At 65.9% G+C, this 50,968-nt stretch carries 60 protein-coding genes and 1 pseudogene; 48 read left to right on the forward strand and 13 right to left on the reverse strand.

Annotated features, from left to right (window positions below):
• Window positions 1–177, reverse strand: a complete 177-nt coding sequence (locus QZ186_RS04785) for a hypothetical protein (RefSeq protein ID WP_010317350.1) — start codon at window positions 175–177, stop codon at window positions 1–3.
• Between the two features lie 135 nt (window positions 178–312).
• On the opposite strand from QZ186_RS04785, the gene QZ186_RS04790 reads away from it, so the two are divergent.
• The gene (locus QZ186_RS04790) at window positions 313–531 is read left to right on the forward strand and encodes a hypothetical protein (RefSeq protein WP_296416040.1); all 219 of its coding nucleotides are present in this window, start codon (window positions 313–315) and stop codon (window positions 529–531) included.
• On the opposite strand, the gene QZ186_RS04795 is transcribed toward QZ186_RS04790, so the two are convergent.
• Both QZ186_RS04795 and QZ186_RS04800 read right to left on the reverse strand, forming a co-directional pair.
• Window positions 532–882, reverse strand: a complete 351-nt coding sequence (locus QZ186_RS04795) for a DUF1651 domain-containing protein (protein ID WP_010317363.1) — start codon at window positions 880–882, stop codon at window positions 532–534.
• A gap of 40 nt (window positions 883–922) precedes the next feature.
• Window positions 923–1,456: a hypothetical protein gene (locus tag QZ186_RS04800; protein ID WP_296416041.1), complete on the reverse strand. Its 534-nt coding sequence runs from the start codon at window positions 1,454–1,456 to the stop codon at window positions 923–925.
• 206 nt (window positions 1,457–1,662) lie between these two features.
• Here QZ186_RS04800 and QZ186_RS04805 point away from each other — a divergent pair, with 206 nt between their 5' ends.
• Together QZ186_RS04805 and QZ186_RS04810 are read left to right on the forward strand one after the other, a co-directional pair.
• On the forward strand, window positions 1,663–2,055 hold the full coding sequence (locus tag QZ186_RS04805) for a phosphoribosyltransferase (RefSeq protein WP_247478701.1): 393 nt from the start codon (window positions 1,663–1,665) through the stop codon (window positions 2,053–2,055).
• Window positions 2,048–2,530 carry a nucleoside 2-deoxyribosyltransferase gene (locus tag QZ186_RS04810; protein ID WP_296416043.1) on the forward strand — a complete coding sequence of 161 codons (483 nt, stop codon included), beginning with the start codon at window positions 2,048–2,050 and terminating at the stop codon, window positions 2,528–2,530. The genes QZ186_RS04805 and QZ186_RS04810 overlap by 8 nt, the downstream gene beginning before the upstream one ends.
• Here the strand turns inward: QZ186_RS04810 and QZ186_RS04815 are convergent.
• Window positions 2,516–2,716 carry a hypothetical protein gene (locus tag QZ186_RS04815; RefSeq protein WP_010317371.1) on the reverse strand — a complete coding sequence of 67 codons (201 nt, stop codon included), beginning with the start codon at window positions 2,714–2,716 and terminating at the stop codon, window positions 2,516–2,518. The genes QZ186_RS04810 and QZ186_RS04815 overlap by 15 nt on opposite strands.
• Window positions 2,717–2,822: 106 nt before the next feature.
• Between QZ186_RS04815 and QZ186_RS04820 the strand changes: the two genes are divergently transcribed.
• The 6 genes from QZ186_RS04820 to QZ186_RS04845 all read left to right on the forward strand — a co-directional run bounded on the left by QZ186_RS04820 (window position 2,823) and on the right by QZ186_RS04845 (window position 6,397).
• A complete protein-coding gene (locus QZ186_RS04820; RefSeq protein ID WP_256463395.1) occupies window positions 2,823–2,951 on the forward strand; it encodes a hypothetical protein in 129 nt (42 codons plus the stop codon).
• 67 nt (window positions 2,952–3,018) lie between these two features.
• Window positions 3,019–3,189 carry a hypothetical protein gene (locus tag QZ186_RS04825; protein WP_247478704.1) on the forward strand — a complete coding sequence of 57 codons (171 nt, stop codon included), beginning with the start codon at window positions 3,019–3,021 and terminating at the stop codon, window positions 3,187–3,189.
• A gap of 90 nt (window positions 3,190–3,279) precedes the next feature.
• Window positions 3,280–3,720, forward strand: a complete 441-nt coding sequence (locus QZ186_RS04830) for a gamma-glutamylcyclotransferase (protein ID WP_296416044.1) — start codon at window positions 3,280–3,282, stop codon at window positions 3,718–3,720.
• Window positions 3,721–3,723: 3 nt separating this feature from the next.
• Window positions 3,724–4,302, forward strand: a complete 579-nt coding sequence (locus QZ186_RS04835) for a glutathione S-transferase family protein (RefSeq protein WP_010317379.1) — start codon at window positions 3,724–3,726, stop codon at window positions 4,300–4,302.
• Window positions 4,299–4,949: a ligase-associated DNA damage response endonuclease PdeM gene (gene pdeM, locus QZ186_RS04840; protein WP_296416045.1), complete on the forward strand. Its 651-nt coding sequence runs from the start codon at window positions 4,299–4,301 to the stop codon at window positions 4,947–4,949. The genes QZ186_RS04835 and pdeM overlap by 4 nt, the downstream gene beginning before the upstream one ends.
• Before the next feature lie 194 nt (window positions 4,950–5,143).
• Complete coding sequence (locus QZ186_RS04845; RefSeq protein ID WP_367268115.1) at window positions 5,144–6,397, forward strand: hypothetical protein; 1,254 nt, start codon at window positions 5,144–5,146, stop codon at window positions 6,395–6,397.
• A gap of 3 nt (window positions 6,398–6,400) precedes the next feature.
• Here the strand turns inward: QZ186_RS04845 and QZ186_RS04850 are convergent, their stop codons facing one another.
• Window positions 6,401–6,865: a CBS domain-containing protein gene (locus tag QZ186_RS04850; protein WP_010317385.1), complete on the reverse strand. Its 465-nt coding sequence runs from the start codon at window positions 6,863–6,865 to the stop codon at window positions 6,401–6,403.
• 76 nt (window positions 6,866–6,941) lie between these two features.
• Here QZ186_RS04850 and QZ186_RS04855 point away from each other — a divergent pair, with 76 nt between their 5' ends.
• Window positions 6,942–7,478, forward strand: coding sequence for a CDP-alcohol phosphatidyltransferase family protein (locus QZ186_RS04855; protein ID WP_296416046.1), 537 nt, complete (start codon window positions 6,942–6,944; stop codon window positions 7,476–7,478).
• Here QZ186_RS04855 and QZ186_RS04860 read toward each other — a convergent pair.
• Window positions 7,447–8,367 (reverse strand): NAD-dependent epimerase/dehydratase family protein, encoded by a 921-nt coding sequence (locus QZ186_RS04860; RefSeq protein WP_296416047.1) that lies wholly within the window; start codon window positions 8,365–8,367, stop codon window positions 7,447–7,449. The genes QZ186_RS04855 and QZ186_RS04860 overlap by 32 nt on opposite strands.
• A gap of 87 nt (window positions 8,368–8,454) precedes the next feature.
• Here QZ186_RS04860 and QZ186_RS04865 point away from each other — a divergent pair, with 87 nt between their 5' ends.
• The 7 genes and pseudogenes from QZ186_RS04865 to fumC all read left to right on the forward strand — a co-directional run bounded on the left by QZ186_RS04865 (window position 8,455) and on the right by fumC (window position 14,279).
• Window positions 8,455–9,150, forward strand: coding sequence for a Coq4 family protein (locus QZ186_RS04865; protein WP_296416048.1), 696 nt, complete (start codon window positions 8,455–8,457; stop codon window positions 9,148–9,150).
• A pseudogene (locus QZ186_RS04870) lies at window positions 9,147–9,335 on the forward strand (TIGR02450 family Trp-rich protein); the annotation flags it as partial. The gene QZ186_RS04865 and the pseudogene QZ186_RS04870, both read left to right, overlap by 4 nt.
• A 33-nt stretch (window positions 9,336–9,368) precedes the next feature.
• Window positions 9,369–10,142, forward strand: a complete 774-nt coding sequence (hisA, locus tag QZ186_RS04875) for a 1-(5-phosphoribosyl)-5-[(5-phosphoribosylamino)methylideneamino]imidazole-4-carboxamide isomerase (RefSeq protein WP_296416080.1) — start codon at window positions 9,369–9,371, stop codon at window positions 10,140–10,142.
• 103 nt (window positions 10,143–10,245) lie between these two features.
• On the forward strand, window positions 10,246–10,605 hold the full coding sequence (locus tag QZ186_RS04880) for a transcriptional repressor (RefSeq protein WP_083797938.1): 360 nt from the start codon (window positions 10,246–10,248) through the stop codon (window positions 10,603–10,605).
• Between the two features lie 80 nt (window positions 10,606–10,685).
• Complete coding sequence (locus QZ186_RS04885; RefSeq protein ID WP_296416049.1) at window positions 10,686–12,299, forward strand: DUF3685 domain-containing protein; 1,614 nt, start codon at window positions 10,686–10,688, stop codon at window positions 12,297–12,299.
• A gap of 40 nt (window positions 12,300–12,339) precedes the next feature.
• Window positions 12,340–12,906, forward strand: a complete 567-nt coding sequence (locus QZ186_RS04890) for a thylakoid membrane photosystem I accumulation factor (protein WP_010317400.1) — start codon at window positions 12,340–12,342, stop codon at window positions 12,904–12,906.
• Window positions 12,903–14,279, forward strand: coding sequence for a class II fumarate hydratase (fumC, locus tag QZ186_RS04895; RefSeq protein ID WP_296416050.1), 1,377 nt, complete (start codon window positions 12,903–12,905; stop codon window positions 14,277–14,279). The genes QZ186_RS04890 and fumC overlap by 4 nt, the downstream gene beginning before the upstream one ends.
• Here fumC and QZ186_RS04900 read toward each other — a convergent pair.
• Complete coding sequence (locus QZ186_RS04900) at window positions 14,276–15,688, reverse strand: PhoH family protein (RefSeq protein WP_247478717.1); 1,413 nt, start codon at window positions 15,686–15,688, stop codon at window positions 14,276–14,278. The genes fumC and QZ186_RS04900 overlap by 4 nt on opposite strands.
• An 85-nt stretch (window positions 15,689–15,773) precedes the next feature.
• Between QZ186_RS04900 and QZ186_RS04905 the strand changes: the two genes are divergently transcribed.
• From QZ186_RS04905 to fba, 15 genes are all read left to right on the forward strand, one after another.
• Window positions 15,774–16,955 (forward strand): F420-0:Gamma-glutamyl ligase, encoded by a 1,182-nt coding sequence (locus QZ186_RS04905; protein WP_296416051.1) that lies wholly within the window; start codon window positions 15,774–15,776, stop codon window positions 16,953–16,955.
• A 41-nt stretch (window positions 16,956–16,996) separates the two neighbouring features.
• A complete protein-coding gene (locus QZ186_RS04910; RefSeq protein WP_296416052.1) occupies window positions 16,997–18,028 on the forward strand; it encodes a hypothetical protein in 1,032 nt (343 codons plus the stop codon).
• Window positions 18,028–18,531: a Holliday junction resolvase RuvX gene (gene ruvX, locus QZ186_RS04915; protein ID WP_247478721.1), complete on the forward strand. Its 504-nt coding sequence runs from the start codon at window positions 18,028–18,030 to the stop codon at window positions 18,529–18,531. Before QZ186_RS04910 ends, ruvX begins: the two co-directional genes overlap by 1 nt.
• On the forward strand, window positions 18,528–19,097 hold the full coding sequence (locus tag QZ186_RS04920; protein WP_010317427.1) for a DUF3727 domain-containing protein: 570 nt from the start codon (window positions 18,528–18,530) through the stop codon (window positions 19,095–19,097). The genes ruvX and QZ186_RS04920 overlap by 4 nt, the downstream gene beginning before the upstream one ends.
• Before the next feature lie 4 nt (window positions 19,098–19,101).
• Window positions 19,102–19,623 (forward strand): YqeG family HAD IIIA-type phosphatase, encoded by a 522-nt coding sequence (locus QZ186_RS04925; RefSeq protein WP_247478722.1) that lies wholly within the window; start codon window positions 19,102–19,104, stop codon window positions 19,621–19,623.
• A gap of 2 nt (window positions 19,624–19,625) precedes the next feature.
• Window positions 19,626–20,699 (forward strand): glutamate 5-kinase, encoded by a 1,074-nt coding sequence (gene proB, locus QZ186_RS04930; RefSeq protein WP_247478724.1) that lies wholly within the window; start codon window positions 19,626–19,628, stop codon window positions 20,697–20,699.
• Window positions 20,700–20,746: 47 nt separating this feature from the next.
• Window positions 20,747–21,814: a UDP-3-O-(3-hydroxymyristoyl)glucosamine N-acyltransferase gene (gene lpxD / locus QZ186_RS04935; RefSeq protein ID WP_010317432.1), complete on the forward strand. Its 1,068-nt coding sequence runs from the start codon at window positions 20,747–20,749 to the stop codon at window positions 21,812–21,814.
• Window positions 21,815–21,841: 27 nt separating this feature from the next.
• Entirely contained in the window at window positions 21,842–22,924 is a 1,083-nt protein-coding gene (leuB, locus tag QZ186_RS04940) for a 3-isopropylmalate dehydrogenase (RefSeq protein ID WP_247478726.1), read from the forward strand.
• 78 nt (window positions 22,925–23,002) lie between these two features.
• On the forward strand, window positions 23,003–23,905 hold the full coding sequence (locus tag QZ186_RS04945) for a phosphoribulokinase (RefSeq protein ID WP_247478728.1): 903 nt from the start codon (window positions 23,003–23,005) through the stop codon (window positions 23,903–23,905).
• 118 nt (window positions 23,906–24,023) lie between these two features.
• On the forward strand, window positions 24,024–24,290 hold the full coding sequence (locus QZ186_RS04950; RefSeq protein ID WP_296416054.1) for a hypothetical protein: 267 nt from the start codon (window positions 24,024–24,026) through the stop codon (window positions 24,288–24,290).
• On the forward strand, window positions 24,290–25,132 hold the full coding sequence (locus QZ186_RS04955) for an A24 family peptidase (protein WP_296416055.1): 843 nt from the start codon (window positions 24,290–24,292) through the stop codon (window positions 25,130–25,132). Before QZ186_RS04950 ends, QZ186_RS04955 begins: the two co-directional genes overlap by 1 nt.
• 35 nt (window positions 25,133–25,167) lie before the next feature.
• Window positions 25,168–26,043, forward strand: coding sequence for an acetyl-CoA carboxylase, carboxyltransferase subunit beta (gene accD / locus QZ186_RS04960; RefSeq protein ID WP_296416056.1), 876 nt, complete (start codon window positions 25,168–25,170; stop codon window positions 26,041–26,043).
• A gap of 5 nt (window positions 26,044–26,048) precedes the next feature.
• A complete protein-coding gene (locus QZ186_RS04965; RefSeq protein WP_296416081.1) occupies window positions 26,049–26,459 on the forward strand; it encodes a hypothetical protein in 411 nt (136 codons plus the stop codon).
• Between the two features lie 18 nt (window positions 26,460–26,477).
• On the forward strand, window positions 26,478–27,587 hold the full coding sequence (locus QZ186_RS04970) for a Gfo/Idh/MocA family oxidoreductase (protein WP_296416057.1): 1,110 nt from the start codon (window positions 26,478–26,480) through the stop codon (window positions 27,585–27,587).
• 49 nt (window positions 27,588–27,636) lie between these two features.
• Window positions 27,637–28,710: a class II fructose-bisphosphate aldolase gene (gene fba, locus QZ186_RS04975; protein ID WP_010317460.1), complete on the forward strand. Its 1,074-nt coding sequence runs from the start codon at window positions 27,637–27,639 to the stop codon at window positions 28,708–28,710.
• 57 nt (window positions 28,711–28,767) lie between these two features.
• Here fba and QZ186_RS04980 read toward each other — a convergent pair whose 3' ends face one another.
• Window positions 28,768–31,614 (reverse strand): UPF0182 family protein, encoded by a 2,847-nt coding sequence (locus tag QZ186_RS04980; protein ID WP_296416058.1) that lies wholly within the window; start codon window positions 31,612–31,614, stop codon window positions 28,768–28,770.
• Window positions 31,615–31,777: 163 nt separating this feature from the next.
• Between QZ186_RS04980 and thrC the strand changes: the two genes are divergently transcribed.
• The 3 genes from thrC (at window position 31,778) to QZ186_RS04995 (ending at window position 34,448) form a co-directional block, all read left to right on the forward strand.
• On the forward strand, window positions 31,778–33,058 hold the full coding sequence (gene thrC, locus QZ186_RS04985; RefSeq protein ID WP_296416059.1) for a threonine synthase: 1,281 nt from the start codon (window positions 31,778–31,780) through the stop codon (window positions 33,056–33,058).
• 40 nt (window positions 33,059–33,098) lie between these two features.
• Window positions 33,099–33,374, forward strand: a complete 276-nt coding sequence (locus tag QZ186_RS04990) for a MoaD/ThiS family protein (protein WP_010317466.1) — start codon at window positions 33,099–33,101, stop codon at window positions 33,372–33,374.
• Window positions 33,375–33,464: 90 nt separating this feature from the next.
• Entirely contained in the window at window positions 33,465–34,448 is a 984-nt protein-coding gene (locus tag QZ186_RS04995; protein WP_247478735.1) for a cupin, read from the forward strand.
• Here QZ186_RS04995 and ftsH read toward each other — a convergent pair.
• Window positions 34,407–36,182, reverse strand: a complete 1,776-nt coding sequence (gene ftsH, locus QZ186_RS05000) for an ATP-dependent zinc metalloprotease FtsH (protein ID WP_296416082.1) — start codon at window positions 36,180–36,182, stop codon at window positions 34,407–34,409. The two genes, QZ186_RS04995 and ftsH, sit on opposite strands and share 42 nt — an antisense overlap.
• A gap of 193 nt (window positions 36,183–36,375) precedes the next feature.
• On the opposite strand from ftsH, the gene rpmF reads away from it, so the two are divergent.
• Window positions 36,376–36,552: a 50S ribosomal protein L32 gene (rpmF, locus tag QZ186_RS05005; protein WP_010317471.1), complete on the forward strand. Its 177-nt coding sequence runs from the start codon at window positions 36,376–36,378 to the stop codon at window positions 36,550–36,552.
• Between the two features lie 64 nt (window positions 36,553–36,616).
• Here the strand turns inward: rpmF and QZ186_RS05010 are convergent, their stop codons facing one another.
• Both QZ186_RS05010 and QZ186_RS05015 read right to left on the reverse strand, forming a co-directional pair.
• Window positions 36,617–36,952: a DUF565 domain-containing protein gene (locus tag QZ186_RS05010; protein ID WP_029626346.1), complete on the reverse strand. Its 336-nt coding sequence runs from the start codon at window positions 36,950–36,952 to the stop codon at window positions 36,617–36,619.
• Between the two features lie 5 nt (window positions 36,953–36,957).
• On the reverse strand, window positions 36,958–37,719 hold the full coding sequence (locus QZ186_RS05015; protein WP_296416083.1) for an HAD-IA family hydrolase: 762 nt from the start codon (window positions 37,717–37,719) through the stop codon (window positions 36,958–36,960).
• A 101-nt stretch (window positions 37,720–37,820) separates the two neighbouring features.
• Here QZ186_RS05015 and recJ point away from each other — a divergent pair, with 101 nt between their 5' ends.
• Window positions 37,821–39,761, forward strand: coding sequence for a single-stranded-DNA-specific exonuclease RecJ (gene recJ / locus QZ186_RS05020; RefSeq protein WP_296416060.1), 1,941 nt, complete (start codon window positions 37,821–37,823; stop codon window positions 39,759–39,761).
• Window positions 39,762–39,837: 76 nt separating this feature from the next.
• On the opposite strand, the gene QZ186_RS05025 is transcribed toward recJ, so the two are convergent.
• Entirely contained in the window at window positions 39,838–39,945 is a 108-nt protein-coding gene (locus tag QZ186_RS05025) for a photosystem II reaction center protein Ycf12 (RefSeq protein ID WP_010317475.1), read from the reverse strand.
• 116 nt (window positions 39,946–40,061) lie between these two features.
• Here QZ186_RS05025 and QZ186_RS05030 point away from each other — a divergent pair, with 116 nt between their 5' ends.
• The 11 genes from QZ186_RS05030 (at window position 40,062) to fmt (ending at window position 50,344) form a co-directional block, all read left to right on the forward strand.
• Window positions 40,062–40,442, forward strand: a complete 381-nt coding sequence (locus tag QZ186_RS05030) for a YkgJ family cysteine cluster protein (RefSeq protein ID WP_010317476.1) — start codon at window positions 40,062–40,064, stop codon at window positions 40,440–40,442.
• Window positions 40,442–40,816 (forward strand): TMEM165/GDT1 family protein, encoded by a 375-nt coding sequence (locus QZ186_RS05035; protein WP_010317478.1) that lies wholly within the window; start codon window positions 40,442–40,444, stop codon window positions 40,814–40,816. Before QZ186_RS05030 ends, QZ186_RS05035 begins: the two co-directional genes overlap by 1 nt.
• Before the next feature lie 5 nt (window positions 40,817–40,821).
• A complete protein-coding gene (locus QZ186_RS05040; protein WP_010317480.1) occupies window positions 40,822–41,133 on the forward strand; it encodes a TMEM165/GDT1 family protein in 312 nt (103 codons plus the stop codon).
• A gap of 118 nt (window positions 41,134–41,251) precedes the next feature.
• Window positions 41,252–43,534: an RNB domain-containing ribonuclease gene (locus tag QZ186_RS05045; RefSeq protein WP_296416061.1), complete on the forward strand. Its 2,283-nt coding sequence runs from the start codon at window positions 41,252–41,254 to the stop codon at window positions 43,532–43,534.
• 3 nt (window positions 43,535–43,537) lie between these two features.
• Window positions 43,538–44,176, forward strand: a complete 639-nt coding sequence (locus tag QZ186_RS05050) for a flavin prenyltransferase UbiX (RefSeq protein WP_247478755.1) — start codon at window positions 43,538–43,540, stop codon at window positions 44,174–44,176.
• Between the two features lie 20 nt (window positions 44,177–44,196).
• Window positions 44,197–44,718: a hypothetical protein gene (locus QZ186_RS05055; protein WP_050778488.1), complete on the forward strand. Its 522-nt coding sequence runs from the start codon at window positions 44,197–44,199 to the stop codon at window positions 44,716–44,718.
• A gap of 45 nt (window positions 44,719–44,763) precedes the next feature.
• A complete protein-coding gene (locus QZ186_RS05060; RefSeq protein ID WP_010317487.1) occupies window positions 44,764–45,195 on the forward strand; it encodes a DUF2996 domain-containing protein in 432 nt (143 codons plus the stop codon).
• 78 nt (window positions 45,196–45,273) lie between these two features.
• Window positions 45,274–46,371: a magnesium-protoporphyrin IX monomethyl ester (oxidative) cyclase gene (gene acsF, locus QZ186_RS05065; RefSeq protein ID WP_296416062.1), complete on the forward strand. Its 1,098-nt coding sequence runs from the start codon at window positions 45,274–45,276 to the stop codon at window positions 46,369–46,371.
• 204 nt (window positions 46,372–46,575) lie between these two features.
• Window positions 46,576–47,928 (forward strand): TldD/PmbA family protein, encoded by a 1,353-nt coding sequence (locus QZ186_RS05070; RefSeq protein ID WP_083797941.1) that lies wholly within the window; start codon window positions 46,576–46,578, stop codon window positions 47,926–47,928.
• Between the two features lies 1 nt (window position 47,929).
• Complete coding sequence (locus tag QZ186_RS05075) at window positions 47,930–49,303, forward strand: TldD/PmbA family protein (protein WP_296416063.1); 1,374 nt, start codon at window positions 47,930–47,932, stop codon at window positions 49,301–49,303.
• Between the two features lie 9 nt (window positions 49,304–49,312).
• On the forward strand, window positions 49,313–50,344 hold the full coding sequence (gene fmt, locus QZ186_RS05080; protein WP_296416064.1) for a methionyl-tRNA formyltransferase: 1,032 nt from the start codon (window positions 49,313–49,315) through the stop codon (window positions 50,342–50,344).
• Here the strand turns inward: fmt and QZ186_RS05085 are convergent.
• On the reverse strand, window positions 50,341–50,968 hold a 628-nt coding region (locus QZ186_RS05085), incomplete at its 5' end, for a J domain-containing protein (protein ID WP_296416065.1). The two genes, fmt and QZ186_RS05085, sit on opposite strands and share 4 nt — an antisense overlap.

Raw genomic sequence — 50,968 nt, forward strand, 5'->3', positions numbered from 1 at the left:
TCAGTAGCCGTACCGCAGTCTGCGGACTTCCACTTCAAGGCGAACCATCTCCCGGCGTGCCTTCGAGGCGCAATGGGGGCTCTGATCCAGGGCCTCGTTGTAGCGATAGATCGCCTGGATGTAGTGCTGCTCCAAATCCCGCAGCTGGCCATCGCCAATCGCCCGCTTTCGCACCATTCCCCTGAAAACACGTCCCTCTCTGGCTCTAGCAACGGCAGCCGGGCCTGACACAGCTTGAGCAGGATGAGCATCAGAACTCATTGCCCCAGGGCTGGGATGGCGCAATAACAAGGCTGGTTCGCGAAGGTGCGCATGTCGGTGTCACGCAATCGATCAGCCGCTCGGCACACCCTTGAGCAGCAGATCCAAGCCGAGGCCCTCTCCTCTTGCGATGGCTTTGAACCACTGAGCCCCAGGCCCTGCGCCGCCGCCATGGCCCGCCCTGCGGCCGCCCAGAGCGGGTTTGGCCAGTGGTGGTCGCTGCTGGTGCGTTGGTGGAAGGGGCTCAAACAGCGCTTCGTCCCGGCCTGATCACCACTGGGCTGGCACCTGAGTCCATCCCTGTCGCAGCAGGTTCTGCCAGAGGCGCACCGCGTTGTAGCGGAGCATTCGGCTGTTGTGAAACGCCTGGATCTGGCCATCGCTGGCCAAGTCGGCATTGACCACCTCACACCACTGGGCGTGGGCCGTCGGGTCGATCGTGGTGATCCGAACCACCTTGCTGCCGCAGGCCGAGCGCAACCAACCTGAACCGGCCCTGCCCTGACGCTTCTGCTCGCGTTTCTCCTGGGCCGCCACCGTCACGACAAAGTCCCGCGGCGATCGAGAGTAGGTGTTCTCACCGATGGTGCAGCTCTGGGCGTGACGCTTCGATGCCCCCACGCAGAGAAGAGAACAGGCCCCCTTGAATCGGGGGTCTTTTTTATGGCGTCGTCGTCCAGCGGCGGCAGATCTTGGCCACCAGCACCTCTCGGGGGTCCTGGGAGTTCAGTTGTCCTTGGCTGATCTTGAACTGCGCCAGGTTCTCGGCCACCCCAGGGATCGAGTCGCGCACGCAATAGGCCGTCACCACCGGGAGTGTCCGACGCGCCCCGTTGGGACCCTCCACGATTGGAGCGAAGCGGGCCACGCGGTAGAGCACGCCGTGCTCCTTCTCGCTCTGGATCAGTGCCTCAGCGGCAGCCAGACGCGCCTGGTCCCCCTCCAGGTCCTTCTGCCAGAAGTCAACGGGGATGCCGTCGCGTTCATTGAAGTCGACGTTTTTCTTGGCCCAGGCGATCTCGGCCTTTAACGACTCGAGATTCACCCGCTGCGCAATGCGTCGGTCCTCCAGTTGAACGCTGCCCTCCTCCACCAACAGCCGTTGACCGGAGCTGGTCTTCACCACCAGATCAGAACCGTCATCTCCGCTCTGGCACCCCACCAGGAGCAGCGCCAACAACAGCAGCAGGCGCATCGGGCCCCATCCATCGTCCTTCCCTTGTAGCGGCTGGCATGAAGATTCAGCGGGAATCAGAACCGACGGTCGCAAACCCTGCAAGCTGAGCGGATGAGCCTCACGCACTGCCCCCTCTGCATCGGCCTGGCCGTTCTCTCGATTGGCCGTGCCGCAGCCCATCTCAGTGGGCTATGGCTCATGCTCAGGGGACCAGACACAGCCGCATGCGCACCCTCAGCTGGGCTGACCTTGACCGGGCCCTAGACGCCACGCTGGAGAAGTTTGAGTCGTCGTCTTGGACGGGGGTCTACGGGGTTCCGCGCGGTGGACTGGTCCTGGCGGTCTGCCTGAGCCATCGCCTGGGCCTACCGCTACTGGATCAGCCAGAGGCGGGTTGCCTGGTGGTCGACGACATCTATGAAACCGGGCGCACTGTTGAGCCCTTCCGAAGCCGCACGGACATCACCACCTTGGTCTGGATCAGCAAGGTGGAACCGCAGTGGTGGAGCGCCCTCGAGGTGAACGACTCGAGCGAATGGGTGCTCTTCCCCTGGGAGAACGCAGCAGCAGCCAGAGCCGATGAACAGCAGTACCGCGCCTCACGCTCCCATGGCTAAACCAACCCTCTATCTGGCCTCGCCCTACGGCTTCTCGGCCCATTGGCGCTCGCGCTTGCTGCCTGACTTTGTCGAGGCCCTTGAGCAGCTAGGGATCGAGGTCTGGGAGCCGTTCACGCGAAATGGTCAGGTGGATCTCGCGCAGCCGGGCTGGGCCTGGCGCGTCGCCCAGGCGGATCTGCAGGACGTGCGTGATGCCGACGCCCTCCTCGCCATCGTCAACGGCACGCCTCCCGATGAAGGCGTGATGCTGGAACTCGGTGCCGCGATTGCCCTCGGGAAACCTGTTTTTCTTTACCGCGATGACTTCCGGCGCTGCAGCGACTCCGAGGACTATCCCCTGAATCTGATGGTCTTCAGCGGCTTGCCCCAGGAAGGCTGGCAGGACTGGCTCTATGGATCGATCGAGGAGCTCAAGGCCCCGAGTAAAGCGCTCATGCAATGGCTCAGGGGCTGGCCGTCACGCGAGATCTGAGGAAGCGCCAGCGTCCTTGGCCCTTTGGGCGGCACGCATCGCCACCTCGACGGGGATCGTCCCGTTGGCCTCGAGTCCGCTCAGCTGCTGAACCATCTGACGCCGCTGTTCAGGGGTGAGCTTCAACAGATCGGCGAGGACATTGGGGTTGATGCGTCCCAGTCGCTCCCGAGCCAGCCCATCCATCAGCACCGTTCAATCCAGGCATGCCCTCCTAAGCGAAAGACCAAAAAAGCGAACAGCTTTTTCGGCACGCGTCAGCTCACCCAAACAGAGCGCGACAATGCGGCCCATGAACAACCACCGACCCCTCTCGGCTCTGTTTTTGGCCCTGGTCCTCGCCGTGGTGCCCCTCTCAGCGGCCCTGTTGATCCACGGACACGCGAATTTTCAAGCCGTCTTCAGCAATGCTTTCGGATAAGAACCTTTGGGTTTGAGTCCACCCGCGAAATCCCTAGCTACCGCCTGAATAGAGACGGTGGCGCCCAATGTTCTTTTACGAGCTGAACGTCACGCTCCCCCAGCGCATCCTGAGGGTTCCACTGCAGGCAGAGACCCAAGAGCAGGCTTGGCATCTCAGCCGCGACCTCTTCCCTGATCACGACCTGAAGTTGGTGCCTCGGCAGCGGAAGTGTGACCCTGAGTTCTGGGCGATCTAGGGGGCGTCCGATCAGGACTTCTCGAGACGACGCACGATTAAAGCCATCGCACCCAAGGAGCCAGCCAAGGCAATCAGCAACGCAATCGTCATGGGTGGGACCAACGGGGCTCCTGATTATGTCGGCCTGGTGTTCGTCTACGGGACGCTGAAGCGCGGCGAACGCTCCCATGGCCTTCTGGGCGATGCCGCGTTCGAAGGAACGGCGCTCCTCAGTGGTCTGGAGCTCTACAACCTTGGGCCCTTCCCGATGGCGATCTGCAATCCCCAGGCCAGTCGCCCCATCAGCGGTGAGCTCTACAGCATCACGGCCCAGGAACTGCAGGCGCTGGATCGATTCGAGGGAGCACCCCGGCTCTACCGGCGGGAGCTGCGCCGCCTGTCCGATGGTCGCGAGGCCTGGGTCTATCTCGGCAAGCCGCGGCAGGTGCGATTCGCTCCAGTCCTGAGCAACGGTTGCTGGAGCGGATCAGATCACAACCAACCGACGCCGCTGTCTGCAGCTTCTACGCTCAGGCCGGTTTCCAGCTGATCCATGGCCCTCACCCTGTTCGGCGGCGCCCGCAGCCGCGCCTCCATGCCGCGCTGGTACATGGAAGAACGGGGGATCCCCTACACCTGGCAACTCCTGGACATGGAGGCCGGGGAGCACCGCCAAGAGCCCTTCACCGCCATCAACCCCTTCGCCAAGGTGCCGGCGCTGGTGGATGAGGATCCCAGCCTGCCCGGCGGGCGACTGCAGCTGTTTGAAAGTGGCGCAATCCTCCTCTATCTGGCGGAGCGTTTTGGGGGCGAATGCCAAACCGCCGCGGAGCGGGGCCTGGCGCAGCAGTGGGTGCTCTTTGCCAACGCCACCCTGGCCACGGCCCTGTTTGTCCCCTCCAACCGGGAGCGGGAGTTCCCCCGGCTGATGGAAGTGCTCGATCGCAAGCTCGCTAGCGGTCCCCTGATGGGCGGCGACTGGGGCGTCGCCGATTGCGCCGTGAACGCCTACCTGGCCTACCTGCCGATCTTCTTCCCACAGATTGATCTGAGCCCCTACCCGCAGGTTCAAGCCACGATTGCCGCGACCCAACAACGGGCGGCCTACCAACGGGTCATGGGCCAGCGTTGAGCTCCAACGAAACCCTGACCTGGGGCAATAGCCGCCTGGAGTTGCTGCCCCAACGGGCCGCCTGGGATCCAGAGCTCCAGGTCCTGCTGATTGCCGATCTCCATCTCGGCAAGGCCGAGAGCTTTCAGGCGCAGGGCATCCCCTTGCCCAGCGATGGGGATCAGGGGAATCTCAATCGGCTGCTGGAGCTCACGGCCTCGCTTCACCCGCAGCAGGTGCTGGTCCTCGGGGACCTGATCCATAGCCAGCTGGGACTGACCCCTGAACTCCAGGAGAAGCTCGCAGCTCTTCCCGAACTGATGGGGTGCGAGTTGGTCCTGGTCGGAGGGAATCACGATCGCGGCGCCGTCTTTCCCTCGCTGCAGGCCCAACCATCCCTGCAACGCGGCGCCTGGTGGCTGAGCCACGAACCGGAGACGCCTCCGGAGCCTGAGCTGCTCAACATCTGCGGCCACGTGCACCCCGTGGCGGTCCTCGGACAAGGCTCTGATCGGCTGCGGTTGCCCTGTTTTGGCTTGGATTTCAGCCAGCAACGCCTGCTGCTGCCCGCCTTCGGCGAACTCACGGGCGGCCATCCAGCTCCACTGAAGATGCAGCGCTGGGTCATTGCCGAAGACCGGGTTCTGAAACTGCCGGGCGCGAACTAAGCGGTCCCTAGATTGCTGATCTCTGGTCCCTTCATCTGGACACCGCTTCAGCGCCACCGACGAAACAGAAGCGCCCCCATTGGCGACGCAAGCGCTGGATCCCCCTTTGGCTTCCAGCCGGTCTGTTTGCGTTTTTTGTCGCCATCGCGCCGCCCTTGCCCGAGGGCGAGCCGGCCAGAACGGGTTCCTCACGCTTGAGTGCGGTCGGCGGCCAGGCCGAACCCTTCCGCTACCTGCCCGACCAGGACGTCTACGCCCTCGACTTCGACCCGCGCAAGGTCCGCATTGATCTGCTCGAGGGCTGGGACCGGGAGCAGGACGCCTACAACGACTCCTCCGCCCTGGCCTACGTCTCCGGGCCGATGTACGAGCGGCATGTCAACAGCCTGGGCCGGGAGATCACGGTTCCACTGGGGGACCTGAAGTTGGGAGATCAGGTCTGGAGAGGCCGAAACCGAACCGCCGCCCGCCAACGGGCCTTTGTGGGGATTCGCCACGACGGCGGTGCTGATTTCGGCTTTGGCGAACTCACATCCGAGCGGGCCGCTCAGTACGACACCTTCATCGGTGGACTGCACAGCCTCTACAACGATCTTCTCGATCCCCCGCCTGAATACCGCGGCGCCTACAGCGTTTCGATGGGGCAGCAAATCCGCTATTACCTGCCGCGGATTCGGATGGTCATCGGCCTGCGCAGCGATGGTCGCCTGGAGATGCTGATGAGCCGCGATGGCCTGACCCTCGAGCAAACCAAAAGCCTGGCCCGCCAGCGCGGTTTCAAGGCGGCCTACCTGCCCGATCACGCCTCCAAAAGCCGCCTGATCATTCCAGGGGTCAAAGGATTCACCGAGGCCGATGCGAACTGGATCAGCGGTGGAGCCACCAGCTTTGTCCACGTCCCCTACCTGCTGCGACTGAGCCCCCGCGCCATCCCCCTGCGGGGCAATCTGCTGGCCAGCCTCACGCCGCGCCTGGGACAACGGGATTGCAGCAACCCGCTGCAATGCGGCCAGAGCTTCGGTGCGCAGCTGGCCGACCGCGCCCTCGCCGGGCTGAACCGCCTGATGGAGCAGGGGGTCGAGCCGGTGGCGCGCCTGATCTGGTCGCCCGCACCCCTGGCCCAACCGCCGGGCAGCGCCAAGCGCGCGCCGCTGCGTGAACCGCCGATCACGGCCGATCCCCTAGCCCTCAGGGAACTTCAGGAGAGCGCAGCCAACAGCACGCTCGAGAACGAACTCACGCCTGAAGCCCCCGACCTACCGCCACCCCTGGTGCTGCTGGATGGTCAGCCCTTGCCCCAGGAGCCGGAGTTCTTAAACGGGGATGCCGATGCCCTCGCCCCTGCTGAAGCGATGCCCCCGGGGGACTTCCCGCTTGGGGCACCAACTCCGCCGCCGCTGCTCCCCCCCCGGCCGCTGCCACCGGTGCAGGCGCCGCCACCGCTCTAGGGATCAGGCCGAGGCCAACGCCCGCACGACATCGCCTCGGGTCAAGACCCCGACCGGGCGCCGCTGCTCATCGAGCACAAACAGCCGCTGCGTGCCCTTTTCATGCAGCAAGCGGGCCGCCTCCGGCAGCAGGGTGTCGCCACTGCAGGTGTGGGGGGCCTGGCTCATCACCTCGCCGACGCTGTTGCCGAGCACCTGATGCACCTGCTTGTCCCACTGCAGCGGGTTGCGCAGATAGATCACGGCGTCGAGCAGCATCACGTAAGGGCCGGCATCAAAGCCGCTCTCACGCACCATCAGGTCCTGCTCGGTCAGCTCGCCCACCAGCGCCCCGGCGGCATCGACCACGGGCAGACCACTGATGTGGTGATCGCTCATCACCTGCACCGCGTTCTGGAGGGGCGTCTCGCGACCAACGCTGCGAATGGGCGTGGTCATCACTTCGGAGACCCGGCGTTCAACGACCATGACTGCGCTGCGGATGCCGTCATTGTGGCCGCTCCGTCAGGCGGAAGAATGAACCGCAACGCTTGGTCGGAAAGCCATGCCGAACTCCAGCCTCAGCCGGCAGCTTGCCGATGGCCTGACCATCGCCCGCGCCGTCATCGGTCTGCCCCTGATCCTGGCGCTGGTCCAGGGCAACGGCTGGTTGGCCTGGTGGTTGCTGCTGCTCGGGGGCCTCAGCGATGCCGCCGACGGCTGGCTGGCCAGACGCGCCGGGGGCGGCTCGGTCTGGGGGGCCCGTCTGGACCCACTCACCGACAAGATCCTGATCCTGGCGCCCCTGCTCTGGCTTGGCGCTGCAGGCTCCCTGCCGCTCTGGGCGATCTGGCTCCTGCTCGCCCGTGAACTGCTGATCTCCGGCTGGCGCGCTGGGCAAGGCAGCGGAGGACCTGCCTCCTGGGGAGGCAAGGCCAAAACCATCCTTCAATTCGCCGCCCTCTTACTGCTGCTCTGGCCCGGTGGGGGAGCAGCCCCGCTCCAGCTGTTGGGTTTCTGGTTGTTCTGGCCCTCCCTGGCGCTGGCCCTGAGCTCAGCCTGGGGCTACATCACAGCGCCAGCAGCTGATCGTCGGAGCTGAAATCAGGGCTGGTGGGCATCCGCTTGGCGTAGTCGTTGCTGTAGCTGTCGGCGAGGGAGCGCTCGACGTCGTACTGGGGTGTCCAGGCCAGCTCGCGCTGGACCCGATGGATATCGGTCAGGAAATGGGCCATCCGCAGGGGGAAGGCCTTGCGGGCCTTTTTGTCCAGACTGCTGGGGTCAAAGCTGCGGATCTCAACGGAGGCCGGATCCTTGCCGCACGCACGCGCGGCCGCCTCCACCAGACCGCGGAAGCTGATGCCCTGGGCACTCGAGCAGTTGTAGATCCGATTTGCTGCGGCATCGACGCCAATGCTCAGGGCCATCGCCGTGGCGAGGTCGTTGACATGGCCCAACTGGGTGATCGTGCTGCCGTCGCCGGGAAGGGGCACCGGACGGCCATGGACGATCCGATCGAAGAACCAGCTCTCGACAGGGTTGTAGTTGCCCGCACCAACGATGTAGGTGGGCCGGAAGCTGGTGAAGGGGATCTTCTCAGCCGTCAGCCAGGCCTCGGTGTCGAGCTTGCCGCTGTGACGGCTCTCGGGATCGGTCGGGGAGTTCTCCGTCAGGGGCCAGAGGGCGCTGTCCGCATAGACACCGGCGGAGCTGACGTAGACAAAGCGATGGCTCGGGGCCCCCGTCACCTCCACAACCGAGCGGCTGTCCGCCACGGTGCGGCCGGAACTATCGACGATCACATCAAATTGACGACCGGCCAGAGCCGATAGGCCCTCAGCCGTACTGCGGTCGCCACAGAGGTGCTCGACGCCAGCGGGAACCGGGTTCTTGCCGCGGGTGAACAGGGTGAGTGCATGGCCCGCGTCCTGAAGCTGTTGCACCAGGGGACGGCCCACAAAACGGGTTCCGCCCATCACCAGGATCTTCATCGCAGCAGCCCACAGGTCTGACCATTCAAAACGCTGGGCACGTCCTTGAAGCCCTCTGCAAACTGAGGGTTCTGACGGGCAAAGGCCATGGGCCGCTTCAACGAGGTTCTGCGCTCCCTCAACAACCTCAAGTTGCTGGCCGCCGTGGGCCGCAGTGGCGGTGAGCTGAGCAACATCGCCGATCTGGTGGACAACTTCCTTGGCAGCCCCCAGATGGAGGACTGCATCAGGCGCTTCCGCGCACTTCCCGGAGGGGCCGCACTGATGGACGGCCGCTACCCGCCGCTGCAACCACAGATCGAGGCGCTCGAAGCACTACCGGCCGGAAGCCTGGGACGGGAGTACGCCCGCTTGATTCGCCAGCTGGGCTACGACCCGGAATTCTTTCGGCCCAGGCCGATCGAGAGCGACGGCCAATGGCTGACGCAACGCATTGCGACCACCCATGACATCCACCACGTCATCAGCGGCTTTGGCACCGAACGGGCTGGGGAGACCGGGGTGCTGGCAATCACCGCGGCGCAGATCGGCTTTCCCGCCTATGTCCTGCTCACCAGCGCCAGCCAACTGGCGAACTTCCGCTTCAAGCTCGAGGAGTTCGAAAGCATCAGCGCCGCCGCCGCCCATGGCTCGGCCATCGCTCACCAGGCCCAGTGCCTGGCCATCGCCCGCTGGGAGGAAGGCTGGGAGAAACCCATCAGCCAGTGGCGCCAGGAACTGGGAATCCAGGATCCTGCAGACAACGCCCCCTACGGCCTGGCCCTGCAGCTCGGCCAGGGATGAAGTGGCCGCAGCAGTGGACCGCCCAGGCCAACGTCCTTGGTCAGACGCGGGGCTATCGCCACTTTCGTGTTCTGGGAGAGAGCGGCAAGGGGAAGGAGCGACGGCTGGCGCTTGAAGCCGTGCTGGATCGGACGTTCCGCCTCGAGGTACCGCTGGTGCAACTGCGGGATCGCAGCCTCTGGCAGCCTGGCTGGCAGTCCTTGAGCCGACCGGCCTCCATGCAGATCATCCCCGCCATCGACCTGCTGGATGGCCATTGCGTTCGGCTGCATCAGGGTGATTACGGCCAGGTCACCCGCTTCAACGATGACCCGGTGGCGCAGGCCCTCGATTGGCAGCGGCAGGGGGCGCAACGGCTGCACCTGGTTGATCTCGATGGGGCCAAAACCGGTCAACCGGTCAATGACCAGGCGGTCAAGGCCATCACCTCAGCCCTCTCGATTCCCGTCCAGTTGGGCGGCGGTGTCCGCAGTGCCGAGCGGGCCGAGGAACTGCTGCAGTGCGGCCTCGATCGGGTGATCCTCGGCACCGTGGCGATCGAAAAGCCTGAGCTGGTCAAAGAACTCGCCAGCCGTCACCCGGGCAAGGTCGTGGTGGGAATCGATGCCAAAGACGGCCTAGTGGCCACCCGTGGCTGGATCGAAACCAGCACCGTCCAAGCCACCGAACTGGCCAAGAGTTTTGAAGGCAGCGGCGTCGCCGCGATCATCAGCACCGACATCGCCACCGATGGGACCTTGGCCGGGCCGAACATCGACGCCCTGCGCGCCATGGCCGAGGCCAGCAGCATCCCAGTGATTGCCTCGGGCGGGATCGGCACCCTCGAGGACATCCTCTCGCTGCTCTCCATTGCACCCCTGGGGGTGAGCGGCGTCATCGTCGGCCGCGCGCTCTATGACGGCACGGTGGATCTCGCCGAAGCCCTGCAGGCCATCGGTCCAGAGCGGCTCCAAGACGCACTCAATCCGCCTACGGGTTCTATAACGGTGTAAGAGACCTTTTTGGGTCGTGGCTGGTTCCTCAGCACCCAACAACGCATCGGCCGGCGGGACCCACGGGGTGGATCTCGCCTATTCCCGCTGCAAAGACCTGGGAATGCGGCTCTCACGCCAGCGTCGGATGGTGCTCGAGCTGCTCTGGGACGAGCGGGATCACCTCAGTGCCCGCGACATCTTTGAGCGGCTCAACGCCAAGGGCCGCAACATCGGCCACACCTCCGTCTACCAAAACCTTGAAGCGCTCCAAAGCGCAGGGGTGATCGAGTGTCTTGATCGCGCCAATGGACGGCTCTACGGCTACCGCAGCGATCCCCACAGCCACATCACCTGCCTCGAGTCCGGTGCCATCCAGGATCTGGATGTGGAATTACCCGCCGATCTGCTCGATCGCATTGAAGAGCAAACCGGCTATCGGATTGAGAGCTACACGCTCAATCTCAGCGGACGGCGGCGCTAAGTGCGCCAGAGCCTTGAGCAGCACTGGAAACGGCGTCAATCCCCGTTAACTTGAGCGCCATTAAGGCTCAACCCTGATCCGTGCCCGAGGCGAAGGACGCACCTCCGATCCTGATCCTGGCGGAGCCCCTGATTCAGGCGGGCCTGGAGCGGTTGCTGGAGGAGTCGTTCCAGCTCAAAGCAGCCAGCGACCCAGACAAGGGAGCCATCGCCCTGGTGATCTGGAGCATCAGTGCTGGCATGCCTGCGGCCACGCTGGAGCGGGAACTCGCCCAGCTGCGCGATCGCTGGCAACCGGCGCCGCTGCTGCTGCTCCTACCGGCGGAGTCCGACCTACCCAGCAGCTGGCTGCTGCAGTTGCCGGCTGAAGGTCTGCTGCAACAGGCGGAGCCCCAGGAGATCCGCGCCGCCGTTGACACCCTGCTGACGGGCGGACGGGTGGTGGAACTGCGGCCCCTGCGCGGGATCGAGCAACCCGAGCAGAGCCGGGAGGCGCTGGGCCTTGGCCAGTGGCTGCTGCGCAGTGGCCTGGCTCAAATCGAAGCGGAAGCCCTGCGCTGCCGCCGCTGGCTCGACCTCCAGCCGGTGGGCCTGAACGCCCTGCTGTTGGCGGGTCGGCTGCGGGAACTTGCCCTGGCCAAACGGCTGCTGCTTTGGCTCTGGGGGCCGATCAGCATGGCCTTCCCGTCTGAGGCTCCGCTGCAGCGCCCGGAGCCGCAGGCCGTCGTTGGCATCACCCTGCGGGAGCGCACGGCCATCGGGGTCTGGGAGGCCATCCAAGAGCGGTTGATCACGGCCGCCTCCACCGGTCTCAGCAACCAAAGCGGTCAGCTGATGGCCCTGGAGGGACTGAACACGGACCACCGCCGCGATCTGCTGCTCGCCCTGCTGGCCCAGTTCGACCTCCTGATCACCCGCTTCCGCCACGAGCAGCTGCGCGGTGTGGCTCTGGAAGAGCGTTGGCTTGGGCAGCAACCGGAATTGCGTCGCCTCTCCATGCGGGCCATGGCCGGTGAATACGTCCAACTACCGCTTGAGGGGGGCCTGCTTCCCGTCGCCCAGAGCCTGAGTGAGGCCAGTGACCTCACCGCGGTGGATCCAGAACTCCCGGCTGCCCTGCCGATGCTCGCGGCCCTGGTCTGCGCCCAACCGATCCTGGTGGACGGCCGCCTGTTGGCCCCCGATGAACCCCAGGCGCTGCTCCACCTGGAGGCACTGATCAGCAACTGGCTGATTCGCACGGCGGAACTGATCAGCGCAGAAATCCTCGCCAGCTGCAGCACCTGGCCTGATCTGCGCCGCTACCTACTGCGCAGTGATCTCCTGCCCACACGGAACCTGGAGCGACTGCGCAACCAGCTGAACTCCCAGCAACGCTGGGACAGCCTGTTTGAGAGGCCCGTCCAGCTCTACGAAAGCCGCCGCTTGCTCTATGGACTCAAGCAAGGCGCCATCGTTCCGATCGAGCACATGGAACCCCGGGACCGGGAGTTGCAGCAGCTCAGCTGGGGCCAGCAACTGATCACCCTCGTGCTGGAGGGTCGCGATGCCCTTGCCCCCCAGGTCCAGGCCCTGTTCAGGCGACTCGGGGATCTGGTGGTGGTGGTGCTGACCCAGGTCATTGGTCGGGCCATTGGCCTGGTCGGCCGCGGAATCCTCCAGGGCATGGGCCGCAGCATCGGCCGCGGTTCCTGACCTGCTGAAGGCCACAATGGCCGCAGCTTTCCCTGCGTTGATGCCCCGCACCCTGGCCCGGCTGCTGAAGCCCCTTGCAGCGCTGGCCCTCTGCTTGGTTCTGGTGCTGGGCCTCGCCGCACCAAGCCAGGCCGCGCGGGACACCAACAGCTACGACGGCAATATCTACGCGCTCTACGCGGGCAACGGCTCCCTGGTGCCGCCGCGAAGCACCCTCTCGCAGGCCTTGGAGGAGCACCGGGTGATCATCCTGGGCTTCTTCCTCGATGACAGCGCCGCCAGCAAGCAGTACGCCGTCGTCTTCAACGAACTGCAGCGCCTCTGGGGCCGCAGCGCTGAGTTGATCCTGCTGCAGACCGACCCGCTGCAGAACCGCGAGACCCACGGCGCCATTGACCCCGCCAGCTATTGGAAGGGCCAAATCCCCCAGGTCGTGGTGCTCGACCGCGAGGGCAAGGTGGTCCTCGATGAGAGCGGGCCCGTGAGCATCGACGCCATCAACGAAGCGCTCAGCGGCATCACCGGGCTCCGTCCCCAGGGTGATACGAAGCTCAGCCTCAACCGCGAGGTCAACGAACTCAACAGCGAAATCGTCGCCGCCCCATGAGTCAGCGCCAAGAGACCGACAGCCTCGGGGTCATCGCCGTTCCCGCGGAGCACTACTGGGGCGCCCAGACCCAGCGCTCCATAGGGAACTTCCCCTTCGGCCAGCGCATGCCCCTGGCGATCGTGCATGCCTTTGGTCAGCTCAAGGCGGCCTGCGCTGAGGCGAATCGCGATCTCGGCAAGCTGGATGCGGACCTCTGCGGCGCCATCGTGACCGCCGCCGAGCAGGTGGCCGCCGGAGATCTGGATCAGGAGTTCCCGCTGAAGGTCTGGCAGACCGGCTCGGGCACCCAGAGCAACATGAACGCCAACGAGGTCATCGCCAACAAGGCGATCGAGGCCCTCGGCGGTGAACTGGGAAGCAAGAGCCCAGTGCACCCCAACGACCACGTCAACCTCAGCCAATCGAGCAACGACACCTTCCCGGCGGCGATGCACATCGCCGTGGTGATCGAACTGGAGCAACGGCTCCTACCCGCGGTTGAGGCCCTGGCGGCGGCCCTGCAGGCCAAGGCCACGGCCTACGCCGATCTGGTCAAGATCGGCCGCACCCATCTCCAAGATGCGGTGCCCCTGAGCCTGGGCCAGGAATTCAGCGGCTACGTCGCCCAGCTGCAGCTGGCGATCGAAGCCATCCGCCAGAGCCTGCCGCGGGTGCGGGAGCTGGCGATTGGTGGCACGGCCGTGGGCACCGGCCTCAATGCCCCGAAGGGCTTTGGCGAGGCGGTCGCGGCGCGGCTCACGGAGCGGCTTGGAACCGCCTTCAGCAGCGCCCCCAACAAGTTCCAAGCCTTGGCGGGCCATGAGGCCCTGGCCTCAAGCCATGGCGCCCTGACGGTGCTGGCGGGCTCGTTGATGAAGATCGCCAATGACATCCGCTGGCTCGGCAGCGGCCCACGCTGCGGCCTCGGGGAACTCGTCCTGCCGGAAAACGAGCCGGGCAGCTCGATCATGCCGGGCAAGGTCAACCCCACCCAGTGCGAGAGCCTGACGATGGTGGCGGCCCAGGTGATGGGCAACAACACCGCCGTTCAGATCGGCGCCAGCCAGGGCAACTTTGAGCTGAACGTCTTCAAGCCCCTGATCGCCCACAACGTGCTCGAGAGCATCGAGCTGCTGGCGGGCGGCTGCACCAGCTTCCGCGAGCACTGCATCGAGGGCCTCAAGGCCAATGAACAGCGCATCGAGCGGCTGCTGAATCAGAGCCTGATGCTCGTGACCGCCCTGACCCCCGCCATCGGCTACGACCGCGCCAGCGGCATTGCCAAACATGCCCACAAGCACGGGCTGAGCCTCAAGGAAGCCGCCCTGGTGCTCGGCGAGATCAGCGCCGAAGAATTCGATCAGTGGGTGCGCCCGGAGGCGATGGTCTAAAGCAGGTTCGCCGCCAGCTCCGCCAGTTCGCTGCGCTCGCCGCGGATCAAGGTGATGTGGCCCGCGAGCGGCTGCCCTTTGAAGCGCTCCACCAGCCAGGTCAGGCCATTGCTCTCGGCATCCACATAGGGATTGTCGATCTGATACGGGTCACCGGTGAAGACGATCTTGGTGCCCTCGCCCACGCGGGTGACGATCGTTTTGACCTCGTGGGGGGTGAGGTTCTGGGCCTCATCCACCACCATGTACTGGCGGGGAATCGAGCGACCGCGGATGTAGCTGATCGCCTCCACCTCCAGGAGCCCCATCCCCTTGAGGTCCGTCCAGTTGCTGCGGGGGGCACGATTGGTGCCGGCACGATTCGCAGGCCCAGAGGCGCCCTTGGCTCCCGAACGGCCCTCCTCTTCAGGGCTATTGCCGAGCAGGAAATCAAGGTTGTCGATGATCGGCTGCATCCAGGGGCCCATCTTTTCCTCGAGGCTGCCGGGCAGAAAGCCGATCTCTTTGCCCAGCGAGATCACCGGCCGGGTCACCAGCAGGCGTTCATACAGCTGTTCATCCGCCACCTGGTGCAGGCCCGCCGCCAGGGCCAGCAGGGTTTTCCCCGTCCCGGCCTTCCCCACCAGGGTCAGGAGTTGCACCGAGGGATCCAGCAGCAGATCCAAGGCAAAGGTCTGCTCGCGGTTGCGGGGCGAGACCTTGCCCAGTCGGGCCCGCGTGCTGCGCTGCAGCGGCACCAGCCGCTGATGCTGGGCATCAAAACGCGCGAGCAGCGTGTGATTGGGTTGGGCCTGATCCACCAGGGTGACCCCCTCATTGGCCTGTAGGTCGGCACCTTCAGCGGAGGGAAGCTCCGTGAGCGGCAGCCCCCCCTCGCTCTTGAGGGTGTCCATCGCCGTTGCACTGGCCGATAGCTCACTGACCCCGGCGTAGAGGTCGGCGATGTCGACCTTGTCGGTGGTGTAGTCCTGAGCGGTCAGGCCGACGGCATCGGCCTTGATCCGCAGGTTGGTGTCCTTGGTGACCAGCACCACCGGGGGTTGATCGGCAATCAAGCCGGAGCGGAGCTGCTCCAGCGCCACCGCCAGGATGTTGTTGTCACCGCTGCCGCCCTTGAGCTCCGGCGGCAACTGGGCCAGGGTCTCGCTGCGGCAGAAGACCACCTGCAGCGTGCCGCCACTGCCCTCATCAATCGGCACGCCATCCGCCAGGTTTCCCTTCTCCCGCAGGGCATCGAGCAGGCGCGAGATCTGGCGGGCATTGCGGCCCTTCTCGGAGGGGTCCTTCTTGAAGCGGTCGATCTCCTCGACCACCTCGATCGGGATCACCACCGCGTTGTCTTCAAAGCGTGTGAGGGCCTGGGGGTCATGCAGCAACACATTCGTATCGAGAACGAAGGTCTTGCGCATCGGGGCTCACCACCGCAATGCCGAAACGCTAAGCGGGTTTTTCTGCTGCACCACCTACGCTCCCGCAGAACGCAAAGCTCCGCCGTTGGCCGCCCTGTTTGCTGTTGTCCTGATCGCCGCCCTGGTCTTTGGGTTGGCGTTGCTCTGGCTGGAGCTGCGCCATCGCCTGCGGCCCGCCTCACCCCTGCGGCTCAGCAGCAGCGGTTGGAAGGTGCAACGGGTCTCCGACAGCCAATGGCAGGTCAAGGGAACCCTGAGCATCCGCAACCCACACCGGCGGATGGAGGTCTTTGTTCCCGAGATTGAACTCAAACCCACCCTGCTTGGACGCGCGGACCTCTCTGGGGTCAACGTGCGCTGCAGCCTGAGCCCGCAGCACCCCGATGAGGAGGCCCGCGCCGATGGCTACTGGTTCGCCTACATCGTCAAAGGGCGCAAGACCACCCAAGCCGAAGCGCTGATCACGCTTGAGGCCCCAGCCGGCAGCGACCTGCGCAACCTGCTGGACACCCTCTGGCTGGAGATCCTCTGGATCAACTACGGCCCCTTCGGCCGGCTGCAACAACGCGATGGGGTGCTGATTCCCCTGCGCCGTCCGGCCCCAGCGAAGAGCTCCAGCGCGACCTGGCGCCAGGGTGATCGCTGCAGCGTGTTGCCGATTCGCACCCATCTGCTCGGAACCCTCGACGATCCCGCCGAGGTCCTGCAGCACTACGCCGGCGCCGTGCTGCAGCCCGGGGATGTCCTGACCATCGGCGAGACCCCGCTGGCGGTCATGCAGGGCCGCTACAACCACCCGGCCAACCTGCAGCCCTCCAGCCTGGCCCGTCTGCTCTGCCGGGTCTTCCACCCCACCAGCTCCCTGGCCACCGCCTGCGGCCTGCAGACCCTGATCGACAACGTCGGTCCGGCGCGCGTGCTCTGTGCCTGGCTCGCCGGCACCGCCCTCAAGCTCGTGGGCTCCAAGGGTTGGTTCTATCGGCTGGCCGGTGAACAGGCCCGCCTGATCGACGACGTCACCGGCACCACTCCGCCCTACGACCAGACCATCGTCCTGGGTCCGGTTCAAAGCAGCGAGGTCTGCCGCCAACTGGCCGCCGAGCTCGGCGTCGCCGTCGCCGTTGTGGATGTCAACGACCTCGGTCGGGTCAAGGTGCTGGCCTCCAGCCCCGGCTGCGATGAGGCGCTGCTGGAGCGGGCCCTCAAGCCCAACCCCGCCGGCAACGCCAACGAGCGCACCCCACTGGTGCTGGTTCGCCCGAACTAGCAATCGCCCATACCATTGAAGGAGGCCCCTTCGGCGCCGCCGTGTCCTCAGCTGCTCAACCAAGCCTTCAGGTGAAGCCGCTGCGGGGATGGCAGCTGCCTTTTCTGCAGGAACCCTGCTTCAGCGATCTCCTGCCTCTGCTGCAGCGATCCCTGCTGTTGCAGGGGCCCGAGCGGCTGCTGCAACGTCTCGCCCCGCGACCGGCCCTGGCCTCGGAGACCTTCGTGGCCTTCCGCGACCCCCAGACCCCCCTGGGACTGGTTGTCAGTCAACGACTGAACCGCAGCGGCAGCTGCTGGCAGATCCAACACCTGCGCAGCAGTGAGGCCAGCCTGGAGGCCGGAGAAGCCGGACGCATGGCGATTGAGGCCGCCCTGGTGCGCGCCGCCATCCAGGGCAGTCCGAGCGCCGCCAGTTGGATTGCCACCAGCCCCAGCACCGACAGCAATCGCTTGGGTCTCTTGCGGCAACAGGGCTTCCAGCAACTCCGCCACGAAACCCTCTGGCGCTGGGAACCGCCCCAGGAACCGCTCGAACGCGCCCTGCCCTCGGACTTGCAGCTGCTGCCGCTCAATCGCCGGAGCGCCCTGGCGATGTGGCAACTCGAGCAGGCCGCCCTGCCGGCCCAGTTGCGGCAACTGCTTGATCGCCGCGTGGACGATCTGCTCGATCAAAGCGAACAGCCCAGCTGGATGCTGTTGGACACCAGTCGCCAGCAGGCGGTGGCCGGGGTCCGGCGGCTGCGCCCCGGCAGCCGAGAGATCCCAGAACTGGAGCTGAGCCTCCACCCCGGCTGGCAGCACCTGCTGGGGCAACCCCTGCACCTGCTGCTGGAGCAGAGCGCCCAGGGCCTCGGTGAAGTGCTGATCCGCAGTGATGTCCTCAAGCACGAGCACAACCAATGGCTGCAAAGCCTGGGGATGGCGCCCGAAGGGGAAGAGGTGGTGATGGCCCGCAGCGTCTGGCGCCGCCATGCCCCGCAAACCAGCCAAGGGGTCAGCCGCAAGCTGGAGGCGGTCCTTGGCCAGCTGCAGCCGGGTCAGAAGCCAATCCCAACGCCCCTCGAGCGCTGATGGCCGCCCCCGCACCCCGCTCGGTGCTCTCCCTGGATGTCGGCCGGAAACGCATCGGTCTGGCCGGCTGTGACCCCCTGGGCCTGACGGTCAAACCCCTTCCGGCGCTGCACCGGGGCCGCTATCCCGCGGACCTGCAGCAGCTCCAGGCCTTGGTGCGGGAACGGCGGATCCTGGCCCTGGTGGTGGGACTCCCACTGGATGCCCAGCAACAACCCACTGCCCAAGCGGAGCACTGCCGCCGCTACGGCGAACGCCTAGCCCGGGACCTGGCCCTCCCCCTGGCCTTTGTCAATGAATACGCCAGCAGCTGGGATGCCGGGGAGCGCTTTGGGCTGCGGGGGGACCGCAGCGGCGCCCTCGATAGCGCCGCCGCCGCCCTGCTGCTCGAGCAGTGGCTCCAGGAGGGGCCGGAGCCGGCAGCGGTCAGCAAGGCGACCCCAGCCCATGGCCTGGAGTCCGATGCCCAGGCATCCTTAGGCCATCTCCCCCATGCGCCATGAGCACTGACGGCCCCAGCATCAACGGCACCGGTGATGTCCCGACCGTGCTGGTGCGGGACCAGAGCGGGCGCCAGCTGCTCTGCTTCCTTGAGCAACTGATTCCCCTGGACGGCAAGGACTACGCCCTGCTGACCCCCGTCGACACCCCGGTCTGCCTGGTGCAGATCGCCGAAAACGAGAACGGCGAAGACGAGGTCATCGAAGAGCTCAGCCATGCCGAGCCGATCCTCTCGGTGGCCGATGTGGTGCTGCAGGAGCACGACCTGACCCTCGTGCGCTCCGCTGTCACCCTGACCGTCAGCGGGGACCTGGAGGAACCCGATCCCGAGGAGTACGACGAGGACGAGCTCGACGGCGATGAGGACGATGAGACCGACCTCTACGAAATGCTGATCCAGTTCCGGGCCGAGGACAAGGAATACGGCCTGTTCATCCCCCTGGATCCCTTCTTTGTCGTGGCCCGCATGGAAAACGGCGAGGGCGTGCTGGTGGAGGGCGAAGAGTTCGAACGTGTTCAGCCCCGGATCGAGGCAGAACTCGAGGACCGCGAGCTCGGTGACGACTGATTCGGTGACCCGCCTTTCCGTCTCCGAACTGCTGCAGCCCAATCTGGTGGCGGCTGGAACCCTGGTGGACCTTCCCCTGCATGGCCTGCTGGCCCAGGGGATCAGGGCCCTGGTGCTGGATGTGGACCGGACCCTGCTGCCCCACCGGGGCTCCAGCCTCCCCGAACCGATGGAGGCCTGGCTGAAACGGGCGCAGGAGACCGTGCCGCTGCACCTCTTCAGCAACAACCCCTCCCGGGCCCGCATTGGCGGCGTCGCCGAGCGTCTGGGCGTGGACTTCACCACCAGCGCCGGTAAGCCGCGGCGCTCCCCCCTGCGCCGGGTCTTGCAACAGCTCGATCTCCCCGCCGCCCAGGTCGCGATGGTCGGCGATCGGGTGTTCACCGATGTGCTGGCCGGCAACCGACTCGGGATGTACACCGTGCTGGTCAAACCGATTGACGCCACCGGTCAGCCCTGCCGCCATGACCACTGGCAGCGCTTTGAGGTGAAGTTGGCCCAACTGGCTGGAGCGGAGCTCTCCTGACGATGGGGATGCGCCGGGTCATCAAAGTCGGCACCAGTGTTCTGCGGGGCTCCGGTAGCCGCGGAACCGAGCAGGTGATTAACGACCTAGCCGCCAGCCTCTGCGGCCTCTGGCAACGGGAGGAGCCCGTGGTGCTCGTGACCAGTGGCGCCGTTGGCCTGGGTTGCCAGGCCCTGCAACTGGGCGAGCGACCGACGGAGCTGGAGGGTCTGCAGGCCTCAGCCGCCGTGGGCCAGGGGCGACTGATGACCCTCTACGACCAGGCCTTTGCCGCCCGCGGGCGCTGCGTCGCCCAGGTGCTGCTGACCCGTGCCGATCTGGCCTCCAGGCGCCGCTACCAGAACGCCTGCCGCACCCTGGAGCAGTTGCTCAGCTGGGGCGTCACCCCGGTGATCAACGAGAACGACACCCTGGCGACCGATGAGCTGCGCTTTGGCGATAACGACACCCTCTCCGCCCTGGCGGCGGTGGCGATCCAGGCCGATGAGCTGGTCCTGCTGACCGACATCGACAGCCTCTACTCCGGTGATCCCCGCAGCGATGCCGGCGCCAAGCCGATCCCTGAGGTCAAGTCCCTAGCCGAGATCGAGGCCTTGGCCGGGGTGGCCAAAGGCGGGGGCCGCTGGGGCACCGGCGGGATGACCACCAAGCTCTCGGCCGCGCGCATCGCCACCGCCAGCGGCATTCAGGTGCGCCTGGCCGATGGCCGCGATCCCGCTGTGCTGGAAGCCGTCTTGGCTGGCGAACAACTGGGGACGCTGTTCCGCCCCAGTGAGACCCCCCTGAGCAGCCGCAAGGGTTGGCTGGCCCATGCCCTGCTGCCCAAGGGCAGCATCACCGTGGATGCCGGAGCGGAGCGTGCGCTGCTGGAGCAGGGAGCCTCGCTGCTGGCCGTCGGGGTCCGCAGCGTGGACGGCTCCTTTGGCCGGCGCGAGGCCGTGCGTGTTCTGGGCGAGGACGGGCGGGAGCTCGCCCGGGGCCTCAGCGCCCTAGCGAGCGATGAATTGGAGGGGGATCAGGGCCAGAGCGGAGTGGTCATTCATCGGGATCACCTCGTCGTCATCGCCTCAAGCTGAGACCTGAGAAATCGGCCTACCATCCGCAGCACATCCCCCCGCCGCCGATGCGCTTCAGCCAACTGCTCAGCCAACTGAGCGAGGTGAAGGCCGCAGGTGGGATCCAGTCCCTTCAGCACCACCTCGGGGAGGACCCGGAGCTGGGTGCCGCCGCCGCCCTCGACCAGGCCCTCAGCGGTCAGATCAGTTTTCTTGAGGCTGGCAATGCCCTGGCGGCCGCCCTCAATGCCAGCGGCGCCAGCGCCGTGCTGCTGCCCGCCAAGGGCAACGAATGCGAGGCCGCCCAGGCGGAAGCCACGGCCAAGGGCATGGCCTGGGTCGCCCTGGCTGACCCACGGCTGGGTTTTGCCGAGACGCTCGACACCCTCTACCCCCGTGCCCCCAAGGCTCCGGGTGTTCACCCCAGCGCCGTGATTGCACCGGAGGCGGTGGTGGGCATGGGGAGCCATGTCGGCGCCAACGTAGTGATCGGCAGCGACGTGCAAATCGGCGCCTCCTGCACGATCCACCCCAACGTCGTCATCTACGACGACGTGCAGATCGGCGATGGCTGTGAACTGCATGCCGGCGCCGTCCTGCACCCCGGCTCCCGACTGGGACGCGCCTGCGTGGTGCACTCCAATGCCGTCGTCGGCAGTGAAGGCTTTGGCTTTGTGCCCACCGCCAGCGGCTGGCGCAAGATGCCCCAGACCGGCCTGGTGGTCCTCGAGGATGCCGTCGAGGTGGGCTGCGGCAGCACCATCGATCGCCCCTCCGTCGGCGAAACCCGGATCGGCGCTGGCAGCAAGATCGACAACCTGGTCCACATCGGCCACGGCGTCACCACGGGCAAGGGCTGCGCCCTGGCGGCCCAGGTCGGCATTGCCGGCGGCGCCAAGCTGGGCAACGGCGTGATCCTGGCCGGCCAGGTGGGCCTCGCCAACAAGGCCGTCATGGGCGATCGCTCCATCGCCTCCTCCAAGTCCGGGGTCCATGGGGAAGTGGCCGCCGGTGAGGTCGTCAGCGGCTATCCCGCCATCCCCAACCGCCTCTGGCTGCGCTGCTCAGCGGCCTTCAACAAGCTGCCCGAGCTCGGCAAGGCGCTCCGCCAACTGGAAAAACAAGTCAAGCCGTAGCCTCCCCCGAAGCCCAGGCGGACGTCGATGACCAGCTTCCGGATCACCCTGCTCCCCGGTGACGGGATCGGTCCTGAGATCACGGCGGTGGCCCGCCAAATGCTGGACGCGGTCAGCCGCAGCCATGGCTTTGAGCTGGTCTACAACGAGCAGCCCATGGGGGGGTGCGCCATCGACGCCACCGGCGAACCCCTGCCCGCCAGCACCCTCGAGGCCTGCAAGGCCGCCGATGCCGTGCTTCTCGCCGCCATCGGCTCGCCGCAATACGACACCCTGCCCCGCGAGAAGCGCCCGGAGACCGGGCTGCTGGGCCTGCGCTCCGGCATGGGGCTCTTCGCCAACCTGCGTCCGGTGAAGATCATCCCGGCGCTGATCGATGCCTCCACCCTCAAGCGCGAGGTGATCGAGGGGGTGGACCTGATGGTGGTGCGCGAACTCACCGGGGGCGTCTACTTCGGCACCCCGAAGGGCCGCGTTGAGGCCGATGGCCGGGTGCGCGGCTTCAACACCATGGCCTATTTCGACGATGAGATCGATCGCATCGCCAAGGTGGGCTTTGACATTGCCCAGCAGCGCAGCGGCCGCCTCTGCAGCGTCGACAAAGCCAACGTGCTGGATGTCAGCCAACTCTGGCGCGATCGCGTCGAGGCCCTCCACGCCAGCAGCTATGCGGGCGTGGAGCTGAGCCACATGTACGTGGACAACGCCGCGATGCAACTCGTGCGCAACCCCCGTCAGTTCGACGTGCTGCTCACCAGCAATCTGTTTGGCGACATCCTTAGCGATGAGGCCGCGATGCTCAGCGGCTCCATCGGCATGCTGCCCTCAGCCTCACTAGGCGAAAGCGGCCCTGGCCTGTTTGAACCGATCCACGGTTCTGCCCCCGACATTGCGCGCCAGGACAAGGCCAACCCGATGGCCATGGTGCTGAGCGCCGCGATGATGCTTCGCGTGGGTCTCCAGCAAGACGCCGCCGCGACCGCCCTCGAGCAGGCCGTGGACCGGGTCCTGGCCCAGGGCTATCGCACCGGTGATCTGATGGCCGAGGGCTGCACCCAACTGGGCTGCAAGGCCATGGGCGATCAACTGCTGGCCGCCCTCGAGGCCTAAAGCAACAGGGATCAACGGATCGGCGGGATTGGCCACGCGACCTGCCAAACTCGCCGCTAGTTCCACCGATCCCTGCGCATGTCGAAGCGTCACCCGGTTGTTGCTGTCACCGGTTCCTCCGGCGCAGGCACCAGCACTGTGAAGCGTGCCTTTGAGCACATCTTCAAGCGCGAGGGGATCACCCCTGCGGTGGTGGAAGGCGATAGCTACCACCGCTACGAGCGGGCCGCCATGAAAGAGGCCATGGGCGCGGCCCTGGCCAAGGGCGAGAACTTCTCCCACTTCGGCCCTGAGGCCAACCTGTTCGACAAGCTCGAAGAGCTCTTCCGCAGCTACAGCGAAACCGGCGCTGGCCAGAAGCGCTACTACCTCCACTCCGTGGAAGAGGCCGCTGACCACAACGCCCGCCTCGGCACGAACCTCGAGCCCGGCCAGTTCACCCCCTGGGAGAACATCCCCTCAGGTACCGACCTGCTCTTCTACGAAGGCCTCCACGGTGGCGTGAAGGGCGAGGGCTACGACGTCGCTGGCCTCGCTGACCTGCTGGTGGGCGTGGTGCCCATCGTCAACCTGGAGTGGATCCAAAAGATCTCCCGTGACAACGCTGAGCGCGGCTACTCCGCCGAGGCCACCGTTGACACGATCCTGCGCCGGATGCCGGATTACATCAACCACATCTGCCCGCAGTTCAGCCAGACCGACATCAACTTCCAGCGTGTCCCCACCGTGGACACCTCGAACCCCTTCATGATCCGGAACATCCCCACCCCGGATGAGTCCTTCGTGATCATTCACTTCCGCAAGGGTGCTCGTGAGAAGTGGGGGATCGACTTCACCTACCTGCTCGACATGATCCACGATTCGTTCATGTCCAGCCCCACCTCGATCGTGGTGAACGGCGGCAAGATGGGCTTCGCGATGGAGCTGATCCTGACCCCGATCATTCACCGCATGATCGAAGAGAAAAAGAAGCTGGCCTGAGCCAACTTCACCCCTAGGCTGGGGCGCAACTGGCGGACACGGTCCTCCCACATCGGTTGCTCCTCAGCCCAGTCGTATCAACCCACCAGCTCCTCTCTCCTTTGAGATTCGAGGCGCGGTGGGTTCTTCTGTATCTGCGCAACCCCGTTGGGATCGGATCAATAGCGCCGCGGTGATTGCCCAGGCGCGGAGGATTTACTTCCAGTTCCTTGAGCGCTCCGTCTCGGCCCTGGAGCCCCAGGGGATTGTGCTGAGCCCAGGGCAAGGGCGGGTGGTTTTTGAACTGCCGGTGCTCCTGCCCGAGGAGCAGTTCATCCCACTGGACTGGGTCCGGTCCCGCCCGTCCCGCAGCCGTCCCTCCCGCTCGCCCTACCGGGGTCTCTGATGCTCAGCACTCTTCCCAGCACGGTTCTGCTGCTGATCACTGCGCTGGGTCTGTGCATCGGCAGTTTTTTGAACGTCGTCGCCTGGCGTTATCCCCGCCAGGAGTCCGTGGTCATGCCCCGCAGCCACTGCCCCCACTGCGGCACGGGCCTGGGCTGGAGCGAGAACATCCCTGTTCTCAGCTGGCTGCTGCTGCGCGGCCGTTGCCGCCACTGCGGCAGCCCCATCAGCCTGCGCTACCCGGCGGTGGAGCTGCTCTGCGGCGGTCTGTTTCTGGCGGCAGCCCTGGGCCATCCCGAAGCCCTGGGGCAGGCCCCGGCCGTTCTGCAGCTGCTGGCCGGCTGGTGTCTGGTGACCCTGCTGCTTCCGCTGCTGCTGATTGATCTGGATCAGCTCTGGTTGCCGGAGCCCCTCTGCCGCGCCGGGGTTCTGCTGGGCTTTGTCTTCAGCCTGCTGGCGGTCTTCAGCCAAAGCGGTGGTCCAGAGCCGCAGCTCCTGCTTTGGCATCTCCTGGCTGCCAGCGCTGGCCTACTGGGGTTTGAAGCCACCAGCGCCGCCGGCCAGAAGCTGCTTGGGAAACCTGCTCTAGGGCTGGGGGATGCCAAGTTGGCCGCCCTGCTTGGCGCCTGGCTGGGCCTGACGGGATTGGGCCTGAGCGTCGCCCTGGCGGTCTTCTCCGGGGCGCTCTTTGGTCTGGTCGGTCTGCTCAGCGGCCGGCTCAAGCGCGGCCAACCCTTCCCCTTTGGCCCCTTCCTGGTGGGCGGCGGACTGGCGGTCTGGATGGCTGGAAACAGCTTCTGGCTGCAACAGCTGGGCGAGCACTTGGGCTGGAGCGCCCTTTAATGGTCTGATCAGACCATCCGGAGACCGCTATCACCATGTCGCTGTTCGACTGGTTTGCCGATCGCCGCAAGACCGCTCCTGCGGTGCGCAATGCCCAGGAGGTCAGCGAAGACGATGGCCTCTGGAGCAAGTGCCCCGAATGCGGGCTGGTGGTCTACCGCAAGGACCTGGCCGCCAACGCCAGTGTCTGCAGCGGCTGTGGCTATCACCACCGCATCTTTAGTGAGGAGCGGATCCGTCTGATCGTCGATGAGGGCAGCTTTGAGGCCCTCGACACCGAACTGTGTCCCACCGATCCCCTCGCCTTTAAGGATCGCCGCAGCTACGCCGATCGCATCCGCGACACCCAGCGCTCCACCGGCCTCAAAGACAGCGTCATCACCGGGATGTGCACCGTTGAGGGCATTCCGATGGCCCTCGGGGTGATGGATTTCCGCTTCATGGGCGGATCGATGGGATCGGTGGTCGGCGAGAAGCTGGCTCGCCTGATCGAAACCGCCACCGCCAAGCGCGCGCCTGTCTTGATCGTCTGCGCCTCTGGTGGTGCCCGCATGCAGGAGGGGATGCTCTCCCTGATGCAGATGGCCAAGATCTCCGGGGCCCTGGAGCGCCATCGCAAGGCTGAGTTGCTCTATCTGCCCCTGCTGACCCACCCGACCACCGGTGGCGTCACCGCCAGCTTCGCGATGCTCGGCGACCTGATCCTGGCGGAACCCAAGGCCTTGATCGGCTTCGCGGGCCGGCGCGTGATCGAGCAGACCCTGCGGGAGAAGCTGCCGGACGATTTCCAAACGGCGGAATACCTGCAGGACCACGGTTTTGTCGATCACATCGTTCCCCGCCCCAAACTGCGCAGCACCCTGGTCAGCCTGCTAACGATGCACGGCTACAGCAAAGCGGTCGCCGCGTGAAGCGAATCCTTGGCGCCGTCTGCGGGCTCCTGCTGGGGCTGGTCCTGCTGAGTGGCCTTCCCCAGCCGGTCCTCGCGGGCCCGGTGGATTGGCAGGAGGTGCCCGTCACCAGCGAAGGACAGCAGTGGTGGGATCGCGGCAGCCTGCGCCTGAACAAGAACGGCAATCTGACGGTGCTCAGTCGCTTCCAACCCCCGACCCCGGAGGCGGGTGCCGATGGCAAGGAGGTCCGCCCCCCGGCCAGCAGCCTCTACGTGATGGAGCTGGACTGCGCGCAGCGCCTCTACCGCGACACCTCGGTCAATGGGCTGCCCCAATGGGGAAGCCAGTGGCAGGCCTCCGCCAATGACGGGTTGATCGAATCCACCATCGAAGCGGTCTGCGCCGCCGGGGAAGAGCTCCTGGCAGGCTCCTAACAGCAACGCCGAGCCGCCGTGACCGGATCCAGCACCCAACAGCGTCCCTTAGGGGTGGCCCTTGTTGGCTTGGGATTCGGCGAAAAGGTGCACCTCCCCGCCCTGCGGGACTGCCCCCTGACCGAACCGGTGGCCCTCTGGCACCACCGCAGCGAGCGGCTCGATCAGGCCTGCCGCAGCCACGACCTCCCAGGCTTCAGCGATTTCGATGCCCTGCTGGCCGATCCCCGGGTGGATGCCCTGGTGATCGCCACGCCCCCTGAACCGCGCTTCGCCCTGGCCCAGGCGGCCATTGCCGCCGGGAAGCACCTGCTGCTCGAGAAGCCCGTCGCCCTGGAGGCCGCCCAGGTGGAGACCCTCCAGCGCCAGGCCCTCCAGGCCGGGGTGACCGTGGCCGTGGACTTCGAATACCGCGGCGTGCCTGAATTTCAACAGTTCGCCGCGCTCCTGCAGGACGGCGCCGTCGGCACGCCCTGGCTGGTGAAATTGGACTGGCTGATGGGGAGTCGGGCGGACGCCAGCCGTCCCTGGAACTGGTATTCCCAGCGGGCCGCCGGCGGTGGAGTCCTGGGATCCCTCGGAACCCATGCCTTTGACACCCTGCATTGGCTGGTTGGCCCAACCCGCAGCCTGAGTGCCCAGCGCAGCATGGCCATTCCCCAGCGCCCCCTGGCCGATGGCAGTGGGCGGATGGCGGCCGTGGATGCCGAAGACATCGCCCTGCTGCAACTGGAGCTGGAGGACCACCAGGGCCGCTCGATCCCTGCACAGGTGGCACTGGGCTCGGTGACCCGTCCAGGTCGGGGCTATTGGATCGAGGTCTATGGCAGCGAAGGCAGCCTGGTGCTGGGATCCAGCAACCAAAGCGACTACGTCCACGGCTTCAAACTTTGGCGCTCCGGCAGCAGCGGGGCCCTGGAGGAGATCAGCCCCGATCCCAGCCTGGCCTTCCCCCAGACCTGGCCCGATGGCCGTCTCGCCGCCGTCCGCCGAATCACCCAGTGGTGGGCCGAGGCCGCCATCGAGGGCCGACCCGTGGTTCCCGGGCTCGCGGAAGCCTTCTCGAGCCAGCGGGTTTGCGATCTGGCACTGGAATCTGCGGATGCTGGACTCAGGGCCAGGGTTTAAGGGAAAAGGCGCCGGTTAGGATCCCCGCCAATCCCTTATTGGTGTCCCCATGGCGCTCGTTCCGCTTCGGCTGCTGCTCGACCACGCCGCTGAAAACGGCTACGGCATCCCTGCTTTCAACGTCAACAACCTGGAGCAGGTGCAGTCGATCATGGAGGCTGCCTATGAGACCGATAGCCCCGTCATCCTTCAGGCCTCCCGCGGCGCCCGTCAGTACGCCGGTGAGAACTTCCTGCGCCACCTGATCCTGGCTGCCGTTGAGACCTATCCCGACATCCCCGTCGTGATGCACCAGGACCACGGCAACAGCCCCGCCACCTGCTTCGGCGCTGCCGCCAACGGCTTCACCTCCGTGATGATGGACGGCTCCCTGGAAGCCGACGCCAAGACCCCTGCCAGCTACGACTACAACGTGGCTGTCACCAAGGAAGTGGTGGACGTGGCCCACGCCATCGGCGTGAGCGTTGAGGGTGAGCTGGGCTGCCTGGGCTCCCTGGAGACCGGCATGGGCGAGGCCGAGGACGGCCACGGCTTCGAGGGCAAGCTCGACCACAGCCAGCTGCTGACCGACCCCGCTGAGGCTGCCGACTTCGTCGCCAAGACCAAGGTTGATGCCCTGGCCATCGCCATCGGCACCAGCCACGGCGCCTACAAGTTCACCCGTAAGCCCACCGGTGAAGTGCTGGCCATCAGCCGCATCGCTGAGATCCACAAGGCCATCCCCAACACCCACCTGGTGATGCACGGCTCCTCCTCCGTGCCCCAGGAATGGCTGGAGATGATCAACAAGTTCGGTGGCGCCATCCCCGAGACCTACGGCGTGCCCGTCGAAGAAATCCAGGAAGGCATCCGCAACGGTGTCCGCAAGGTCAACATCGACACCGACAACCGCCTGGCCTTCACCGCCGCTGTGCGTGAAGCCGCGATGAAGGATCCCGCCAACTTCGACCCCCGCCACTTCAACAAGCCTGCCCGGGCCTACATGAAGCAGGTCTGCCTCGATCGCTACCAGCAGTTCTGGTGTGCCGGCAACGCCAGCAAGATCAAGCAGCGCGACATCAACTACTACGCCGGCCTCTACGCCAAGGGCGAACTGGACCCCAAGTCCGCTGTGGCCGCCTGATTCAGGCGTCGCACTGAATGACCGGGGCCCTTCGGGGCCCCTTTTTTTGTCCTCGAATTAGGGAAGGACCGGCTGGGGCAGGGTCAAGGCGCGCATGCCCCCATTGGGTTGGACCGACACCAGGCGCGCCAGGGCCTCATCAAAGGTGGGCTCCATCACAAAGCGTCTCCCGTCGGTGACCACAACACGCACCAGGGTGGGCAGGGCGTTGTTGTTGCTCTGCAGATAGATCGGCTCGACATAGAGCAAGCCCTGGCCAACGGGCATCGCCAACAAATTGCCCCGCAGCAGGCGGGAGCCGACGCGATTCCAGAGGCCAAATTGATAGCTGATGGCCGGGTCCTGCTCGATCAGGGCCGAGATCTGCTGAGGTCCCAGAAGCAGACGCTGCTGGGGGAAGCGCACCAAAAACAGCTCGCCGTAATTGGGGGTGTCGTTGCGGGCCGCCAGCCAGCCCACCATGTTCGGGCGCTTCAGAGGCGTGAAGGGCAGCAGCAGCACAAACTCAGGACGCTGCTCACCGGGCAGCTGCATCGTCACGTGATACGGACGGACGGGAGCCGAGGCATCGCCGTAGATCTCCAGCGGCAGGGCCCAGACGTCATCACCGTTGTAGAAGGTGCGCACGTCGGTGACGTGGTAGCGCAGCAGGCGCTCGGCCTGGATGTTGAACTGACTCTTGGGGACCTGGATGTGGGCCAGCAAGGCCTTGGGCATCGCTGAGAGGGGACGGAAGAGATCCGGGAAGACCTTCTGCCAGGTCCGCAGCACCGGGTCGTTCGGATCGTTCACATAGAGCCAGACATCGCCGTTGTAGGCATTGACCACCGCCTTAACGGGATTGCGGAAGTAGCGAATGCCATCGGGGTTGGCGTCTGAATAGGGGTAGCTGCGGCTCTCGGTGAAGCCGTCGAGCATCCAGTACTGGTGGTGCTCGGGCCTGTAATCGGGGTCGTCCTCGACGCGGGCCGTCACCAGATAGGGCTTGCTCTCAAAACGCAGGAACGGAGCCAGGGCCTGCAGACGCTCGTTCACCTGCCGGCGCACCAGCAGGCGGGAGGAGGGGGTCAGGGAGCCGGTGAAGAGCAGCCGCACCTCATTCAGGTAGATCGCCGCCATCAGGCGATCCAGGGGCCCGTGGATTGGCACCCCCGCCTGGCCGTCGTAGTGGGAATAGACGTTGAGATCGCCCTCGGGGTAGTCGAACTCCCGCACCTGGGAGGGGGCAATCGCGTAGGGAGCGGGAGCGGAGGCGAAGTAGAGCCGCGGGCGTCCCACCGGCAGGAACTGCTCCACGCGCTTCTGGCTCTGACCGAGCTGGGGCAGGGCCTGAACCCGGCCGCTGCGGCCCAGGTCCTTGACGAAATACAGCGGCAGCCCATCGCTGCCGGAGACGTTCACCGGCGAGACCGTGAAGCCGTAGCCATGGGTGAAGACCAGATGGCGGTTGAGCCAAGTGCGGGAGCCCTTGGCCAGCGCCGAGGAATCCAGTTCCCGGGCAGCGATCAGGACCTGCTGGGAGCCCAGCGCGCTGGCGTCGGCATTCAGCGGATAGCGATCGACGGCCGCGGAGGGGAAGTCGTAATAGAGCCGCAGTTGCTGCAGCTGGCGATTGGCCTCCAGCAGGGGCCCGCTGTCCCAGAGCCGCACGTTGGCCAAGGTGCCCTCGGCGCTCTTGAGATCGGCGGCGCTGAGCTGCTGTTTGGGCTCGAGATCCAGCTCCCGCACGGCCTCGAGGCCAAAGGCCCGGCGCGTCGCCGCAATGGCGCGCCTGAGATAGGGGGTCTCCAGTTGCAGCTCCCGGGGCTGCACCCAGACCCGCTGCACCAGGGGCGCCAGACCCCATTCCACGATCGGCAGCAGGCAGGCGGACACCAGCAGGGGCAACATCGCCGCGCGGCGAAACCAGGACCGGGGCACCGGCACCAGCAGTCCCAGGCCACTCATCAACAGCAGCAGGGCCAACAGCAGCCGCAGGGGAAGACGAATGTGCAGGTCAACAAAGCCAGCCCCCGAAGCCACCCCACTGCCTTCGACCATCAGGTCAAAGGGACTGAGGCCGTAACTCAGGGCCGCCATCAGGGCCAAGACCGCCAACTGCGGTTGCAGCACCCGTTGCTGCTCGCGGCTCAACCCTGGAAAGCGCAGATCGGTGAGTGAGGTCCCTTCCGAGAAAGTCAGCCAGAGGCAGCCGACAAAACCAATCAGGACCTGGGCGATCACCAGGCTGACCAGCAGGTGCAGGGCCGGCAGGCGCAGCACCGTGAAGCTCAGGTCAAAGCCCGTCAGCGGGTCGGCCTCGCCAAAGGGAACGGCCAGCAGACCCGGCAGCCAGAGGCTCCAACCACGGGCGCAGGCCGTGGCCGAGCCGGCCAGGGCGGCCGCCAGGCTGATCCGCAGGGTGCTGTAGGGCCACCGCAGCAGACAGGGGAGCAGGACCACCGCCAGGCCAAGCACCAGTGCTGGCGGCAGATCCGCCAGGACCGAGAGGCCGGTGATGACCTCACCGCCAAAGGGATCCAGGATCAGGCCCCGGGCCTGCAGGAAGAGATAGCTCAGGCCCATCACCAGCAGCAGGAGCAGGCCGGTCAAGACCGCCACCAGCGGACCGCTGGCGAGGGGCGCCAAGGGGCGTTCCCGCAGCTGCTTGCGCGGGGCCTCCTGCCTCAGGCGCCAACAGCGGCGCAGCTGCTGCAGCTGGAGCGGCAGACCCAACCCCAGGACCAGAGCAAAGGCCAGGCACTGAAACAACCAGCGGCGCAGCACCACCGTGAGGGCATCGAACTGCGCAAACCACTGCGCCTCGATCACCAGGCGCGGCAGAAGCACCAACAAACCCAGCACCAGGGCAGCACTGGCCAGCCAGCGCAACAGCCGCTTGAGGCCTTGAACCGATACCTGCACAAGCCGAGCCGATCCCTGGCCGAGACTAGGCAGCACAACCGGCCGGTCAAGCCGCCACGGGGGATCTCAAGACAAACCTGGAGATACCCGATCCTGCGGGTCGGGTTTAAACCTGCCGGTGAATTGGCGCTGCTAATTTCGTCCCAACGTTCAGGATCTGAACTTGACCGCAACCCTTTCCCGCTCCAGCGTTGGGCCGACCTTCACCGGACTGCGCTGCAAGGAATGCGGCCAGGCCTATGACCCTGGGGCACGTCACGTCTGTGAGGACGTCTGCTTCGGTCCCCTCGAGGTGGTCTACGACTACGAGGCGATCCGCAACCGTGTCAGCCGCGCCACCATCGAAGCCGGTCCGGCCTCCATCTGGCGCTACCGCGATTTCCTGCCGATCGAAGGGGATCCGATCGATGTCGGCACCGGCTTCACCCCCCTGCTGAAGGCCGACAACCTGGCCAAGCGCCTGGGCCTCAAGAGCCTCTATATCAAGAACGACGGCGTCAACATGCCGACCCTGTCCTTCAAGGACCGGGTGGTTTCAGTGGCCCTGACCCGTGCCCGCGAGCTGGGCTTTAAGACCGTCAGCTGCGCCTCCACCGGCAACCTCGCCAACTCCACCGCCGCCATTGCCGCCCACGCCGGACTGGAGTGCTGCGTCTTCATCCCCAGCGACCTGGAGCTGGGCAAGGTGCTGGGCACCTTGATCTACAACCCCACCCTGATGGCGGTGAAGGGCAACTACGACCAGGTGAATCGCCTCTGCTCCGAGGTGGCCAACACCTACGGCTGGGGCTTCGTCAACATCAACCTGCGCCCCTACTACTCCGAAGGCTCCAAGACCCTCGGCTACGAAGTGATCGAGCAGTTGGGCTGGGAACTGCCCGACCACATCGTCGCGCCCCTGGCCTCCGGCTCCCTCTTCACGAAGATCCGCAAGGGATTCGACGAATTCATCAAGTGCGGACTGGTGGAGGAGAAGGCCGTGCGCTTCAGCGGCGCCCAGGCCGAGGGTTGCAACCCCATCGCCACCGCCTTCCGCGAGGGCCGCGACTTCATCACCCCGGTGAAGCCCAACACCATCGCCAAGTCGATCGCCATCGGCAACCCGGCCGATGGCCCCTATGCCATTGACATTGCCAACCGCACGGGCGGCAACATCACCGACGTCAACGACACCGAGATCGTTGAAGGCATCAAGCTCCTGGCTGAAACCGAGGGCGTCTTCACCGAAACCGCAGGCGGCACCACCATCGCCGTCCTGAAGAAGCTGGTGGAGCAGGGCAAGATCAACCCTGAAGAGCGCACCGTGGCCTACATCACTGGCAACGGCCTCAAAACCACCGAGGCCGTGGTGGATGCCATTGGCAAGCCCTACACGATCGAGGCACAACTCGACGCCTTCAACACCGCTTGGAAGCAAGCCCAGGCCGATCAAGCGCAGGCCTGATCACGACCGACCGCCAGTCCACACCCTTCCACTCCCCGCCATGCCCGTTCAGGTCCTGATCCCGACCCCCCTTCAGAAGTTCACCAACGATGAGGCCAGCGTCTCCCTGGACGCCTCCAGCGTCGATGGCCTGATTGACGCGCTCGATGGCCGTTACCCCGGTCTCAAGGGACGCCTCTGTGATGAGGCCGGCAAACTGCGCCGCTTCCTGAACGTTTACGTGAACAGCGAGGATATTCGCTTCCTCGAGAACCAAACCACCCCCCTCAAGGATGGGGACGAAGTCAGCATCGTTCCCGCCGTCGCTGGGGGCTGATCCTGCGCTGTAGCGATTCCTGCAGCAGCCAGCCACTCATGCATGCAGGCTCGCCCCAGAGCCACCTCTCCCTGGACCTGGTGTCACCCGATGACTCAAACCCCCGATCGTCCATCAGCGGATCTTCGGCTCAGCGTCCAGGCTGAGGCCAACCAAAACTCGCCTGTGGCCGACAAGGCCCTGCTGTTTGATTACCGACAGGCGGCCAATCCGATCCGCAGGGGTCTCACCGAACCGATCCCCTATCGCAGCTGGGGGCCTGAACTCCACGGCAGCGGTCCCAGTGGAATCATTCCGCTGGACCTCAGCGCTGAATTAGGCACCACCGGCCCAGCCACCAGCCCCGGCCTCGCAGCCCACTTCATCCGCATCGAAGCTGGAGAGGGCGTCCGTGCCGCGGCAAGCGCCACCAGTTCCCTCTTCTTTGTGCTCTCCGGCACGGGCGTCTGCCATGGCCGTGAGGCCGAGCAGGACACCAGCATCCACTGGAGCGAAGGCGATCTGTTCGTGCTGCCCTCAGGCGGCACCCCGCTGCTTGAGGCCAGCAGCACCAGCGTTCTCTACTGGGTGCATGACGCCCCCCTACTGAGCTACCTGGGGGTCGTGCCCAGCCAGCCGCGCTTCGAAGCCACCCACTACCGCGCCGAATGGCTGCGCTCTGAGCTGCTCAAACTGGCTCAGCAACCGGGGAGCGCGAGCAGCAACCGCATCAGCCTGCTGCTGGCCAACCGCGATCTACCCAGCACCCGCACGGTCACCCATGTGCTCTGGGCGATGTACGGCATCGTTCCTGACGGGGCAACCCAAGCGCCCCACCGCCATCAATCGGTGGCCCTGGATCTGATCATCGATTGCCAGCCTGGGGTCTACACCCTGGTGGGCACCGACCTCAACGCCGATGGCACCATCCGCAATCCCGAGCGGATCGACTGGCAGGCCGGTGGTGCCTTCATCACCCCACCGGGCTACTGGCATTCCCATGTGAATGGAAGCGGTCAGCCCGCCTACCTGCTGCCGATTCAGGACGCCGGCCTACAGACCTACCTGCGCAGCCTCGATATTCGCTTCGCCTAGCTCGCCGGCGCGCTCGACCACGGCGCGGAACTCAGGCCCCTCGATGGTTTCGCGCTCGATCAGCAGATTGACCAACTCGTCCATCAGTTCCCGGCGGCACTCCAGCAAGGAGACCGCCTGGCTGAGGGCGCGGCGGGCCAGCTGCTGCACCTCGGCGTCAATGCGGTTCCCGGTTTTCTGGGAGTGATGGGGTTCTGAGCGCAACCAATCGCGACCGAGGAACACCTCTGAGCCCTCGCCCTCCAGGGATAGGGGACCCAGGGCCGAGAAGCCATAGCGCGTCACCATCTCCCGGGCGATTCGGCTGACCATCTCCAGGTCACTCGAGGCGCCCTGGGTGATTTCGCTCGGTCCGAAGACCACCAATTCAGCCGCACGGCCGCCCATGGCCATCACCATCCGCGCCTCCAGGTAGGCCTTGCTGATCAGGCCCGAATCCAGGACCTCCTCGTCGGGCATCGTGCGGGCAAAACCACCGACTCCGCCCGAGCGGGGGAGCAGGGTCACCTTGTCGAGGTCATCCGACTTCGGCAGCAGGGTGGCCAGCAGGGCGTGGCCAATTTCGTGATAAGCAATCAGGCGCTTCTTGGCGTTGTCCTGAAGCGGCGCGGCCGTGAGACCCATCGTGATGCGCTCAAGGGCATCGCTGATGGCCTCATCGTTGATGCTCTGCCGCTCGCGCCGGGCCGTCAGGATCGCCGCCTCGTTGAGCAGGTTCGACAGGTCAGCCCCGGAGAACCCAGGGGTCCGGCTGGCCCAATCCGAAAGGGAGACCTCAGGTTCAAGCGGTCGGGAGCGGGCATGAACCGCAAGGATCGCCTCGCGCCCGCGGCGGTCCGGCAGGTCCACATGGATCCGCCGATCGAAGCGACCGGGACGCATCAGCGCGGCATCCAAAACATCGGGCCGATTGGTGGCCGCCAGCAGGATCACCCCGGAGTTTTCGGCGAAGCCATCCATCTCCGTGAGCAGCTGGTTGAGGGTCTGCTCACGCTCGTCATTGCCTCCACCGATCCCGGCGCCCCGCTGGCGTCCAACGGCATCGATCTCATCGATAAAGATGATGCAGGGAGCCTTCTCCTTGGCCTGCCGGAACAGATCGCGCACCCGGCTGGCGCCAACACCCACAAAGAGTTCGACAAATTCCGAGGCGGCCATCGAGAAGAAGGGCACACCGGCTTCACCGGCAATGGCCTTGGCCAGCAGGGTTTTGCCCGTGCCGGGGGGCCCCACCAACAGCACCCCCTTGGGAATGCGGGCCCCGACGGCCGTAAAGCGCTCTGGCTCCTTCAGGAAGGCCACCACCTCTTGCAGCTCTTCCTTGGCTTCGTTGATGCCGGCGACATCCTCAAAGCGCACAGCCACCGCAGCTTCCGGTTCCGCCATCCGCGCCTTGCTGCGGCCAAACCCCATCGCTCGGTTCGCCACCTGGCTGGAGCGACGAATCAAAAGAGCCAAGCCCGCGAAGAGCAGCAGCAGCAGCAGACCGTTGGAGACCAGGCTGGCGGTGGCCCGATCCTGACGGTCGTCGCGAACCGTGAGCGGCACCTGGGCTTCCTGGGCCGTTCGCAGCAACACCTGGTCGTTACTGAAGACCGGCACCTCAGCACGGCTGCCATCGGCGTAGGTCACCTGGACCTCCCGGCGGCCTGGGGAGAGCAACAGTTCCTTGACCTTGCCGCTGCGCAGTTGGGTCAGCAGTTGGCTGTAGCTGGGGGGCGCCGGGCGGCTGATGCCGAGATCGCGCCAAAGCTCTGAACGCCTGGACTCAGGGGCGGGGGACGCTTGGGATGAGGGCACCTGCTGCGCTAGCTGACTCGGAGACGCGCCGCTGCTCACATCAATCTGTCGTTGGCTGGAGCTTAGCGATTTGACGAAAGGAAAGACGACAAGGGAAGATCTTGGTTTGGCTGACTAGGTAAGCGGGATGGCTGTTCCCAAGAAGAAAACGTCCAAGGGCAAGCGGAACCAGCGCCACGCCACCTGGAAAGGCAAGGCTGCTGTGGCAGCACAGAAGGCTCTCTCCATCGGCAAGGCTGTGCTGAGCGGCCGCGCCCAGGGCTTCGTCTATCCCGTGGCTGAAGAAGACGGCGACGACGCCTGATCGCAGGCCTCAAATCGGGCTCTGCCGCCTCACTTGAAGCGGCAGAGCTCCACTGATTCGATCGTTACGATCCCAGCTTGAACGCCTCCAGGACCACGGCATAGACCAGGCCGATCCTCAGGTTGTCGAGCACGAGCCATCCCAACGGCGGACGTCCCTGGACGATTCGGGTGCGCAGACGCACCACCATCTCCAGCAGCACGACCACCGAGAGCACCACCAAGGGGCGCTGACCAATGGTCTGCAGCCACCAGCTGGTGACGTTCTGGCCGGCATAGAAGCCGAACAGCAGGGCGAGGAGGCCAGCACTGCGGCGACGCCAGCTGCCCTGGAACGAGCCCCAGAGCAACTGCGCTCCCTGGCGCTGCAGGCGATCAAAGCGGGTGGCCTGAATGGGCATCCGGGTCATCCGCCTGGAAACAGTCGCTGCAGATAGGACAGCGTGATCTGGCCCTCAGGGCAAGCCGGGCCGCGCAGGACCTGGCAGGGCACATCGGGATCCCCCAGCCCATCCAGCAGCGCCGCTGCCGCCGCGAAATGGGACGCCGGTTCATGGGAACTGGAGGCGCTGCGGGTGGCCAGAACCGTCAAACCGGCCCGATGGGCGGCCGTCACCCCGTGGCCGGAATCCTCCAGGGCCAGGACGCCCTCGGCGGCACAGCCCAGGCGTTCCAAGGCCAGTTGATAGCCCTGGGGGTCCGGTTTCTTGGCGCTGACATCCTCCCCGCACACCCAGAAGGCCAGCCAGTCCCGGTGGTCCGGCAGCTGACGCTCCAGCAGGGCCTGCACCGCCGATCGACCACTGGTGGTCACGATGGCCTGGGGCAGACCCGCTGCCGCGGCAGCGGCCATCAACCGCAGGACACCGGGCCTGAGCTGAATCTCACCCGCTGCGACCAGTTGGCTGTAGTGGGCTTGCTTGGAGCGTTGCAGGGCATCTAGCCGTTCATCGCTTGGGCGACAGCCCTCCTGCTGCTCCAAAAACACAGCCATCCGCTCCCGGCCACCGGTGACCCGCAGCAACGGGAGATAGGTGGATGGGTCCCAGTGAAAGGGCAGTCCCGCCTCGGCCATGGCGCGGTTGAAGGCCAGGCGGTGGCCATCCAGCTCCGTCTCGGCGAGGGTGCCATCCACGTCCCAAAGAAGAGCCTCGGGGGCCAGTCGCACCAAGGGGCTGCCGAATGCTGGGGTGAGGCTAAGGGAGCTGGACGCCAGGGCCTGGACAGAGCCTGCTCACGGCTCAGAATGCAAGCTGACGAACCGCAAGCGTGCTCCTCGAGTCTCCAGAGCAACGCTTGTTCGACCAGCGCCTGCAGCAGAACTGGCAGCTTCCCGCTGCGGTGGCCCTCGAGGAGCTCCCCGGCGACGTGCAGGCCCTGGGACTCTCAGAGCCCATCCTTGCCCTGCTCAGCCGACGCGGCTTTGGCAGTGCTGCCGCGATCGAAGCACTGCTGAACCCCGCGGATGCCCCCGATCCCAAGCACCACTTCCCCGACTTAGGCCTGGCGGTCAAGCGCCTGAAGCAGGCCTGCAAAACCAACGAACGCCTGGCGATCTGCGGCGACTACGACGCCGATGGCATGACCAGCACGGCGCTCCTGATCGGTGTCCTGCAGCAGTTAGGGGCGCAACCGCAAGCGGCCATCCCCAGCCGCCAGTCCGATGGCTATGGGCTGAATGTCTCGATGGTGGAGGAGCTGGCCGCTGAGGGCATTCGACTGCTGGTCACCGTCGACAACGGGGTCTCCGCACGGGAAGCCCTCGAGCGCGCCCAGGCGCTTGGCCTCGAGGTCATCGTCACCGACCACCACACCATTCCCGAGGAGCGGCCGCCCCTCAGCGCCCTACTGCACCCGCAGTGCACCCCGGAGGACTCCCCCTACCGGGGCCTGGCCGGGGTGGGCATGGCCTACGTCCTCGCCGGCGCCCTGGCCAAGGCCAACCGCTCAGCCAAGGCTCTGGCCATGGCCCTGGACCTCTTCTGCATCGGCACCATCGCCGACATGGCTCCGCTGCAGGGGGTCAATCGCCGCTGGTTGATGGACGGCTTGCCACGGCTCAAGGACAGTCCGCTGCCGGGGCTCCAGGCCCTGCAGCAGGTGGCCGGTCTCGACGATGCGCCGATCGATGCCGGTGCCGTTGGCTTCCAACTCGCCCCCCGGATCAACGCCGTCGGACGGCTGGGGGATCCGCGCTTGGTGGTGGATCTGCTGACCACCGATGACCCGGAGCAGGCCCTGGAACTGGCCCGGGAATGCGAGAGCTTGAACCGCCAACGCCGGGAGCTCTGTGATGCCATCGAGGCGGAGGCACGGGCCCTGGCCGAAGCGGATGGAGACCAGCGCAGTCCGTTCCTACTGCTGGCCCAAAGCCATTGGCATCACGGCGTGATTGGCATCGTGGCGGCCCGTTTGGTCGAGCACTACGGCGCCCCCGTCGCCCTGCTGGCCGCCGAGGGGGATGGCCGGATGCGGGCCTCGGTGCGGGCACCCAAGGGCTTTGCCGTCGATGCCGCCCTCCAGGCCTGCGGTGATCTGCTGGAGCGGTTTGGTGGCCACCCCGCCGCCGGGGGCTTCACCGTCAAGGCCGAGCGGGTCACGGCCCTGCATCAACGGCTCAACGACCTGGCGCAGGTCTGGCGCGAGCGGGAGGGCCTGCAGCTGGTCATGCCCGAGGCCCTGCTGAAGCTGGAGCAGATCAACCGGCCCCTCTGGCGAGAGCTGCAACGGCTGGAGCCCTTCGGCATTGGCAATCCCACCCCACTCTTCTGGAGCTGTGGCTGCACGATCAGCCAACAGCGGGAGCTGCGGGGTGGTCACCTTCAGCTCAGCCTGCGCCAGGGCGAAGCGCGGGTGCGGGCCATGGCCTGGCGCTGGGGAGCGGTTGGCCATCTGCTGCCGAAGCAGGTGGATGTGGCCTATCACCTCAGGCTCAACCGTTGGAACGGCGAAGAGAGCCTTCAACTCGAGGTGGTGGGCATCCGCCCCAGCAGCGGAGAAGCGCTGGTGCTCCAACGCCAGGAGCGCAGTTACTGGGTGCGGCGGGAGGGCAACGCCGTGGTGATCCGCAACGCCGATGGGGAGGAACTCCGGGGCGAAGCCCAGCAGGGCCGGCTGGAAGCCCTTCAGATCGATCACCCGAAGGCGGAACACCCCTATGTGAAAGCCCTGGTTCAAGACGCAGCCAGGGCGATGGGACTGGCGGCCTAGAGACAACAAAGCCCCCTGAAGAGAACCTCCAGGGGGCCAAGCGTGTCGATGAGGCGGAGGCCTAAGACCCTTCCGATCAGAGGGCGCCGCGGCGGTAGAAGAGGATGAAGATCACGGCCGGGCCGACCAGGGTGATCAGGAACAGGGCAGCGAAGTTGGCGATCAGGTGGAAGTCGATTCCCATGGGAGAACGGCTCGGGAGCTGCACGTGTTTGCAGCAGCCTAAAAGCAGACGGGCCGACGCCGCCCCCGCAGGGATCGCTCCTGTGACGGGTTGTCACAGCGCCTGGGGGATGAACCATGGCTGAGACCCTTCAATGGCGCTGCATCAGCGGCTGCGGCTCCTGCTGCCGCCTGGACCCCGGGGAGCGCAATGAAGCCCTCGACGCGCTGGACGAGGAGCAGCAGCAGCTCTATCTCTCGATGGTGGGGCCCGACGGCTGGTGCATCCACTTCGACACCGGCTCCAGTACCTGCCGCATCTACGACGAACGGCCGGTCTTCTGCCGCGTCGAAAACCTGGCCCAGCTATTCGACGTGCCCTCCGAGGAGGCCAACGACTTCGCCATCGCCTGTTGCCGGCAGCAGATCCGCTGCGAACACGGCGGTCGTGGCATCGTGATGAAGCGTTTCGAGCAGGCGATCCGCCAGCCCGCTGAAGACAACGATCGCCAGCCCTAATGCCTGAGTCCGCCCCGAGCAGCGACACGCCTCAACCGGAATCCACGCAACAGCAATCCAAAAAAGAGGAGAAGGCCGCCAGCTTTGGCGCGGTCTTCCTGACGACCTTCACCACCGTCTTCCTCGCCGAGTTGGGCGACAAGACCCAACTGGCTGCGCTGTTGCTCTCGGCGGAATCAGGCCGTCCGGTCCTGGTCTTTATTGGCGCCTCCCTAGCCCTGATCAGCTCCAGCCTGGTGGGGGTCGTCCTCGGGCGCTGGCTCTCGCGGGTCCTGCCCCCCGGTCAACTCGAACGCCTGGCCGGGATCTTGATGATCGCCCTCGGTCTTTGGCTCGGCCGGCAGGCCGCCGTCAGCATGTTCCCCCTGGCCTGATTGCCATGCAGCTCCCTCTCCTGGCCTCAACCTTCCTGACGGTCTTCCTGGCCGAGTTGGGCGACAAGACCCAACTGGCGATCGTCACCATCAGCGGCACCTCGAGCCGCAGCGGCGCCGTCTTCGCCGGCAGTGCCAGCGCTCTGGTTCTCGCCAGCCTGCTGGGGGCAGGCGCCGGGGGGTCCCTCTCCGCCGTCATCCCGACCGATGCCCTGCAGCTGGCCGCCTCAGTGGGTTTTCTCGTGATCGGCGGCCGTCTGCTCTTAAAAGCCGGCCAGGACGACGAAACCGAGGAAATCGCCCAGGACGCTGAGTAGGATGGTGAGGCTTCAGCAGCACTCGAAGGCGTTGGCCGTCTTCAAGTGATGCCTGGGGCACGCAGAACCACCACCTCATTTGGGCTTGTCCGCTCCGCAGAAGCCCACCCCAACAGCCATGAAGTTCACGGTCGCGGACCTCATCGAGCAGCTCCCGCAGCAGGAGCCCCTCAGCCTCAGCAAGCTTGAGAAAGGACTGGGCCTGAGCACCAAGGCCGACAAGGAACAGCTGCGCATCGCCCTCACCGCCCTCGCCCGCGCTGGGGTGCTCGAGGAAGCCGACGAGGGCATCAGTCGCGTCGAGGACGAGGGCCTGATCGAAGCCCGGCTTCGCTGCAGCAGCAAAGGGTTCTGCTTCGCCCTGCGCGAGGACGGTGGCGAAGACATCTACATCCGCGACAACCAGCTCAACCACGCCTGGAACGGTGACCGGGTCCTGGTTCGGGTCACCCGTGAGGGCGGGCGTCGGCGCTCACCGGAGGGTGGGGTGCAATGCATCCTGCAGCGCAACACCACCAGCCTCCTGGCCCAGGTGGAGCAGCAAAACGACCTCCTGGTGGCGGTCCCCCTGGACGACCGTCTGTTGACGGCCATCAACCTGCCAGCTGGAGATAGCGAGCACCTCAAACCCGCCACCGAAGCCGTGGTGGAGGTCAAGGTCGATCGCTACCCCGTCGGGCAACTCGCCCCCGAGGGCCACGTCGCCCGCAGCCTTGCGGTCAATGCCGGACCGGAGGCTGATCTGGATCTGCTGCTGACCAAACACGGTCTGAGGGAGCTACCCGCCGCACCGAAGAGCACGGCCAAGGCCCTCGACCTCAAGACCCGGGATGACCTGAGCGCTCTACCCACCCTGGTGCTGCAGCTCTGGGGCAGTGCTGAAGCGCCACTCCTGCCAGCGGTCTCCCTGGAATCCCTGGAGAACGGCCAGCGGCTCTGGGTGCACGCCCCTGCCATTGCTGAACGGGTGGGTTTTGGCAGCGCCCTGGACCTCTTCCTGCGGGAGCGGAGTGAAGCGCTCTGCGTCGGTGAAAGCTGGCTGCCCTACCTGCCCAGCGCCACCACCAAAGCAGCGGCCTTCAAAACCGGAACGCCCGCTGCGGCCCTCTCGGTGGCCCTCGATCTCAACGCCGAAGGGCAGCTGGAGCACTTCCGCTTCTGCCGCAGCACCATCTCGGCCGACGGGCTGGTTGACACCAAAGCCCTGCAGGCCCTGGCCGATCGCAAACCGAAGGCGCGCACGACCCCTGCCGCCCTGAAGGGGCTCAAGGATCAACTGCCCCTGCTGGAGCAGCTGATCGCCCTGGCCCAGACCCTCCGGCAGAACCGCCTGAGCCAGGGCTCGATTGATCTGGACCTGGGCATCCCCAACCTGGAGGGGCTCGCGGAGCTAGCGATTCCCGAACCGGATGAGCGCCGCCAGGGCTGGATGGTTCAGCTGGATCCAGCCCTCTCCACAGCCGGCTTGCTGCGGGAGATGGTCCTCCAGGCTCACCGGGCCTTAGGCCGCCACATGGCCGCTCTGGAGCTCCCCGCGATCTATGCCCTCAATGGTGCGCCCGATGCCGAGGCCCTGAACGACGTGGCCAAAGCCGCTCTGGCCCTCGAGATCCCCCTGGAACTCTCCGCCGATGGCAACGCCAGCGCCCAGGAGCTGGCCGTGGCCTTCGCCGCCAGTGACCGCGCCCGGGTGCTGCAACAGCAACTGCGGGACCCCCTGAAACCCGTCAGCCTCAGTGCAGAGCCCGGCAGCAACACCCTGGCCGCAGAGGACAAGGCCTACGCCCCTTGGTGCTGTGCGGCCCTGCACTACGCCGACCTCTGGAACCAGCACCTGTTGGTGCTGTTGATGAGTGAGGGGAAAGATCGTCCCTCCGTGCGGCACAAAACCCGCGTCGACATCACCTCCGATGAAAGCCATGGGGTGATCGACTGGCCCCTGCTGACCGCCAGCCAGCTCTCCCCCGTCGAGGAAGCCCTCACAGGAGCACTGCTGCATCGCTTGAACGAGCGCGGCCGCTTTGTGAGCGAACTCCAGGGCGACGCCCTGGCCATGGCCCAGGCCCGTCAAGCCGAACCGCTTGTGGGCCAAACCCTGACCGGAACCATCAGCGGCGTGCAGAGCTATGGCTTCTTCGTGGAAGTGCCCCCGTCCCACGTCGAGGGCCTGGTGCACGTCAGCTCCCTGAAGGACGACTGGTACGAGTACCGCTCCCGTCAGAACAAGCTGGTGGGTCGCAAGAACCGCCGCGCCTACATGCTGGGCGACCAGGTGGAAGTCACCATCCAAAAGGTCGATGTCCTGCGGCATCAGATCGATCTGGCCGTGGTCCTGCCCGAGGGTTACGAGGAGTTCAGCCCCGACGACTCCAGCGAGACTGACGCGGACGGCGAGGACTGAGCGTTGAGCGACAGCAGCGCCCAGGCAGCGCCGCTGCCCATCGTTCTGGCCGTCTCCGGAGCCAGTGCTCAACCCCTGGCCGAGCGGGCCCTCCAGCTGTTGCTTCTGGCCGGGGAATCCGTGGATCTCATTGTCAGTCGCGGAGCGATCGGCGTCTGGCAAGCCGAACTCGGTGTGCGGGTACCCAGCGAGCCATCCGCCCAGGAAGCCTTCTGGCGCGAACGCCTCGGCTGCAGCAGCGGGGAACTGCGTTGCCACCGCTGGAATGATCAATCCGTGGCCATCGCCAGTGGCAGCCATCGCACCCGCGGGATGGTGATCCTTCCCTGCTCCATGGGAACCGTCGGGCGAATCGCCTCAGGGGTCGCCACCGATCTGATGGAGCGCTGCGCGGATGTCCATCTCAAGGAAGGCCGGCCGCTAGTGATCTGTCCGCGGGAAACCCCCTGGAACCTGATCCACCTGCGCAACCTCACCACGTTGGCGGAGGCGGGAGCGCGGATCGCCCCCCCCGCCCCCGCCTGGTATCACCAGCCGACATCCCTGGAGGAGATGGTGGACTTTTTGGTGATCCGCGTGTTCGATTGCCTCGGTTATGAGCTCGGTCAGCTGCAGCGCTGGACCGGTCCGATCCAGCCCTGAGGCACTCCATCGCCCCTGTGTTGAAACGCATCCTGCTGCTGCCGCTGCTCTCGCCACTGCTGGCGACCCTGGTCGTGGGAGCGGTGAACCCCAAGCCAGCGGTGGCCGTGCGCGTCCTCACCTGGACCTCACCCGCCCTGCCCCTGGGCCTCTGGATCGCCGGGGCATCCAGCCTGGGGGCTGGCCTCAGCGCGGCCGGGGCAGCCTTGGCTCTGCAGGGCGGAGGACCGCAAATCCTGCCCCGCCGCTCCGTTCGCCGCCGCCCTGAGCCCGAGTCCTGGGCGGGATTCAGCCCGCCAGCTGAAGAGCGCCCGCGGCGAGCAGCGCCCGAGCGGGAGGACTGGGGGGCCGAAACTGAGCCAGAGCGCCCGCAAACCGCCTGGGCTGGCCCCAGCCGCGGGGCCGCCGATCCCGCCCCAACGGTGTCCGTTCCCTTTCGCGTCATCCGGCGCGGCCAAAGCAGCGCCAGCGCGACACCCCCACCTGCGGCAAGCAGCCCCGATCCTGACGATTGGGGAAGCAGCAGCTCAGAGGAGTGGTGAGCACTCCCTAAAGTTCAGCCAACGTCTGGATTGAGGCCTGCACCGGTGACCGATTCCGCCCAACCCGCAGCAAGCGCCGCAGACGCCAAACCAGCCAAGGCGGCGAAACCTCCGGCCCCGGAAGACAAGCCCTTCGCGGAGTTTGTCCCGAATCTGCTGATTCCGGCTCTGGCCAAGGAAATCGAGGCCTACGGCGGCCCCAGCGACTGCAACCTGAGCTTTGAGCAGGGGCCCATGCCCGTGGTCGGCAGCAGCTGTTGGCAGGTGAAGGGCAGCCTCCCCAATGGGCGGCGCTTCTGGCTCTGCTTCACCAGCGACTCCATCAGCTCGGCCAAAACCATCGCCCTGGCTGAAGCCGGCAGCGAACCGAGCCTGCTGGAGTCATTTTTGATTGACGAGAAAAAAATGACCCAGGCGCTGCTGGTCTCACGGCTGGTGCAGCGTCTGAATGGTCAGAAATGGCTCGGGGCCAACTAAACCTGCGAGTGATGAAGCCCTTCAACGGGCTGGCACCAAAGCCGCCTACGATGGGTTTTGCTCCGTTCAAGCCGCCCGATGGTGCCTCCCACCGCCGTTGCCTCATCTGACGCCGCAACAGCCATCGGCACGTCCAATGCACCGGCCACCAAGGATCCGGTGAAGGACACAATCTTGACTCCGCGGTTCTACACCACGGATTTCGAGGCCATGGCTGCCATGGACCTCAGCCCCAACGCCGATGAGCTGGAAGCCATCTGCGAGGAGTTCCGCAAGGACTACAACCGCCATCACTTCGTTCGCAACGAGGAGTTCGAAGGCGCCGCCGACAAACTCGATCCCGAGACCCGCAAGGTCTTCGTCGAGTTCCTCGAGCAGAGCTGCACCTCCGAGTTCTCCGGATTCCTGCTCTACAAGGAACTGAGCCGTCGGATCAAAGAGCGCAACCCCCTGCTGGCCGAGTGCTTCGCTCACATGGCCCGCGATGAGGCCCGCCACGCTGGCTTCCTCAACAAGTCGATGAGCGACTTCGGTCTGCAGCTCGACCTCGGCTTCCTCACCGCCAACAAGGCCTACACGTACTTCAAGCCCGAATACATCTTCTACGCCACCTACCTGAGCGAGAAGATCGGCTACTGGCGCTACATCGCCATCTTCCGCCACCTCGAGAAGAACCCCGACAGCAAGATCTTCCCGATCTTCAACTTCTTCGAGAACTGGTGCCAAGACGAGAACCGCCACGGCGACTTCTTCGATGCCCTGATGAAGGCGCAGCCCAAGAGCGTCACCGGCCTGCGTGCTCGCCTCTGGTGTCGCTTCTTCCTGCTGGCCGTGTTCGCGACGATGTACGTCCGGGACGTGGCTCGCAAGGAGTTCTACGAAGCCCTCGGCCTCGATGCCCGCGAGTACGACAAGTACGTCATCGCCAAGACCAACGAGACCACCGCGCGGGTCTTCCCCGTGGTCCTGAACGTCGACCATCCGAAGTTCTATACGCGTCTTGAGCGCCTGGTGCGCAACAACGACAAACTCAGCGCTGCTGATGAAGGCAACGCCCCAGCTCCCCTCAAGGTTCTGCGCAAGCTGCCCTACTGGGTCGCCAACGGTGCCGAGATGGCCAAGCTGTTCTTCACGAACCCCATCCGCAGCGAGAACTACCAGCCCGCCGTTCGCTGATTCCTGCGTCATTCGCAGTTCCCCGTAGGGGGTTAGGCCCTGGTCGCTTTGGCCAGGGCCTTCTTGCTAGGACCGTGATGGCCCGCTGCCATCCATGCCCAACCGTCAACAACCCGCGTGATTGCCTCCATCCCGTCCCACGCTGAGCTGTTACTCGGCCCCTTTGATCAGCGCTGGAGCCCGCGCCTGGAATCACTCCTGGCGATGGGCAAAGCCGCCGGCGCCGATCTCGTTGAGATCTTCCTGGAGCGGACCGATCACCTCGGTGTCCTGGCCGAACAGGACACCATCACGAGCGTGACGCCGGCCTTCGGCATGGGAGCTGGCATCCGGGTGTTTCGGGACCAGCGGGACGGCTTTGTCAGCACCAACGACCTCAGCGAGGCCGGACTGACGACGGCGCTGACCCAAGCCCTCGGGATGTTGGGACTGGACCTGGACGGAACGGGGCTCAGCGGCTTCGAAGGTCTACCGGCCCTCAGGGATTTCGCCCTGGAGAAAAACCTCTGGCTCAGCAGCTGCCCTGAGCTGACCGAGAGCACCCAGAAGCTTCTGGAGGGAACGGCCCAGCTGCAGCAGAAGGGCAAGCATCTCCAGGCCCGCCGGGGCAGCTATGCCCGGGACTGGCAGGAAGTGATGGTGGCCGCCAGTGACGGCACCTTTGGCCGGGACATCCGTCTGCATCAATCCGTTGGCCTCAATGTCCTGGCCGCCGATGGTGATCACCGGGCCGGCGTCGGACGCCGCTACGGCACCTCCGACAGCCCAGACGATCTGCGCCAGTGGGATGTCGCCCAGGCCGCCGATGAGGTCTGTACGAGTGCCGGCAACATGCTCTACGCCGACTACGTCGAGGCCGGCCAGATGCCAGCGGTGCTGGCCAACCGCTTCGGTGGAGTGATCTTCCACGAGGCCTGCGGCCACCTCTTGGAAACCACCCAGGTGGAGCGCGGCACCACCCCCTTTGCCGAGAAGGTCGGCGAGACGATCGCCCATGAAGCCGTCACCGCCATCGATGAAGGGCTGACGGGCGGCGCCTTTGGCTCCCTCTCGATGGATGACGAGGGACTGGAGGCCCAACGCACCGTGCTGATCGAGAACGGTGTCCTCAAGCGTTTCCTCAGTGACCGCGCTGGAGAACTGCGCACGGGCCATGCCCGCACCGGCAGCGGACGGCGCCAGAGCCACACCTTCGCCGCCGCCAGCCGCATGCGCAACACCTACATCGCGGCGGGGCCCCATCAACCGGAGGACCTGATCGCCTCGGTGGACCGCGGCCTCTACTGCAAGTCCATGGGCGGTGGCAGTGTCGGACCCACCGGTCAGTTCAACTTCGCCGTGGAGGAGGGCTACCTGATCGAAGACGGCAAGCTCACCAAACCCGTGAAGGGCGCCACCTTGATCGGCGAGGCCAAGGAAGTGATGCCGCGCATCTCGATGTGCGCCAACGACCTCGAGCTAGCCGCAGGCTTCTGCGGTTCCGTCAGCGGCAGCATCTTCGTCACCGTCGGACAACCCCACATCAAGGTCGACTCCATCACCGTGGGGGGCCGCTGAGATGAGCCAAACCAACCAAAGCCTCAACGCCGAACAGCTGCGCAGCCAGCTCGAGGGAATCGCCCAGCAGCACGGCATCCGCCAGTGGGACCTCGGCGCGGCCTGCAGCACCGACACCTCCGTGCAGGTCGACCGCGGCGAACCCAAGCAACTCAAGGGGGCCCAGCGCAGTTCGATCACGATCCGTGTCTGGAACAGTGAAGGGCTGGTCGGCACCACCAGCACCTCGGACCTCTCCCAAAGCGGACTGGAGCGAGCCCTCTCCGGTGCCCGGGATGCCGCGGCATTCGGGAACGCCGAAGAGACGCCTGCCTTCTCACCCCTGGCCACAGCACCGCTGACGGCCCTGGATCAACCGCTGCATCAGCCCCAGGGCATCCTCAAGTTGCTCGAGCAGCTCAAGGCCGCAGAGCATGATCTGCTCGGACGCCACCAGGCGATCAGCACCGTTCCCTACAACGGACTGGCCGAGCGCAGCAGCGAACGGATTTACCTCAACAGCGATGGGGCCTGCCGTCAGCAGCAGCTGACCACCGCCAGCATCTACCTCTACGCCCGGGCCGAGGAGAGCGGCCGCAAACCGCGCAGTTCCGGTGCCGTACGCCTGGCCTACGGCGCCTCAGACCTCGACATTGCCGGCTGCATTGACGAGGCCGCCGAGCGCACCATCAGCCACCTGGATTACGCCCCGGTGGAGACCGGCCGTTACACCTGTGTGCTCAGTCCCGAGGCCTTCCTCGATCTGATCGGCGCCTTCAGCAACCTCTTCAATGCCCGTTCGGTGCTGGACGGGGTCAGCCTCAGCCAGAAGGACTCCATCGGCCAGAGCCTGGCGGTGCCCTTCCTCTCGATCGACGACAACGGCCTGCACCCCGGCAACATTGGCGCCTCCAACTTCGATGGAGAGGGAACGCCCACCCGCAAGCTGTCGCTGCTGGAGGGGGGAGTACTGAAGAACTTCCTGCACTCCGAGGCCACGGCCCGGGCCTTTGGGGTGGCCCCCACCGGCCACGCCGGTCTCGGGGCCAAGGTGTCTGTCGGTCCCGACTGGTTTGAGATTGGCCCCACCCCCGGCACAAGCGGCGGCCAGAGCGGTCTCGATCGGTTCAAGGCCGATCAGCCAATCATCTGGATTGACTCCCTCTCCGCCCTGCATGCCGGGGTCAAGGCCAGCCAAGGCTCCTTCTCCCTGCCCTTCGACGGTTGGTTGATCAAGGGCGGCGAAGCCCGCTCCATCGATGCCGCCACCGTGGCCGGCGATATCCGCCAGGTGCTTAACGCGATTGTCGGCTTCGAGGGCGAGGCCAAGGTCACCCCCGACGGGCTCTGCCCGATGGTCTGGGTGGAGGGTCTCTCGATAACCGGCGAGGCCTAAGGGCAAGCGATGCGGATCCTCTTTTGGGGTACCCCGGCCTACGCCGCCGTCAGCCTCGACGCGTTGGTCAACGGCGGACATGAGCTGGTGGGTGTCGTCACCCAACCGGACCGCAGGCGCGGACGCGGCAAGGCACTGATGCCTTCCCCGGTGAAGGCACGCGCACTTGAACTGGGCATCCCTGTATTCACCCCGGAGCGGATCCGCAAGGATCCGGAATGCCAACGACAACTCGCCGAACTGGGGGCCGATGTCTACGTCGTGGTTGCCTTTGGCCAAATCCTCCCGCGTGAGGTGCTGCAGCAACCACCCCTGGGCTGCTGGAACGGCCATGGCTCACTGCTGCCCCGCTGGCGTGGCGCAGGCCCGATCCAATGGAGCCTGATCGAAGGCGACGCTGAAACCGGCGTCGGGATCATGGCGATGGAGGAGGGGCTCGACACCGGACCGGTACTTCTGGAGCGCGCCATTCCCATCGGCCTGCGGGAGAACGCCCACCAGCTGGCCGAACGACTGGCGCAGCTCACCGGCGAGCTCCTGGTCGAGGCCCTGCCCCAGATCGAAGCCGCTGGACCCGGCCCGGAACAGGAACGCCTGCAGCGGCTGGGCGTGCGGGTCCAGCCGGAGGAGGGCATGACCTACGCCCGGATGCTGGCCAAGGAGGATTTCCAGATCGAGTGGTCCGCCTCAGCCCTGGCCATCCACCGCAAGGTGATGGGGCTCTACCCCGGCGCCAGCAGCAGCTGGAAGGGCAAGCGCCTGAAGGTGCTCTCCTCTGAACCCCTGATCAAACGTCTCACCGCTGAACTCAGCCCGGAGGCCAAAGCCTTGGCCGAACGCTGGGGGCTGAATCCAGGCGAAGGGTCCAGCCACACCCCCGGGACCGTGCTGGAGTGCGTCGACTCCACCGGACTGGTGGTGGCCAGCTCCGGCTGTCCCCTGCTGATTCGCGAGGCCCAGCTGGAGGGGAAGAGCGCCAGCCACGGCACCCAACTGCTGCAACAACTCGGCGCGGTGCCGGGCGACCGCCTAGGGGACTAGGCCACCAGGAACTGATAGGCGTCGTTCACCCGCCGAAACGCCTCCGCGGTTCCGCCCACATCGGGGTGGTGCTGTTTCACCAGCCGGCGGTGGGCCTGCTTGATCGCCTGTTTGGAGGCCCCCCACTCCAACCCCAGCACCGTGAGGGCCGCCACGCGGCGGGGGTCCCGTCCCTGTTCGGTGGACTGGTGCTGGCGGTCCGTGCGGCGCTGATCGCTGCGCGTCCTGCGGTTGTTGTTGTGGTTGCTGGTCCTCTGCCGCTGGCGCAGTTCCAGCACAACCCGCTGGGGGTCGTCGTCGAGCCATTCGATCGCGCTGACGCCGTAGAGGGCAAAGGCCGCCAGGACGGCGCAGCGCTTTTTGTTGAGCGGGCTGGCCGTCGCCGCATAGAGATCCCGTCCCAGACCCGGCACCAGATGGTCGAGGCGCTGCTGCAGGTTCAACTGCGGCAGGAAGCTGCTGCGGTTCAGCTGCTCGATCAGCTCCTCCAGGCCGCTTTGGCGCAGAACGGCCCAGCCCTTCTGCTCCGCCAGGGCTGCACCCCAGCGCTCCACCTGGGCAGAGGACACCAGCGCTTGGGGTGGCCGCCAATGCTGGCGGCTGGGTTCCGGTCGCTGGCGGAGG

It is taken from the genome of Vulcanococcus sp. DEBay_Sum29NL08_54 (assembly GCF_017859255.1).
GTDB lineage: Bacteria > Cyanobacteriota > Cyanobacteriia > PCC-6307 > Cyanobiaceae > Vulcanococcus.

Bases quoted from the DNA above. Each gene is read 5' to 3' on its own strand.
- QZ186_RS04785 (WP_010317350.1), bottom strand. From the start codon at position 177: ATGGTGCGAAAGCGGGCGATTGGCGATGGCCAGCTGCGGGATTTGGAG.
- QZ186_RS04790 (WP_296416040.1), top strand. From the start codon at position 313: ATGTCGGTGTCACGCAATCGATCAGCCGCTCGGCACACCCTTGAGCAG.
- QZ186_RS04800 (WP_296416041.1), bottom strand. From the start codon at position 1,456: ATGCGCCTGCTGCTGTTGTTGGCGCTGCTCCTGGTGGGGTGCCAGAGC.
- QZ186_RS04805 (WP_247478701.1), top strand. From the start codon at position 1,663: ATGCGCACCCTCAGCTGGGCTGACCTTGACCGGGCCCTAGACGCCACG.
- QZ186_RS04810 (WP_296416043.1), top strand. From the start codon at position 2,048: ATGGCTAAACCAACCCTCTATCTGGCCTCGCCCTACGGCTTCTCGGCC.
- QZ186_RS04815 (WP_010317371.1), bottom strand. From the start codon at position 2,716: ATGGATGGGCTGGCTCGGGAGCGACTGGGACGCATCAACCCCAATGTC.
- QZ186_RS04820 (WP_256463395.1), top strand. From the start codon at position 2,823: ATGAACAACCACCGACCCCTCTCGGCTCTGTTTTTGGCCCTGGTCCTC.
- QZ186_RS04825 (WP_247478704.1), top strand. From the start codon at position 3,019: ATGTTCTTTTACGAGCTGAACGTCACGCTCCCCCAGCGCATCCTGAGG.
- QZ186_RS04830 (WP_296416044.1), top strand. From the start codon at position 3,280: ATGGGTGGGACCAACGGGGCTCCTGATTATGTCGGCCTGGTGTTCGTC.
- QZ186_RS04835 (WP_010317379.1), top strand. From the start codon at position 3,724: ATGGCCCTCACCCTGTTCGGCGGCGCCCGCAGCCGCGCCTCCATGCCG.
- QZ186_RS04850 (WP_010317385.1), bottom strand. From the start codon at position 6,865: ATGGTCGTTGAACGCCGGGTCTCCGAAGTGATGACCACGCCCATTCGC.
- QZ186_RS04855 (WP_296416046.1), top strand. From the start codon at position 6,942: ATGCCGAACTCCAGCCTCAGCCGGCAGCTTGCCGATGGCCTGACCATC.
- QZ186_RS04860 (WP_296416047.1), bottom strand. From the start codon at position 8,367: ATGAAGATCCTGGTGATGGGCGGAACCCGTTTTGTGGGCCGTCCCCTG.
- QZ186_RS04865 (WP_296416048.1), top strand. From the start codon at position 8,455: ATGGGCCGCTTCAACGAGGTTCTGCGCTCCCTCAACAACCTCAAGTTG.
- hisA (WP_296416080.1), top strand. From the start codon at position 9,369: ATGCAGATCATCCCCGCCATCGACCTGCTGGATGGCCATTGCGTTCGG.
- QZ186_RS04880 (WP_083797938.1), top strand. From the start codon at position 10,246: ATGCGGCTCTCACGCCAGCGTCGGATGGTGCTCGAGCTGCTCTGGGAC.
- QZ186_RS04890 (WP_010317400.1), top strand. From the start codon at position 12,340: ATGCCCCGCACCCTGGCCCGGCTGCTGAAGCCCCTTGCAGCGCTGGCC.
- fumC (WP_296416050.1), top strand. From the start codon at position 12,903: ATGAGTCAGCGCCAAGAGACCGACAGCCTCGGGGTCATCGCCGTTCCC.
- QZ186_RS04900 (WP_247478717.1), bottom strand. From the start codon at position 15,688: ATGCGCAAGACCTTCGTTCTCGATACGAATGTGTTGCTGCATGACCCC.
- ruvX (WP_247478721.1), top strand. From the start codon at position 18,028: ATGGCCGCCCCCGCACCCCGCTCGGTGCTCTCCCTGGATGTCGGCCGG.
- QZ186_RS04920 (WP_010317427.1), top strand. From the start codon at position 18,528: ATGAGCACTGACGGCCCCAGCATCAACGGCACCGGTGATGTCCCGACC.
- proB (WP_247478724.1), top strand. From the start codon at position 19,626: ATGGGGATGCGCCGGGTCATCAAAGTCGGCACCAGTGTTCTGCGGGGC.
- lpxD (WP_010317432.1), top strand. From the start codon at position 20,747: ATGCGCTTCAGCCAACTGCTCAGCCAACTGAGCGAGGTGAAGGCCGCA.
- leuB (WP_247478726.1), top strand. From the start codon at position 21,842: ATGACCAGCTTCCGGATCACCCTGCTCCCCGGTGACGGGATCGGTCCT.
- QZ186_RS04945 (WP_247478728.1), top strand. From the start codon at position 23,003: ATGTCGAAGCGTCACCCGGTTGTTGCTGTCACCGGTTCCTCCGGCGCA.
- QZ186_RS04955 (WP_296416055.1), top strand. From the start codon at position 24,290: ATGCTCAGCACTCTTCCCAGCACGGTTCTGCTGCTGATCACTGCGCTG.
- accD (WP_296416056.1), top strand. From the start codon at position 25,168: ATGTCGCTGTTCGACTGGTTTGCCGATCGCCGCAAGACCGCTCCTGCG.
- fba (WP_010317460.1), top strand. From the start codon at position 27,637: ATGGCGCTCGTTCCGCTTCGGCTGCTGCTCGACCACGCCGCTGAAAAC.
- QZ186_RS04990 (WP_010317466.1), top strand. From the start codon at position 33,099: ATGCCCGTTCAGGTCCTGATCCCGACCCCCCTTCAGAAGTTCACCAAC.
- QZ186_RS04995 (WP_247478735.1), top strand. From the start codon at position 33,465: ATGACTCAAACCCCCGATCGTCCATCAGCGGATCTTCGGCTCAGCGTC.
- rpmF (WP_010317471.1), top strand. From the start codon at position 36,376: ATGGCTGTTCCCAAGAAGAAAACGTCCAAGGGCAAGCGGAACCAGCGC.
- QZ186_RS05010 (WP_029626346.1), bottom strand. From the start codon at position 36,952: ATGCCCATTCAGGCCACCCGCTTTGATCGCCTGCAGCGCCAGGGAGCG.
- QZ186_RS05025 (WP_010317475.1), bottom strand. From the start codon at position 39,945: ATGGGAATCGACTTCCACCTGATCGCCAACTTCGCTGCCCTGTTCCTG.
- QZ186_RS05030 (WP_010317476.1), top strand. From the start codon at position 40,062: ATGGCTGAGACCCTTCAATGGCGCTGCATCAGCGGCTGCGGCTCCTGC.
- QZ186_RS05035 (WP_010317478.1), top strand. From the start codon at position 40,442: ATGCCTGAGTCCGCCCCGAGCAGCGACACGCCTCAACCGGAATCCACG.
- QZ186_RS05040 (WP_010317480.1), top strand. From the start codon at position 40,822: ATGCAGCTCCCTCTCCTGGCCTCAACCTTCCTGACGGTCTTCCTGGCC.
- QZ186_RS05045 (WP_296416061.1), top strand. From the start codon at position 41,252: ATGAAGTTCACGGTCGCGGACCTCATCGAGCAGCTCCCGCAGCAGGAG.
- acsF (WP_296416062.1), top strand. From the start codon at position 45,274: ATGGTGCCTCCCACCGCCGTTGCCTCATCTGACGCCGCAACAGCCATC.
- QZ186_RS05070 (WP_083797941.1), top strand. From the start codon at position 46,576: ATGGGCAAAGCCGCCGGCGCCGATCTCGTTGAGATCTTCCTGGAGCGG.
- QZ186_RS05075 (WP_296416063.1), top strand. From the start codon at position 47,930: ATGAGCCAAACCAACCAAAGCCTCAACGCCGAACAGCTGCGCAGCCAG.
- fmt (WP_296416064.1), top strand. From the start codon at position 49,313: ATGCGGATCCTCTTTTGGGGTACCCCGGCCTACGCCGCCGTCAGCCTC.